Annotated in this window: 55 protein-coding genes and 1 other RNA gene; 17 read left to right on the top strand and 39 right to left on the bottom strand. The window is 74.9% G+C overall.

The window, feature by feature from the left end; all coding sequences use genetic code 11:
- On the bottom strand, positions 1 to 208 hold a 208-nt coding region (locus AC0IVP_RS01620), incomplete at its 3' end, for a hypothetical protein (protein ID WP_471754110.1).
- Between the two features lie 229 nt (positions 209 to 437).
- Positions 438 to 1,292 (bottom strand): patatin-like phospholipase family protein, encoded by an 855-nt coding sequence (locus AC0IVP_RS01615; RefSeq protein WP_471754108.1) that lies wholly within the window; start codon positions 1,290 to 1,292, stop codon positions 438 to 440.
- Between the two features lie 67 nt (positions 1,293 to 1,359).
- Here AC0IVP_RS01615 and AC0IVP_RS01610 point away from each other — a divergent pair, with 67 nt between their 5' ends.
- Both AC0IVP_RS01610 and AC0IVP_RS01605 read left to right on the top strand, forming a co-directional pair.
- Positions 1,360 to 3,111, top strand: a complete 1,752-nt coding sequence (locus AC0IVP_RS01610) for a class I adenylate-forming enzyme family protein (protein WP_471754106.1) — start codon at positions 1,360 to 1,362, stop codon at positions 3,109 to 3,111.
- 90 nt (positions 3,112 to 3,201) lie between these two features.
- Positions 3,202 to 4,209, top strand: coding sequence for a potassium channel family protein (locus AC0IVP_RS01605; protein ID WP_056292371.1), 1,008 nt, complete (start codon positions 3,202 to 3,204; stop codon positions 4,207 to 4,209).
- Here AC0IVP_RS01605 and AC0IVP_RS01600 read toward each other — a convergent pair.
- Entirely contained in the window at positions 4,206 to 5,759 is a 1,554-nt protein-coding gene (locus tag AC0IVP_RS01600) for an adenylate/guanylate cyclase domain-containing protein (RefSeq protein WP_471754103.1), read from the bottom strand. The genes AC0IVP_RS01605 and AC0IVP_RS01600 overlap by 4 nt on opposite strands.
- A gap of 81 nt (positions 5,760 to 5,840) precedes the next feature.
- Here AC0IVP_RS01600 and AC0IVP_RS01595 point away from each other — a divergent pair, with 81 nt between their 5' ends.
- Positions 5,841 to 7,175, top strand: coding sequence for an APC family permease (locus AC0IVP_RS01595; protein ID WP_471754101.1), 1,335 nt, complete (start codon positions 5,841 to 5,843; stop codon positions 7,173 to 7,175).
- An 82-nt stretch (positions 7,176 to 7,257) separates the two neighbouring features.
- Positions 7,258 to 8,733 (top strand): glucosylglycerate hydrolase, encoded by a 1,476-nt coding sequence (gene ggh, locus AC0IVP_RS01590; protein ID WP_471754099.1) that lies wholly within the window; start codon positions 7,258 to 7,260, stop codon positions 8,731 to 8,733.
- 3 nt (positions 8,734 to 8,736) lie between these two features.
- Here ggh and AC0IVP_RS01585 read toward each other — a convergent pair whose 3' ends face one another.
- Entirely contained in the window at positions 8,737 to 9,609 is an 873-nt protein-coding gene (locus AC0IVP_RS01585; RefSeq protein ID WP_471754097.1) for an alpha/beta fold hydrolase, read from the bottom strand.
- Between the two features lie 104 nt (positions 9,610 to 9,713).
- Complete coding sequence (locus tag AC0IVP_RS01580) at positions 9,714 to 10,697, bottom strand: hypothetical protein (RefSeq protein WP_471754095.1); 984 nt, start codon at positions 10,695 to 10,697, stop codon at positions 9,714 to 9,716.
- A gap of 84 nt (positions 10,698 to 10,781) precedes the next feature.
- On the opposite strand from AC0IVP_RS01580, the gene AC0IVP_RS01575 reads away from it, so the two are divergent.
- Together AC0IVP_RS01575 and AC0IVP_RS01570 are read left to right on the top strand one after the other, a co-directional pair.
- Complete coding sequence (locus AC0IVP_RS01575; protein WP_056292359.1) at positions 10,782 to 11,816, top strand: uroporphyrinogen decarboxylase family protein; 1,035 nt, start codon at positions 10,782 to 10,784, stop codon at positions 11,814 to 11,816.
- Positions 11,813 to 12,199 (top strand): DUF1304 domain-containing protein, encoded by a 387-nt coding sequence (locus AC0IVP_RS01570; RefSeq protein WP_471754093.1) that lies wholly within the window; start codon positions 11,813 to 11,815, stop codon positions 12,197 to 12,199. The genes AC0IVP_RS01575 and AC0IVP_RS01570 overlap by 4 nt, the downstream gene beginning before the upstream one ends.
- A 77-nt stretch (positions 12,200 to 12,276) precedes the next feature.
- On the opposite strand, the gene ssrA is transcribed toward AC0IVP_RS01570, so the two are convergent.
- Positions 12,277 to 12,653, bottom strand: a transfer-messenger RNA (tmRNA) gene (ssrA, locus tag AC0IVP_RS01565).
- 251 nt (positions 12,654 to 12,904) lie between these two features.
- Entirely contained in the window at positions 12,905 to 14,056 is a 1,152-nt protein-coding gene (locus AC0IVP_RS01560) for a magnesium and cobalt transport protein CorA (protein ID WP_056292349.1), read from the bottom strand.
- Positions 14,057 to 14,450: 394 nt separating this feature from the next.
- Here AC0IVP_RS01560 and AC0IVP_RS01555 point away from each other — a divergent pair, with 394 nt between their 5' ends.
- Together AC0IVP_RS01555 and yczE are read left to right on the top strand one after the other, a co-directional pair.
- The gene (locus AC0IVP_RS01555) at positions 14,451 to 15,338 is read left to right on the top strand and encodes a cutinase family protein (RefSeq protein WP_157519191.1); all 888 of its coding nucleotides are present in this window, start codon (positions 14,451 to 14,453) and stop codon (positions 15,336 to 15,338) included.
- A gap of 82 nt (positions 15,339 to 15,420) precedes the next feature.
- The gene (gene yczE, locus AC0IVP_RS01550; RefSeq protein WP_471754091.1) at positions 15,421 to 16,089 is read left to right on the top strand and encodes a membrane protein YczE; all 669 of its coding nucleotides are present in this window, start codon (positions 15,421 to 15,423) and stop codon (positions 16,087 to 16,089) included.
- 1 nt (position 16,090) lies between these two features.
- On the opposite strand, the gene AC0IVP_RS01545 is transcribed toward yczE, so the two are convergent.
- The 15 genes from AC0IVP_RS01545 to AC0IVP_RS01475 all read right to left on the bottom strand — a co-directional run bounded on the left by AC0IVP_RS01545 (position 16,091) and on the right by AC0IVP_RS01475 (position 26,640).
- Positions 16,091 to 16,654, bottom strand: coding sequence for a carboxymuconolactone decarboxylase family protein (locus tag AC0IVP_RS01545; RefSeq protein ID WP_235564627.1), 564 nt, complete (start codon positions 16,652 to 16,654; stop codon positions 16,091 to 16,093).
- Positions 16,651 to 17,544: an SCO6745 family protein gene (locus AC0IVP_RS01540; RefSeq protein ID WP_471754088.1), complete on the bottom strand. Its 894-nt coding sequence runs from the start codon at positions 17,542 to 17,544 to the stop codon at positions 16,651 to 16,653. Before AC0IVP_RS01540 ends, AC0IVP_RS01545 begins: the two co-directional genes overlap by 4 nt.
- A 25-nt stretch (positions 17,545 to 17,569) precedes the next feature.
- Complete coding sequence (locus tag AC0IVP_RS01535) at positions 17,570 to 18,541, bottom strand: GNAT family N-acetyltransferase (RefSeq protein WP_471754086.1); 972 nt, start codon at positions 18,539 to 18,541, stop codon at positions 17,570 to 17,572.
- Between the two features lie 11 nt (positions 18,542 to 18,552).
- Entirely contained in the window at positions 18,553 to 19,443 is an 891-nt protein-coding gene (locus tag AC0IVP_RS01530) for an amidohydrolase family protein (protein WP_471754084.1), read from the bottom strand.
- Between the two features lie 28 nt (positions 19,444 to 19,471).
- Positions 19,472 to 20,395, bottom strand: a complete 924-nt coding sequence (locus tag AC0IVP_RS01525) for an NADP-dependent oxidoreductase (protein ID WP_471754082.1) — start codon at positions 20,393 to 20,395, stop codon at positions 19,472 to 19,474.
- A complete protein-coding gene (gene smpB, locus AC0IVP_RS01520; RefSeq protein WP_056292324.1) occupies positions 20,392 to 20,874 on the bottom strand; it encodes an SsrA-binding protein SmpB in 483 nt (160 codons plus the stop codon). The genes AC0IVP_RS01525 and smpB overlap by 4 nt, the downstream gene beginning before the upstream one ends.
- 99 nt (positions 20,875 to 20,973) lie before the next feature.
- Entirely contained in the window at positions 20,974 to 21,858 is an 885-nt protein-coding gene (gene ftsX, locus AC0IVP_RS01515) for a permease-like cell division protein FtsX (protein ID WP_471754080.1), read from the bottom strand.
- A 33-nt stretch (positions 21,859 to 21,891) separates the two neighbouring features.
- Positions 21,892 to 22,581, bottom strand: a complete 690-nt coding sequence (ftsE, locus tag AC0IVP_RS01510) for a cell division ATP-binding protein FtsE (RefSeq protein ID WP_056292318.1) — start codon at positions 22,579 to 22,581, stop codon at positions 21,892 to 21,894.
- Positions 22,582 to 22,721: 140 nt separating this feature from the next.
- A complete protein-coding gene (prfB, locus tag AC0IVP_RS01505) occupies positions 22,722 to 23,840 on the bottom strand; it encodes a peptide chain release factor 2 (protein WP_082556701.1) in 1,119 nt (372 codons plus the stop codon).
- Positions 23,841 to 23,898: 58 nt separating this feature from the next.
- Positions 23,899 to 24,429, bottom strand: coding sequence for a phage tail protein (locus AC0IVP_RS01500; protein ID WP_471754078.1), 531 nt, complete (start codon positions 24,427 to 24,429; stop codon positions 23,899 to 23,901).
- A 2-nt stretch (positions 24,430 to 24,431) separates the two neighbouring features.
- On the bottom strand, positions 24,432 to 24,932 hold the full coding sequence (locus AC0IVP_RS01495; protein WP_471754076.1) for a phage tail protein: 501 nt from the start codon (positions 24,930 to 24,932) through the stop codon (positions 24,432 to 24,434).
- Positions 24,929 to 25,438, bottom strand: coding sequence for a phage tail protein (locus AC0IVP_RS01490; protein ID WP_471754074.1), 510 nt, complete (start codon positions 25,436 to 25,438; stop codon positions 24,929 to 24,931). The genes AC0IVP_RS01495 and AC0IVP_RS01490 overlap by 4 nt, the downstream gene beginning before the upstream one ends.
- Positions 25,438 to 25,731 carry a DUF6916 family protein gene (locus AC0IVP_RS01485; protein WP_471754072.1) on the bottom strand — a complete coding sequence of 98 codons (294 nt, stop codon included), beginning with the start codon at positions 25,729 to 25,731 and terminating at the stop codon, positions 25,438 to 25,440. The genes AC0IVP_RS01490 and AC0IVP_RS01485 overlap by 1 nt, the downstream gene beginning before the upstream one ends.
- On the bottom strand, positions 25,719 to 26,222 hold the full coding sequence (locus AC0IVP_RS01480; protein ID WP_157519177.1) for a GNAT family N-acetyltransferase: 504 nt from the start codon (positions 26,220 to 26,222) through the stop codon (positions 25,719 to 25,721). Before AC0IVP_RS01480 ends, AC0IVP_RS01485 begins: the two co-directional genes overlap by 13 nt.
- Positions 26,215 to 26,640, bottom strand: a complete 426-nt coding sequence (locus AC0IVP_RS01475; RefSeq protein WP_056292297.1) for a DUF6916 family protein — start codon at positions 26,638 to 26,640, stop codon at positions 26,215 to 26,217. The genes AC0IVP_RS01480 and AC0IVP_RS01475 overlap by 8 nt, the downstream gene beginning before the upstream one ends.
- Positions 26,641 to 26,853: 213 nt before the next feature.
- Here AC0IVP_RS01475 and AC0IVP_RS01470 point away from each other — a divergent pair, with 213 nt between their 5' ends.
- Both AC0IVP_RS01470 and AC0IVP_RS01465 read left to right on the top strand, forming a co-directional pair.
- Positions 26,854 to 30,714 carry a beta strand repeat-containing protein gene (locus AC0IVP_RS01470; protein WP_471754070.1) on the top strand — a complete coding sequence of 1,287 codons (3,861 nt, stop codon included), beginning with the start codon at positions 26,854 to 26,856 and terminating at the stop codon, positions 30,712 to 30,714.
- Between the two features lie 68 nt (positions 30,715 to 30,782).
- Positions 30,783 to 31,070: a DUF6343 family protein gene (locus AC0IVP_RS01465; RefSeq protein ID WP_471754068.1), complete on the top strand. Its 288-nt coding sequence runs from the start codon at positions 30,783 to 30,785 to the stop codon at positions 31,068 to 31,070.
- Between the two features lie 34 nt (positions 31,071 to 31,104).
- Here the strand turns inward: AC0IVP_RS01465 and AC0IVP_RS01460 are convergent, their stop codons facing one another.
- The 10 genes from AC0IVP_RS01460 to AC0IVP_RS01415 all read right to left on the bottom strand — a co-directional run bounded on the left by AC0IVP_RS01460 (position 31,105) and on the right by AC0IVP_RS01415 (position 44,562).
- Positions 31,105 to 32,805: a putative bifunctional diguanylate cyclase/phosphodiesterase gene (locus AC0IVP_RS01460; protein ID WP_235564624.1), complete on the bottom strand. Its 1,701-nt coding sequence runs from the start codon at positions 32,803 to 32,805 to the stop codon at positions 31,105 to 31,107.
- Between the two features lie 198 nt (positions 32,806 to 33,003).
- Entirely contained in the window at positions 33,004 to 33,474 is a 471-nt protein-coding gene (locus AC0IVP_RS01455) for a hypothetical protein (protein WP_471754066.1), read from the bottom strand.
- Positions 33,471 to 33,878, bottom strand: a complete 408-nt coding sequence (locus AC0IVP_RS01450; RefSeq protein WP_056292282.1) for a TadE/TadG family type IV pilus assembly protein — start codon at positions 33,876 to 33,878, stop codon at positions 33,471 to 33,473. Before AC0IVP_RS01450 ends, AC0IVP_RS01455 begins: the two co-directional genes overlap by 4 nt.
- Entirely contained in the window at positions 33,871 to 34,080 is a 210-nt protein-coding gene (locus tag AC0IVP_RS01445) for a hypothetical protein (protein ID WP_056292278.1), read from the bottom strand. Before AC0IVP_RS01445 ends, AC0IVP_RS01450 begins: the two co-directional genes overlap by 8 nt.
- A 32-nt stretch (positions 34,081 to 34,112) precedes the next feature.
- Positions 34,113 to 35,054 carry a type II secretion system F family protein gene (locus AC0IVP_RS01440; RefSeq protein WP_471754064.1) on the bottom strand — a complete coding sequence of 314 codons (942 nt, stop codon included), beginning with the start codon at positions 35,052 to 35,054 and terminating at the stop codon, positions 34,113 to 34,115.
- Positions 35,051 to 35,914 (bottom strand): type II secretion system F family protein, encoded by an 864-nt coding sequence (locus AC0IVP_RS01435; protein ID WP_471754062.1) that lies wholly within the window; start codon positions 35,912 to 35,914, stop codon positions 35,051 to 35,053. Before AC0IVP_RS01435 ends, AC0IVP_RS01440 begins: the two co-directional genes overlap by 4 nt.
- The gene (locus tag AC0IVP_RS01430; RefSeq protein WP_471754060.1) at positions 35,911 to 37,140 is read right to left on the bottom strand and encodes a CpaF family protein; all 1,230 of its coding nucleotides are present in this window, start codon (positions 37,138 to 37,140) and stop codon (positions 35,911 to 35,913) included. The genes AC0IVP_RS01435 and AC0IVP_RS01430 overlap by 4 nt, the downstream gene beginning before the upstream one ends.
- Before the next feature lie 392 nt (positions 37,141 to 37,532).
- Positions 37,533 to 38,462 carry an NADP-dependent oxidoreductase gene (locus AC0IVP_RS01425; protein WP_471754058.1) on the bottom strand — a complete coding sequence of 310 codons (930 nt, stop codon included), beginning with the start codon at positions 38,460 to 38,462 and terminating at the stop codon, positions 37,533 to 37,535.
- 62 nt (positions 38,463 to 38,524) lie between these two features.
- Positions 38,525 to 42,007, bottom strand: coding sequence for an ATP-binding cassette domain-containing protein (locus AC0IVP_RS01420; protein ID WP_471754056.1), 3,483 nt, complete (start codon positions 42,005 to 42,007; stop codon positions 38,525 to 38,527).
- A 158-nt stretch (positions 42,008 to 42,165) separates the two neighbouring features.
- Positions 42,166 to 44,562 (bottom strand): beta strand repeat-containing protein, encoded by a 2,397-nt coding sequence (locus tag AC0IVP_RS01415; RefSeq protein WP_471754054.1) that lies wholly within the window; start codon positions 44,560 to 44,562, stop codon positions 42,166 to 42,168.
- 153 nt (positions 44,563 to 44,715) lie between these two features.
- Between AC0IVP_RS01415 and AC0IVP_RS01410 the strand changes: the two genes are divergently transcribed.
- Complete coding sequence (locus AC0IVP_RS01410) at positions 44,716 to 45,531, top strand: L,D-transpeptidase family protein (protein WP_471754052.1); 816 nt, start codon at positions 44,716 to 44,718, stop codon at positions 45,529 to 45,531.
- 16 nt (positions 45,532 to 45,547) lie between these two features.
- Here the strand turns inward: AC0IVP_RS01410 and AC0IVP_RS01405 are convergent, their stop codons facing one another.
- Positions 45,548 to 46,747: an acyl-CoA dehydrogenase family protein gene (locus tag AC0IVP_RS01405; protein WP_471754050.1), complete on the bottom strand. Its 1,200-nt coding sequence runs from the start codon at positions 46,745 to 46,747 to the stop codon at positions 45,548 to 45,550.
- Positions 46,748 to 46,860: 113 nt separating this feature from the next.
- Here AC0IVP_RS01405 and AC0IVP_RS01400 point away from each other — a divergent pair, with 113 nt between their 5' ends.
- Positions 46,861 to 47,583: a hypothetical protein gene (locus tag AC0IVP_RS01400; protein ID WP_471754048.1), complete on the top strand. Its 723-nt coding sequence runs from the start codon at positions 46,861 to 46,863 to the stop codon at positions 47,581 to 47,583.
- 22 nt (positions 47,584 to 47,605) lie between these two features.
- Positions 47,606 to 48,034 carry a DUF4190 domain-containing protein gene (locus tag AC0IVP_RS01395; RefSeq protein WP_056299883.1) on the top strand — a complete coding sequence of 143 codons (429 nt, stop codon included), beginning with the start codon at positions 47,606 to 47,608 and terminating at the stop codon, positions 48,032 to 48,034.
- Positions 48,035 to 48,073: 39 nt separating this feature from the next.
- Here AC0IVP_RS01395 and AC0IVP_RS01390 read toward each other — a convergent pair whose 3' ends face one another.
- Genes AC0IVP_RS01390 through AC0IVP_RS01380 form a run of 3 tightly spaced genes read right to left on the bottom strand, consistent with a single transcriptional unit; the run spans position 48,074 to position 50,878 of the window.
- Positions 48,074 to 49,027, bottom strand: a complete 954-nt coding sequence (locus AC0IVP_RS01390; RefSeq protein WP_471754045.1) for an HpcH/HpaI aldolase/citrate lyase family protein — start codon at positions 49,025 to 49,027, stop codon at positions 48,074 to 48,076.
- A gap of 58 nt (positions 49,028 to 49,085) precedes the next feature.
- Positions 49,086 to 50,012 (bottom strand): DMT family transporter, encoded by a 927-nt coding sequence (locus AC0IVP_RS01385; protein ID WP_471754043.1) that lies wholly within the window; start codon positions 50,010 to 50,012, stop codon positions 49,086 to 49,088.
- Entirely contained in the window at positions 50,009 to 50,878 is an 870-nt protein-coding gene (locus AC0IVP_RS01380; RefSeq protein ID WP_471754040.1) for a PhzF family phenazine biosynthesis protein, read from the bottom strand. The genes AC0IVP_RS01385 and AC0IVP_RS01380 overlap by 4 nt, the downstream gene beginning before the upstream one ends.
- Positions 50,879 to 50,954: 76 nt before the next feature.
- Here AC0IVP_RS01380 and AC0IVP_RS01375 point away from each other — a divergent pair, with 76 nt between their 5' ends.
- Complete coding sequence (locus AC0IVP_RS01375; RefSeq protein WP_056292610.1) at positions 50,955 to 52,193, top strand: magnesium transporter MgtE N-terminal domain-containing protein; 1,239 nt, start codon at positions 50,955 to 50,957, stop codon at positions 52,191 to 52,193.
- A complete protein-coding gene (locus AC0IVP_RS01370) occupies positions 52,186 to 52,755 on the top strand; it encodes a DUF1003 domain-containing protein (RefSeq protein ID WP_056292611.1) in 570 nt (189 codons plus the stop codon). Before AC0IVP_RS01375 ends, AC0IVP_RS01370 begins: the two co-directional genes overlap by 8 nt.
- Before the next feature lie 2 nt (positions 52,756 to 52,757).
- On the opposite strand, the gene AC0IVP_RS01365 is transcribed toward AC0IVP_RS01370, so the two are convergent.
- The 3 genes from AC0IVP_RS01365 to AC0IVP_RS01355 are packed head-to-tail and all read right to left on the bottom strand — an operon-like array spanning position 52,758 to position 55,877.
- Positions 52,758 to 53,273 (bottom strand): hypothetical protein, encoded by a 516-nt coding sequence (locus AC0IVP_RS01365; RefSeq protein ID WP_471754037.1) that lies wholly within the window; start codon positions 53,271 to 53,273, stop codon positions 52,758 to 52,760.
- A gap of 4 nt (positions 53,274 to 53,277) precedes the next feature.
- Positions 53,278 to 54,366: an acetamidase/formamidase family protein gene (locus AC0IVP_RS01360; protein WP_471754035.1), complete on the bottom strand. Its 1,089-nt coding sequence runs from the start codon at positions 54,364 to 54,366 to the stop codon at positions 53,278 to 53,280.
- A complete protein-coding gene (locus tag AC0IVP_RS01355) occupies positions 54,363 to 55,877 on the bottom strand; it encodes an AtzH-like domain-containing protein (RefSeq protein WP_471754033.1) in 1,515 nt (504 codons plus the stop codon). Before AC0IVP_RS01355 ends, AC0IVP_RS01360 begins: the two co-directional genes overlap by 4 nt.
- Positions 55,878 to 55,946: 69 nt before the next feature.
- On the opposite strand from AC0IVP_RS01355, the gene AC0IVP_RS01350 reads away from it, so the two are divergent.
- Entirely contained in the window at positions 55,947 to 56,681 is a 735-nt protein-coding gene (locus AC0IVP_RS01350) for a cysteine hydrolase family protein (RefSeq protein ID WP_056292621.1), read from the top strand.
- Positions 56,678 to 57,115 carry a cupin domain-containing protein gene (locus AC0IVP_RS01345; protein ID WP_471754031.1) on the top strand — a complete coding sequence of 146 codons (438 nt, stop codon included), beginning with the start codon at positions 56,678 to 56,680 and terminating at the stop codon, positions 57,113 to 57,115. Before AC0IVP_RS01350 ends, AC0IVP_RS01345 begins: the two co-directional genes overlap by 4 nt.
- Positions 57,116 to 57,215: the final 100 nt, after the last annotated feature.

Genomic DNA, 57,215 nt, shown 5'->3' with positions numbered 1-57,215 from the left:
CCTCCGACGAGGGCGACGGCGACGGGGTGGGCGACGGGGTGGGCGACGGGGTGGGCGACGGCGTGGGCGACGGCGTCGGGTACCCGGCCGGCTGGCCGCCGGAGTACGGGGAGTACGCGGACTCGGTCGTGCTGGTCGACTGCTGGGCAGCCTCGTCGCTGCTGGCCGTGGCGATGCCGGCGCCGCCGAGCAGCAGCCCCCCGGTCACCACTGCTGCGACTGCCGTCCTGACTGCGAGATCCCGCACGTACCCGTCCCCTCGTCTGCCCCGCGAGGGGCACGTGCGCGGGGCCGAGCGGCCCGACGCACACGGAACGTGACATCACAGGCGAGCAAGATCCACCCAGATGGGCGCGAACAGGTGGACCACCTGCCGGTCGTTCACCCGGTCCCTCGCGGGCCGTCACGCTCCGTGCGCGCCGCCGTACAGCGGACCCTCAGCCGAGCCACACCTCGCGGACCCGCTCGGCGACCGCCGACGCCTGCGCGCGCCCGGCCCGAGCGGACGGCTCCCGGGCGGCCGGGTCCAGCACGTTCCGCCCGATCGCGGTGACGCTGGCCGGGTCGGGGCTCACCACGGTCACCCGGGACACCAGCCCGGTCACCTGGGCGTCGACGCTGGTCATCGGGCCGATGCCACGCACGATCGGGGCGACGACGACGATCCGGTCGTACCCGGTGGCCAGGTCGACGTTGGCCACCGAGCGCATCCCGCCGTCCACGAAGCGCCGGTCCCCGACGGTGATCGGCGGGTAGACGCCCGGTACGGCGCAGCTGGCCGCCACCGCGGACACCAGGTCCACGCCGGAGTCCCGGGTGAACGTCTCGAACGCCCCGGTCGCGGCGTCGACGGCGGTCACCGTCAGCGGCCGCTCCGGCCAGTCGGTGGAGGGCAGCCGGGAGGTGATCGCGGCCCGGCGGGCGGCCTCGGTGGGGGTGCGGCCGGCCGCCTCCGCGGCCAGTGCCAGGGCGCCGACCCGGCGACGGAAGGCGACGTCGTCCCCACGGGTGCGCAGCATCGCCAGCCCGAAGGACAGCAGCTGGCGGCGGCCCATGCGGGCCGGCGGGCCGGTCTCGACCGAGGGGCCCAGCTGGGTGGCCCAGAGGTCCTCGGTGGGGGCGTCGCTGCGCAGCTGGGCGCCGACCACCGACCCCGCCGAGGTGCCGACGACGAGGTCGGCGGTGCGCAGGTCCACCCCGGCGTCGGCGAGCCCGGCGACGAGGCCCACCTCCCACGCGATGCCGGTGATGCCGCCGCCGCCGAGGACCAGTGCCGTGCGCCCGTTGCTCATCCCGTCATCCTGGGGCACCGGCGCGGAGCACTCGACACGGCGTGTGACGCGGGCCACCCTGGGCGGCATGACGGCGACCGCAGCTGACCCCGCGCACCGCACCGACCACCGGCCGCCCGGCCTCCCCCACCAGCTGGAGTACCCGCGGGTCCCGGTCGGCTCGGTGCTGCGGGCCGCGGTCCGCCGCTGGGGCTCCCGGACGGCGTTCTCCCACCACGGGGTCGAGCTGTCCTACACCGAGCTGGGCCGGCGGGCGCACGCCGTCGCGGCCGGGCTGGCCGAGCGCGGCATCGGCCGGGGCGACGTCGTCGCGGTGCACCTGCCCAACTGCCTGCAGTACCCGGCCGTCTACTACGGGGTGCTCCTGTCGGGGGCGACCTTCTCCCCCACCAACCCGCTGCTGTCCCCCGGCGAGCTGGCCCACCAGCTCACCGACGCCGGGGCCCGCGTGCTGGTCACCTGGGAGCCGGTGCTGCCCGTGGTGCAGGCGGCGATCGGGGGCACCGCGGTGCAGACCGTCGTCGTCACCGGTCCCGGGCAGGTCGCCGACCCCGACGCCGAGGTAGCCCTGCCCGACCTGGGCCTGGGTGACCGGCCGGTGAGCCTGGGCGAGCTGCTGCGCGCCGACCCCACCGACGCCCGCCGCGACGCCGGCGTCGACCCGGCGGTCGACCTGGCCCACCTGGCCTACACCGGCGGCACGACCGGGGTCAGCAAGGGCGTGGAGCTGCCGCACGACCGCGTCGTCACCAACGTGCTGCAGTCGGCGTGCTGGAGCTCGGGCTCGCTGCCCGACGTCGACGACGCCGGCGACGTGACGCTGCGCCAGGTCGGTGAGGCGGCCGAGTTCCCCACCCGGCTGGGGACGGCGGTGACCATCAACCTCACCCCGTGGTTCCACGCCATGGGCGTCATCGGTTACCTCAACGGGCAGGTGCTCAGCGGCGCCAGCGTCGTCATCCACGACCGCTTCGACCCGGCGCTCTACGTCTCCGACGCGGTCGCCCACCGGGTGACGTCGATCGGTGGCGCCCCGCCGGTCTTCGTCGCCCTGCTGCAGGTCCCCGGCATCGACGAGGCCGACCTGTCCAGCGTGCGCGGGGTCTCCAGCGGCGCCGCCCCGCTGCCGGTCCCGCTGATCGAGCGGCTGCGCACGCTGCTGCCACAGGCGGTCATCGGCGAGGGCTACGGCCTGACCGAGGTCACCATGCAGGCCACCGGCAACCCGGTGCACGTGTCCGGGCTCCGCAAGCCCGGCACCGTCGGGCTGCCCGTGTTCGACACCGAGATCGCGATCAAGCCCCTGGGCGGTGGCGACCCGCTGCCGGCCGGCGAGCGCGGGGAGGTCTGCATCCGCGGCCCGCAGGTGATGCGCGGCTACGCCGGGCGGGCCGACGCCACCGGGGACGCGATCGACGCGGAGGGCTGGTTCCACTCCGGCGACGTCGGCGTCCTCGACGAGGACGGCTACCTGTCCATCGTCGACCGGACCAAGGACATGTTGATCTACAAGGGCTACAACGTCTTCCCGCGCGAGCTGGAGGAGGTGCTCTTCGGCGTCCCCGGGGTGGCCGGTGCCGCCGTCGTCGGCCGCCCGGACGACGCGGTCGGCGAGCTGCCGGTCGCCTACGTCGTCCGCCGCGCGGACGCCGCCGGGCAGGCGCTGGACCGGGACACCCTGCTGGCCGCCGTCGCCGAGCGGGTGACGCCCTACAAGCGGCTGCGGGACGTCGTGTTCACCGACGCCATCCCGGTGTCCGCCGCGGGCAAGGTGCTCAAGCGGGAGCTGGCGGCCCGGGAGCGGGAACGGCCGGTCTGACCCGGACGGGGTGTCCGGGCGGGCCCACCCCCCGCGGGCTCACTACTGTCCGACCGGTGACGGGGACCCTGACGTGCTGAGCGACCCACGGTGCTGAGCGACCACGGCGGCGTGCAGCTCGCGCACACCGAGGAGTCCCCGTTCCGGCAGGTCGGCCGCCGGGTGCTGATCGCGACCGTCGTGCTGGTCACGACGGTGCTGATCGTGTACTTCGACCGGGCCGGCTACAAGGACAACAACGGCGGCGAGCTGTCGCTGCTGGACGCGACCTACTACGCCACGGTCAGCCTCTCCACGACCGGCTACGGCGACATCACCCCGGTCACCCCCAGCGCGCGGCTGGTCAACATCCTCTTCATCACGCCGCTGCGCGTGCTGTTCCTGCTGATCCTCATCGGGACCACCCTCGAGGCGCTCACCGCGCGCTCGCGGGAGGAGTTCCGGGTCCGACGTTGGAGGTCCTCCGTGCGTCAGCACGTCGTCGTGTGCGGTTACGGCACCAAGGGCCGCAGCGCCATCCGCGCGCTGCTGTCCACCGGCACCGCCCCGGACCACATCATCGTGGTCGACCCCAGCCCGGCGGCGATCGAGGAGGCCAACTCGGTCGGCCTCACCGGCATCGTCGGGGACGCCGGCCGCGCCGACGTGCTCAAGCGGACCTCGATCGAGAAGGCCCGCGCGGTGGTCGTGGCCGCCAACCGGGACGACACCGCCGTGCTGATCACCCTCACCGTCCGCCAGCTCAACCCCAGCGTGCCGATCACCGCCAGCGTGCGCGAGGAGGAGAACGCCAGCCTGCTCCGCCAGTCCGGCGCCGACTCGGTGATCACGTCGTCCTCAACGTCGGGGCGGCTGCTGGGCCTGGCCACCGACAGCCCGCGCGTCGTCGCCGTGGTGGAGGACCTGCTCACCTCCGGGCACGGCCTGGACCTGACCCAGCGCACCGTCTCGGCCTCCGAGGTCGGGCTCGGCGCCCGACAGCTGCGCGACGTCGTCCTGTCGGTCACCCGGGGCGGGCGCTCGCTGCGCTTCGACGACCCGGCGATCGGCACCCTGCAGAGCGAGGACGTGCTCGTGGTGGTCCGCTCGCACGCCTAGGTGCTGGTGCCGGGGCGGCGCCGCACCCAGGTGCCCGTCGGCGCGGACCGCCCGCGCAGCACGACGTCCGCGCCGCGCTCCCAGCACGCCCGCTCGCCGGGGTCGGCGGCCTGCACGGCGGCGTCCGAGGCCACCGCACGGCCGGGGTGGTCCTTGGCCAGCTCGGTCAGCCGGGCCGCGGCGTTCACCGCGTCGCCGATGACCGTGTACTCCAGTCGGCTGGCCGCACCGACCTGCCCGGCGACGACGTCGCCGAAGGCCACCCCCACCCCGACGTCGACCTCGCCTGCCGCGGCCACCGCGTCGGTGATCGCCCGGGCCGCCCGCAGGGCCGAGCCCGCGGCGTCGGGCAGCGTGTTCGGGGCCCCGAAGACGCACAGCGCGGCGTCGCCCTCGAACTTGTTGACCAGGCCGTCCTCGACGGAGGTGGCGTCGACGACGACGGCGAAGAACCGGTTGAGCAGCGCGACCATCGCCTCCGGGCCCAGCTCCTCGGCCAGCGAGGTCGAGCCGGAGACGTCGACGAACAGCGCGGCCACGGTGCGGGTCTCCCCGCCCAGCTCCACACCGTTGCGCAGCGCCCGGGCGGCGACGTCGGTGCCCACGTGCCGGCCGAACAGGTCCCGCAGCCGCTCGCGCTCGCCCAGGCCCCCGGCCATGGCGTTGACCCCGGTCTGCAGCAGACCGATCTCCCCGGCGTCGTCGACGACGACCCGGACGTCGGTGTCGCCCTCCCCCACGCGCTGCACGGCCCGGCGCAGGTCGCGCAGGGGGGACCCGACGGCGCGGGCGTTGAGCAGCGCGGCCAGCAGGCCGACGACCAGGCTGACCCCGGGCAGGAAGAGCACCACGAAGAGCCCCGGGCCGTCGGGGTTGGAGGGGTCCAGCACCAGCAGGACCAGGCCCACCAGCGGCACCCCGCTGGTCAGGCCCCAGGTGAGCAGCAGCCGGGCCCGCACCCCGAGGGTGCGTGGGTCGTCGGGCGGGTGCGCCGCGAGGGCGCGGGCGGTGATCGGGCGGGCCGCGCGGGCGACCAGCAGGTAGGAGATGCCGGCGGTGACGACGCCGCCCAGCACGACGGCCAGGAAGGTCCGCAGCCCGACCAGCGGGTCGGGGTAGACCGCGGCACCGACGACGCCCAGCGCCAGCGCGCCGACGCCCCAGGTGATCGCGGAGACCCGGGCGACGTCGGCGGGCAGCCGCAGCGCGATGGTGGTCTCGGCCGGGGTCGGTGGCCGGTCCGACCACAGCCAGGCGTTGGTCACCCGCTGGCGGCGGAGCCCGGCCACGGTGCCCGCGGGCACGGCGAGCACGAGGTAGCCCCCGGCGACGACCAGCAGGACCAGCCGGCCGACCCCGCCGTCGTCGCTGACCCCCAGCAGCAGCAGGGTCACGGTGGCCACGCCCACCAGGTTGGCCAGCACCACCAGCAGCACCACCGCCGGGACGACGACCCGGCTCGCGGGCACCACCCGTCGGGCCGTCCCGACCGCCCCGCGGAGCAGCACGGACGCCGTACCGGCGAGCGGTCGCAGCGCGCGGGTGATCACGGACCGACCAACGAGCGGGCCCCCGGATCGATCCGCCGGCGGGCGCCGTTTGTCGCCGGGGGCGAGGGGCAGGGCAGACCGGTGACCGACCCAGACCCGGCTCCTGACACCTCCCTCAAGCGCGCCGTCAGCGGGCGCCTGCTCTACGTCTTCATCCTCGGCGACGTGCTCGGCGCCGGCATCTACGCGCTGATCGGCGAGGTCGCCGGCGAGGTGGGCGGAGCGGTGTGGGTGCCGCTGCTGGTCGCGCTGGTGCTCGCACTGCTGACCGCGGCGTCCTACGCGGAGCTGGTCACCAAGTACCCCCGGGCCGGGGGTGCCGCGGTCTTCGCCGAGCGCGCCTTCGGCAAGCCGCTGCTGTCGTTCCTGGTCGGGTTCTGCATGCTCGCCGCCGGGGTGACCAGCGCTGCCGGGCTGGCGTTGGCGTTCAGCGGGGACTACCTGACGGTCTTCCTCGACGTGCCCGCCGTCCCGGCGGCGGTGGTCTTCCTGGTGCTGGTCGGGTCGCTCAACGCCCGCGGCATCCAGGAGTCGATGCGGGCCAACCTGGTGATGACCTGCATCGAGGTGTCCGGGCTGGTGCTCGTCGTCGTCCTGGGTGCGGTCGTCTTCGGCCGCGGGGACGGCGACCCGTCGCGGGTCACCCAGTTCCCCGAGGGGGTCTCGGCCGGGTCGGCGGTGCTGGCCGCGGCCGTGCTGGCCTACTACTCCTTCGTCGGGTTCGAGACCTCGGCCAACCTCGCCGAGGAGGTCCGCGACGTGCGCCGGGTGTACCCGCGGGCACTCATCGGCGCGCTGGTCACCGCCGGTGCGGTGTACGTGCTGGTGGGGCTGGCCGCCTCGGTGGTGCTGCCCACCGACGAGCTCGCGGCGTCGTCGGGGCCGCTGCTGGCGGTGGTGCAGGCCAGCGGGGTCGGCGTCCCGGACTGGCTGTTCAGCCTGATCGCGCTGATCGCGGTGGCCAACGGGGCGCTGCTGACGATGATCATGGCCAGCCGGCTGGTGTTCGGGCTGGCCGAGCAGCGGCTGCTGCCCTCGGTGCTGGGGCGGGTGCTGCCGCACCGGCGCACGCCGTGGGTGGCGATCGTGGTGACCACGGTGGTGGCCATCGGGCTCACGCTCACCGGGGACCTGGCCACCCTGGCCACCACCGTCGTGCTGCTGCTCCTGCTGGTGTTCCTGTCCACCAACGTGTCCGTGCTGGTCCTGCGGCGCGACCACGTCGAGGCCGACCACTTCCGCGCCCCCGTCGTGCTGCCGGTGCTGGCGACCGCCTCGTGCGTGCTGCTGCTGTGGCAGCAGGAGGCGGGCACCTGGCTGCGGGCCGGGCTGATGCTGCTGGTGGGCGTGGGCCTGTACCTGCTGGTCAGCCTCGCCCAGCGGCGCGCGGGTGAACGGGAGACGGCCGGGACGTGACCCGGCTCGCAGGCGAGCCGGGTCGGCAGGCGGGCCACGGCAGGTGAGGATGGGCACTCGGCCACCGTGAGGGAGCTCGACGATGTCGGTCCACCAGCCCACGCCCAACGACATCGCGCTGATGGCCGGCCGCGCCGGCTACGTGCTCAGGGGCAACGACCGCGGGGACTTCACCGTCGCCTCGCCCACCCTCTACCCGCACATGTGGAGCTGGGACGCCGGGTTCGTGGCCCTGGGCATCGCGACCGTCTCGGTGCCCCGCGCGCTGGAGGAGTTGCGCACCCTGCTGACCGGGCAGTGGTCGACCGGGATGATCCCGCACATCCTGTTCCACTCCCCCAGCGACTACTTCCCCGACCCGGAGCGCTGGCGCACCCAGGTCGCCGCCGCCCGCCCCGCCGGGGTGCTGACCTCGGGGATCACCCAGCCGCCGATCCACGTCATCGCGCTGTCCCGGATCCTGCACGACGCCCGCCGCAAGGGCGGGGAGGACCAGCGGCTGGCCGAGGCGTTCGTCGTCGAGACGTTCCCGCAGTGGTTGGCCTGGCACCGCTACCTGGCCACCGCCCGGGACCCGCACGCGCACGGGCTGGTGGAGATCCACCACGGCTGGGAGTCCGGGATGGACGACTCACCGCGCTGGGACGAGCCCTACTCCCACGTGCACCCCGGCCCCGAGCTGCCGCCCTTCGTCCGCCGCGACCTGGCGCACGTCTCGGACCCCACCCAGCGCCCCTCGGACGCCGAGTACGCCAAGTACCTGTGGCTGCTGGAGCAGAAGGTCCGTGCCCGCTACGACGACGCCGTGTACCGGTCGACCGGGGACTTCGTCGTCGGCGACGTGCTGGTGTCCGCGCTGCTGGCCGCCGCGTCGGACCTGCTGGCCGACATGGGTGCCGAGCTGGGCGCCGCCCCGGCCGCCATCGAGGAGTCCCGGGCGATCGCCCGCCGGTTCCGCACCGGCGTGCTGCGCTCGGTGAGCCCGGAGACCGGACTGGCCCGGGACCTGGACCTGCGCACCGGCCGGTACCTCGACGTGGACTCCGCGGCCGGGTTCGCCCCGCTGGTCTGCGGTGGGGACGACGTCCTGATCCGCCGGCAGCGGGACCTGCTGCTGGGCCCGCGCTGGTGCGGGCACTCCCGGCTGCGCTGGCCGGTGGTGCCCTCGGTGTCCCCGGCGTCCCCGCACTTCCGGGAGCGCACCTACTGGCGCGGCCCGCAGTGGCCGGTCCTGAACTGGCTGATGGCCTGGGCGCTGAACCGGTCCGGGGAGCAGGAGGCGGCCAACGCCCTGCGGCTGGCCGGCCTGGCCCAGCTGGTCGACTGCGACTTCGCCGAGTACTACGAGCCGGTCACCGGTGAGCAGCTGGGCAGCAAGGACCAGTCGTGGACGGCGGCCATCGCGCTGGACTTCCTGGCCGCCCGCCGCCCCGGACGCCGCAAGCACGTCCGGCTGCTGACCAGCGAACTGCCCCGGGTCACCCCGGCCGGGCGTCCGCCGACCCAGGGCTTCGCGATGCCCGCGGGGCCCCAGACCCGGCCGCAGCCCCGCGTCTGAGGGTCAGTCCTCGGGCAGCACCCAGGTGTGCCGGGCCAGGTGCGGGCGGAGCGCGGCCACCAGGTCCGGCAGCACCGTGGCGGCCAGCGCGTGGCCCATCCCGGGCACCGTGACCAGCTCGGCCGGGTTTCCCTCGCGGCCGATCGCGGCGGCCAGCCGCGCAGCGTTCGGCGGCGGGTAGGCCGGGTCGGCCGGCGCCTGGACCACCAGCACCGGGACGGTGACCGCAGCGAGCTCGGCGCCGCGGTCGAGCCCGGACTGGTCGGCGGTGGCGTGCGCGGTGGCCGACAGCAGGCCCCCGGAGTGCGCGGCGACCCGGCGCTCGGTGTCCGCCCACTCGGCCGGGTCGAACGGGGTGCCGGTGCCGTTCAGCAGGCGCCAGTGCTCCACCCGCCAGGCCAGCTCGGCGTCGTCGTCGCGGGGCTCGGCCATGGTGGCCCAGAAGGCGAGCAGCTCCGCCGACGGACCGGGTGCCGGCTCCCCCGCCGCACCGCCCAGCGGACCGGTGCAGAACAGCGTCGCGCTACGCAGCCGGTCGGGGTGGTCGAGCAGCAGCAGCTGGGCGAGCAGACCACCCAGCGACATGCCGACCACGTGCGCCCGGTCGACCTCCAGGGCGTCGACCACAGCGACGGCGTCGGTGGCCAGGTCGCGCAGCGCGTAGCTGCTGCCCCGGGTCGACCGCCCGGTGTCCCGGTGGTCGTAGCGGACGACGCGGTGGTCGCGGGCCAGGTCGTCGACCAGGTCCTCGGGCCACAGCAGCCCCGACGACGCCGCGCCCATCACCAGCAGCACGACCGGTGCGCCCGGGTCCCCACGCTCGGTGACCCACAGGTCGACGCCGGGGGCGACGGGGACGAGGTGCTCGCGGTCCATGCCGCGACCCTGCCCGACCCCGCCGCCCGGGGCCAGCGTGTTCCAGACCTCCCGGGCCAGCAGCCCCGAGGCCGCACCGGGCCGCCCGCCCCCCGGACGCGCCCTCAGGAGAAGGCGCGCAGGTCCCTCCAGGCGGGGTCGGGTCGCTGGTCGACGCGCAGCCCGCGCTCGGCGGCCCAGCGGGCGACCAGGTCGGTGGCGTTCTGGTCCTCGCCGTCGCTGTAGAGGTGCAGGACCCGCACACCGCCCCGGGTCTCGTGCGCGAGCAGCTCCGCGCGACCACCGACCGCGGCGGTGAGGTCGTCCTCCAGGGCACGCAGCCGCTCCAGCCCCGCGGGTCCGGGCAGCCCGTCGGACCGGACGTCGCCCACCGGGACGACGACCTCGGAGTGCAGGTCCAGCAGCGGCCGGTCGATCCAGCGCAACGGCCGCTGGACGCTCACCAGCACCCTCGTCCCGTCCGGCCCCGCGCCCTCCAGCAGCGCCCAGCTCCCCTCGTCGGGCCGGGCGGCCAGCTCGGCGACCGCCGCCCGCAGCGAGGTGAGCGGGACGGTGTCGGCGGGCTGCTCGGCGGGTGCGGCGACCGCACCGACCCAGCGTTCGACGTCGTCCTCACCCAGGGTCCAGTCCAGGGTCAGGAAGGCGACCTGGGCCCGCTCCTGCTCCCGCAGGCCGGCCACCGCCGGGTGCCACAGGGCGACGTCGACCCGGTCGCCGGTGACGTCCAGGGCGACCCGGACGTCACCCAGGGGCACCGACCGGCCACCGAGTCCCAGGGTCCGGTCGAGGACGTCGGGGTCCGGCCGACGCGCGGCGTGGAACTCCCAGGTCGGTGTCTCGGCGGGTGCGGCCCGCAGCCAGCGCTCGGCGACCGGCCGGAGCTCAGCGACCCCGACGCCGGTGACGCACAGCGCGTGCTGCGCCCGGGCGCCCGGACCGAGCTCCCACTCCAGCTCCGGGTACACGGCCGCGACCAGGGCGCTGATCCGGTCGGGCAGCCGGCCGTACTCCCCCGCCGTGACGGCTGCGGTGAGCTCCTGCTCGCCCCCTGCCGCCCACCACTGCCAGAAGGCGGTCACCGGGTGCACGCCCGGTCCCGCGCCCCGCTGCGCACGTCTGCCCCACAACCGACCGGCCACGCCCGGGACCGTACGTGCGGCAGGATCCCTGACATGCCACCGACGCTCCCGCCGCTGCCCACGACCGTCGTCGGCAGCCTGCCGCAGCCGGACTGGCTGATCGACCGCGACCGGCTCAGCCACCAGTTCCCGCCCCGGGTGCGGGCCGCCGAGCTGTGGCGCATCCCGGTCGACCGGTTGGCCGAGGCGCAGGACGACGCCACCCTGGTCACCATCCGCGCGCAGGAGGAGGCCGGGCTGGACATCGTCGGGGACGGCGAGATCCGCCGGGAGTCCTACTCCAACCACTTCGCCACCGCGCTGGCCGGACTGGACCTGGACCACCCGGGGACGGTGCGCAACCGGTCCGGGCTGGACGTGCACGTGCCCCGGGTGACCGGGGAGATCCGGCGTTCGCGCCCGGTGCAGGTCGACGACGTCCGGTTCCTGCGGGCGCACACCGACCGGGCCGTGAAGATCACCGTCCCCGGGCCGTTCACCATGGCCCAGCAGGCCCAGGACGACCACTACGGCGACGACCGGCTGCTGGCGCTGGCCTACGCCGACGTGGTCGCCGAGGAGATCGCCGACCTGTTCGCCGCCGGCGCGGACATCGTGCAGCTGGACGAGCCGTGGCTGCAGGCCCGGCCCGAGGTCGCCAAGCGGTACGGCGTCGAGGTGCTGTCCCGGGCGCTGGCCGGCGCCGCGGGCACCGTCCACGTGCACCTGTGCTTCGGCTACGCCGCGATGGTCGCCGAGCGTCCGGAGGGCTACTCGTTCCTGCCCGAGCTGGCCGACGTGCCCGCCGACGCGATCTCGGTGGAGACCGCCCAGTCGCACCTGGACCCGGCCTCGCTGGCCCCACTGCGCGGGAAGGGCATCGCACTGGGCGTGCTGGACCTGTCCACGCCGGAGGTGGAGAGCGTCGCGACCATCGCCGACCGGGTCCGCCGGGCGCTGGACCACGTCGACGTCGACAAGCTGGTCCTCTCCAGCGACTGTGGGCTCAAGTACCTGCCCCGCGCCGCCGCCGAGGGCAAGATGGCGGCCCTCGCGCAGGCCGCGGCCGTGGTGCGCGGCGAGCTGTGACCACCGCGGGGCTGGTGCTGACCGGGGTGGGTGCCCTGGTGCACGTCTACATCTGGGTGCTGGAGTCGCTGCTGTGGACGACGGACCGGGCGCGCGCCACCTTCGGCACGACGCCCCAGGAGGCCGCTGCCACCCGTTCGATGGCCTACAACCAGGGCTTCTACAACCTCTTCCTGGCCGTGCTGGTCGCCGTGGGCACCGTCGTGCTGGCGACCGGGGCCACCGCGGCGGGCGCGTCACTGGTGTTCGCCGGCGCGGGCTCGATGGTCGCTGCCGGGCTGGTGCTGCTGACCTCGGACCGGACCAAGACCCGACCGGCGCTGGTCCAGCTGACCCCGCCGCTGCTGGGCGTCGTCCTGCTCGCCGTGGGGCTGGCCGCCTGACCCGGCCCCGGACGTGACAGAGCCCGTGCGGTCGGTGACCGCACGGGCTCTGTCCTGCCAGGGGTGGTGGCTGTTGCTGGTGGAGGTGGCGGGAATCGAACCCGCGTCCTTCGACGCATCACCAGGGCTTCTCCGAGCGCAGTCCGCTCTGTCCCTACTCGACCTTCCTGATCCCACGAACAAGTCAGGACGACAGGCCCAGTCGCTGTTTGGTGTCCCTCGCAGATCCGCGACCGATCCGCGAGGTGGAGTCATCTAGCTGATGCCAGGATCCGGGCCGATGACAGAACCCGGGCTGACAGACTCACACTGGCTGCTTAGGCAGCGAGTGCGAAGTCGCGCTGACTGGAGTCGGCGCTTGTGTGTTGTGCAACGCGTGGTTAACGAGCTCATCGTTGCCTTCCTCGGCCCGCTTCCCCTGATGCCACGACCGAAGTCGAGACCAATCACCCCCTGTGCAGTTGTACGAGCACTGTAACCGCCCCGGGGCGCCGCGTCTTCCCGCTCCTCGCGCCGCGAGGCGATCCACGCAGGACGTCGGCGTACTCGACGCGCCGCCAGGGGACGGATGCGCGCTCGTGCCGCTCATCCCGCGGCGTGGACGGCGCGGCAGCGCGGCACACGCTGGGGTGCGCGCCCAGGCCGGCGTGCCCCCGTCGAGTCCGGTCCTGGCGCGCACCCGGCGGGTCGGCGCCCGCCGACGCCTCAGATCCAGTCGCGGCGCTTGAAGACGACGTAGAGGGTGAAGCTGACCGCGAACATCAGGGCCAGCGCGAACGGGTAGCCGAAGGCCCAGCCCAGCTCGGGCATGTGCGAGAAGTTCATCCCGTACACGCCGCCGACCAGGGACGGGGCGAAGAGGATGGCCGCCCAGGCGGAGATCTTCTTGACCTCCTCGCCCTGCGCGATCGAGGTCTCCGACAGCGTCTTCATCTCCTCGTTCTGCCGCTGGGCGACGAGGGTGGCGTTGACGGTGAGGATGTCGCGCAGCTGCAGCCGGAAGCCGTCGACCCGCTCGTTGATGCCGGTGACGTGGTCGGCGACGTCGCGCAGGTAGGCCCGCAGGTCCTCGTCGACGCCGTACTTCTCGAAGCCCGCGGTGATCGCCGCGCAGATGCCGGCCAGCGGGGCGCAGGCCCGCTGGACGTCGAGGACCTCCTGGGACAGCTCGTAGATCCGCCGGGACACCCGCGGGTCCCCGCGGAACACCTCGAGCTCGATCTCGTCGATGTCCTTGTCCAGCCCGTCGACGACCGGCACGTACCCGTCGACGACGGCGTCCAGGATCGCGTAGAGCACCGCCTCGGTCCCCCGGGCCAGCAGCTCGGGGTCGCTCTCCAGCCGGCGCCGCACCCGGGACAGGTCCGGGGACTCGGCGTGCCGGATGGTGATCGCGAAGTCCCGGCCCAGGAACAGGTGCAGCTCGCCGAACTCGACCTCCTCGCGGGCGTCGAGGTACCGGGCCGCCTTGAGGACGACGAAGAGCGTGTCCCCGTAGCGCTCGAACTTCGGCCGCTGGTGGGCGTGGATGGCGTCCTCGACGGCCAGCTCGGGCAGGTCGTACTGCTCGGCCAGCTCGCCCACCTGGTGCGGCTCGGGCCGGTACAGCCCCAGCCAGACCAGCCGGCCCTCGGCGAGGTCGTCGGTCAGCCAGGCGTGGCTCTCGGCCGGGGAGTCCGGCGTGGCGATCCGCTTGCCGTTGCTGTAGACGGCGTTGTCGATGATCTTGGCGGCCCGGCCGGGCAGCTCCAGGCGCGCCTCGGGGGCGTGCGGGACCCCGTTGTGCCGGGGGCGGCGGGTCAGCGTGGTGAGCGCGGTGAGCGGTGCGGTGAGCTGGGTGCGGCGGCGGTCGGCCACGACGGACTCCCTGGGTGGTGCGGCTGGGGACGTCGGCAGAGGTCCCCCGTGCACCGCGTCAGGCGGCGGGGACCTCGGGACTGTGACTGGGGGGCTCGCTGCGCACCGCGCGCCACCTCCCGTCGTGTCGGGGCCCTGTCGTGCGGGCTGTCGTGTGGGCCGTCGACGATGGTGACACGCCCGGTCCGCGGCACGCACGGCCGCCGCGCGTCGACGAGGTGAACACCACTCTCCGTCACGCCCCCGCCCGGGCGGGCGACTCTCCCGGGGCCTGGCCTCCCGGGCGCAGCTGTGGGCAGACTGTGCGCGTCCCGCGACCGGCTGTCACCGGTCCCGTCGAACCCAGGCACCGGGACCCGGTCCGCCCCCTCGACTGCGGAGACCCCTCGTGACGATGCTCGCCCAGCGCCTGCGGCGCACCACCCTGTCCCTCCTCACCTCCACCGCCGTCGTCGGCACGGCGGTCGCCGGCGCCGTCGTGGCCACCGCCGCGCCCGCGGCGGCCGCCTGCGCCGACGTCGACGTCGTCTTCGCCCGCGGGACGGGCGAGACGCCCGGCCTGGGCATCACCGGGCGCCCCTTCGTGTCCGCCCTGACCAGCCAGCTCGGCGACCGGACGGTGAGCTCCTACGCCGTCGACTACGCCGCGAACACCGCCCAGACCAGCGCGGGGCCCGGTGCCACCGACATGAGCCGGCACATCAGCCAGGTCGCCGCCGAGTGCCCGGGCACCCGCTTCGTCATCGGCGGCTACTCCCAGGGGGCGACCGTCACCGACATCGCCGTCGGCATCCGCACCGGCACGACCACCGGGACGCCGATCCCGGCGGCGCTGGCCGACCGGGTGGCCGCGGTCGTCGTCTTCGGCAACCCGCTGGGGCTGTCCGGCGGCCGGACCATCGCCACGTCCAGCACCACCTACGGGCCGCGGTCGGTCGACTACTGCAACAGCTCGGACAGCGTCTGCGGCAGCCAGCCGAAGACCGGGACCGGCGGGCACCTCAGCTACGCCGGCAACGGGGCGACCACAGCGGGGGCCGGGTTCGCCGCGGCACGGGTCCGGGCGGCCGGCACGCCCACGACCCCGCCCACCACGCCCCCGTCGTCGTCCTGCGTCAGCGCCACGCCCCGGGCGCACGTGGACGCCGGCCGGGCGGTGTCGGTCTACGGCGTCGCCTACGCGCGCGGCAGCCGGGACCGGCTCGGCTACACGATCAGCCAGACCGCGGTCGCCGTGCAGCAGGACAGCGCCACCTCCTGGTCCCGGGTCACGAGCTGCTGAGCCCGCTCCGGCCGGTGGACTGCGGTCCACCGGCCGGAGTGGACTGCTCGGCGCACCGGTGGACTGCGTCAGGCTGGACGGCGTGTCCACGCTCCTGCCCTCGCTGACCCCGCTGCAGCAGCTGCGCGCCGGCCGGCTGCCCCGCCGCCTGGTCCAGCTCTACGCCGGCCTGGTGCTCTACGGCTTCTCGATGGCGATGGTCATCGAGGCGGGGCTGGGCCTGGACCCCTGGGACGTGCTGCACCAGGGCCTCGCCGAGCAGCTGGGCTGGTCCTTCGGGGCGGTGACCATCGTGGTGGGCGCGCTGGTGCTGCTGCTGTGGGTGCCGCTGCGCCAGTGGCCGGGCCTGGGCACGGTCAGCAACGTCGTGGTCATCGGGCTCGCCGTCGACGCCGGGCTGGCGGTCCTGCCGCCGGTGGAGTCGCTGCCGGTCCGGACCGCCCTGCTGCTGGGCGGGGTGCTGGCCAACGGGCTGGCCGGCGCCGCCTACCTGGGCAGCTCCTTCGGGGCCGGCCCGCGCGACGGGCTGATGACCGGCCTGGTCACCCGCACCGGGCGCAGCGTCCGGCTGGTCCGCACCTGCCTGGAGCTGACCGTGCTGGCCCTGGGCGTGCTGCTGGGCGGGACGGTCGGTGTCGGCACCGTGCTCTACGCCGTCGCGATCGGCCCGCTCGTGCAGCTCTTCCTGCCACTGGTCGCAGTCGCGCTACCAGCACCCACGCGCGAGGTGCCGGCCGACCTGGTCCCGTGACTCAGCCGGCGACCTCGCCCTCGGGCGGGGGCACCTGCAGCGCGACCAGGAACCGGCTGACCATCGCGTAGCCGCCGATGGTCACCATCAGCTCGACGATCTCCCGCTCGCTGAACTCGGCACGCACCTGCTCGAAGAGCAGCTCGGGCACCTCGATGCCCCAGGTGGAGGCGTCGGTCAGCTCCAGGACCAGGTTCTGCCGCGCGTCGAAGTGGGTGGAGGGGTCCTGCTCGTAGAGGGCGTCGATCTGGGCGTCGGTGACCCCGGCGCGGCGGGCGGCGTCCTTGTGCGCGACCCACTCGAAGGCCGCGTTGTTCAGCACCGCGACCCGCAGGATGGCCAGCTCGCGGAGGTCGGCGGCCAGCGACGAGCGGTGGCGCAGTGCACCCAGCAGCTCGTTCCAGCCGTCGGCGACCGGCGGGCTGTGCAGCAGCAGCTGGTCCAGCGCGGACAGCTCGCCGCCCCGGCGGGCGGCCATCCGGTCGGCGATGGGCCGGGCGTCCGCGCCGACCTCGGGGAAGGGCAGCCGGGCCGGACCCGTCGCCTCGTGCTCGTGTGCGGTCACTTGCGGCCTCCTGCGAAGACGTCGGCGGGGAACGCGCCGTGGGCGGTGAGGGTGCGGGCCATCGGCCGGGCGAGCTCCACGACCCGCTCGGTGCGCTCGGTGCCCAGGTGGTCGAAGGGCTGGCGGGACAGCTGGTCGGTCCGGTCCTCGACGGCGGCGCGCTGGGCCAGCCCGTCGTCGGTGAGCCCGGCGTCGTCGACCAGACCCCGGTCGGCCAGGCGCTGCGTGGCCTCGGCCCACTCCTCCGGGGACCAGCCCCGGGTCTTCTGCGCGGCCGGTTCGGTGAACCCGCGGCCGGACGCCGTGTGCGTCACCAGCGCCTCCAGGCCGGACAGCCCGTGCTCCTGCAGCGCCATCAGGTGCCCGTCGCCGCGGTGCTCGCGGACCAGGGTGACCGCGTGCCACAGCCGGGTGACCGGGTCGGTGGGCCAGGGCAGGTCGGCGTGCCCGGCGTACAGCGCTCTGGCCTCGGGCCGCAGCACGGTGGTCGCCTCGGCAAGCAGGTCACCGAGCTCGACGACGTCCTCGGTGGGGGTGTCGCCCAGCAGCCGGGTCAGCGAGGCCCGGGCGCACGCGAAGCGGGCCTCGACCACGGCCTCGGGCGAGGCCAGCGTCCAGGCCCGCGGCACGTGCCGGGCCACCAGACCGGGGGCGAAGTTGTAGAACGCCGCCGTCACCACGCCCGGCCCCACGGCGCCCATCGGCGCGGCCCGCCCGGCGAAGTACGTCATCCGCCCGGGCCGCAGCCCGATCGCGGTGAGGTGCTCGTCGAGCTCGGGGGCGAAGTAGGTGTGCGAGTGCAGCGGCTCGATCGTCCGGTGCGCCCGGCTGGCGAGCCTGCTGTCGACGGCTCCGTCGACGGGGGGTGTGAGCTGATCCACGCTGACCATGTGCGGACACTACTGTCCACCGGGCTCAGCGGGCGGGCAGCTGCCGGGACCAGGACACCTGGGTGTGCTTCGTGGCGAACCCCAGCGACTCGTAGAGCCCCAGTGCCTGGGTCACGTTGTCGGTGTCGACCTCCAGGGACGCCGAGTCGCAGCCGGCCGCGGCCGCGGCCCGCAGCGCCGCGACGATGACCGCCTTGGCCAGTCCGCGCCCCCGGGCGGTGGGGACGACGCCGATCTGCCCGTAGTAGGCGTCGGTCCGGCCGGTGGCCGCGGTGTCGGCCTCGTGCACGTAGGCCAGCACGTAGGCCACGACCTCGTCGTCGAGGACGGCGAGGGCGGTGAGGTCCGGACGGAACGCGGCCCGGCCGGTGAACATGGCCTCCCACGAGGTCCGGTCCCGCTCGCTGGAGCCGTAGTGCTCGGTGAACGCGGCGTTGTGGGCGTGCCGGACCTGCTCGTCGCGGGCCCAGTCGAAGGCGGTGAGCTCGACGCCGTCCACCGTGCGGGCCGGCGGCAGGTCGGTGAGCGGGCGGGTCATCTGCTGGAACCAGCGGACCGGCTCCAACCCGGCCCGGCGCAGCAGCGGGGTGAGGCCGGCGACGGAGTCCTGGGCCAGCACGGTCAGCCGGGCCGGTGCCTCCGGGTGGCGGTCGGCGTGCACCTGGGCGCCGCGTTCCAGCTGCCACGCCAGCAGCGCGCGGCCGATCCCGCGGCCGCGGTGGTCGGGGTGCACCCGCCCGTCCAGGTGCACGCCGTAGGCGTCCCGGAAGGTGGGCGGGGCGATCGCCGTCCCGACGGCGACGAGGGTGTCGCCCTCCCGCACGGCGAGGGTGTCCGCGGGCTCGGCGAAGGGTGCGAACCAGTACTCGGCGAAGTCCTCCTCCCCCATGTGCTCACCGGTGGCGTCGACCCGCTCGGCGGCGGCGTAGAGGGCCGTGACGGCGGGCAGGTCGTCGCGCGTGAGCGGGGCGGTGGTGAGGCCGGCGGGGAAGATCACGGGTCCCGAGGCTAGTTCCCCAGGCCGAACAGCCGCGCCCCGTTCCCCCAGACGACGGCCCGCAGCCAGCCCTCCCCCAGCTCCAGGCGCTGCAGTGCGGCCAGCTGGTGGGCGTAGGGGTAGGGGATGGCGGGGAAGTCGCTGCCCAGCAGCACCTTGTCCCGCAACGCACCCAGCCGGGGCAGCAGCGAGCGGTCGAAGGGCATCAGCCGCTCGGTGAAGTCGGTCGCGAACATGGTGGTGTCCAGGTGGACGCCCTCGTACCGCTCGGCCAGGTCGAGGAAGTCGGCGTACTCGGGCATGCCCAGGTGCGCGATGACCAGCTGCAGCCCGGGGTGCCGCTCCAGCAGCCCGGCCATCGGCGTCGGGCCGGTGTGCTCCCCGGCCAGCGGGCCGGAACCGCAGTGGATGACGACCGGCGTGCCGGCGGACTCCAGCTGCGCCCAGACGGCGTCCAGCAGCTCGTGCCTGGGGTCGAAGGAGCCGACCTGGACGTGCACCTTGAACGCCCGGGTGCCGCCCTCGAGGGCCTGCGCGACGTAGCGCGCGGCCTCGGGCTCCGGGAAGAAGGTCGCCGACCGCAGGGCGCGGGGGTGGGCCCGGGCGAAGTCGGCCGACCAGTCGTTCAGCCAGGCGGCCATGCCCGGCTTGTGCGGGTAGGGCAGCGTGGTGAACGCCGCGACGCCGAGCCGCTCCAGCTGCGCCAGCCGCTCCTCCACCGAGCCCCGGTAGGTGATCGGCCAGGGCGCGCCGTAGTGGGTCTGCGCCTGGTCGAAGTAGCCCCACACCTTCTCCTGCACGCGCGGCGGGAGGAAGTGCACGTGCACGTCGACCAGGCCGGGCACGCCCAGCTCGGTCCACCAGCGGGGGACGTCGACGTCGTCGGCGGGCGGGGTCAGCACCCCGCCGACCCTAGGTCGACCGACCCCCTCAGCGCAGGGTGACGACGACCTTGCCGCGCACGTGCCCGGCGGCGACCAGCTCGTGCGCCTCCCCGGTGCGCTCCAGCGGGAACGCCTTGGCGATCGGCACCCGCAGCTGACCGTCGTCGGCGAGGCGGGCCAGCTCCTCGAGGTCGTGGGCGTCGGGCCGGACGAACACGTAGCGGCCGCCGAGGTCGTTGACGGCGGGGTCGACGACCGAGGCGATCCGGGACCGGTCGCGCACCTGGTCCGGTGCGTCGGCCAGCACCGGCCCGCCCACCAGGTCCAGGACGGCGTCGACGGGCTCGGTCAGCTGCCCGCTCATCGGCCCGGCGGAGTAGTCGAAGACCTCGGCGCAGCCGGCCTCGCGGAGGAACCCGTGGTTCTTGGGCGAGGCGGTGCCGATGACGTGCGCGCCCAGCGCGACGGCGATCTGCACCGCGTTGAACCCGACGCCGCCGGCGGCCCGGTGCACCAGCACCCGGTCGCCCTCGCCGACGTCGAGGGCCTCGGTGAGCGCCTGGTAGGCGGTCAGCCCGGCCAGCGGCAGCGCGCCGGCCTCGGCGAAGGACAGCGACTCGGGCTTGTGGGCCAGGCAGCGCTGCGGGGCGGCGACCAGCTCGGCGCAGGTGCCCAGCCCGACGTCGTCCCGGCGGACGTAGCCGAAGACCTCGTCGCCGACGGCGAACGCCGTGACGGCGGGACCGACCTGCTCGACGGTCCCGGAGACGTCCCAGCCGGGCACGATCGGGAAGTGGTGCGGGAAGAGCTCGGCGAGCCCGCCGGAGCGGATGCCGACGTCGACCGGGTTGACCCCGGCGGCGTGCACCCGGACCAGGACGACGTCCGGCCCGACCGGCGGGGTCGGCAGGTCCTCGCGCAGCAGCAGCACCTCGACGCCGCCGAAGCGGTCGTAGGAGATCCCCCTCATCGCCGTCCACCCCTCTTCACGTACTGCCCGAACGCGCGTTCCATCTCCCGGCGGCTGTCCTTCTCCGCGAGGTCCTGGCGCTTGTCGTAGCTCTTCTTGCCCTTGGCCAGGGCGAGGGTGGCCTTGGCGCGGCCGTCCTTGAAGTACAGGTCCAGCGGGACGAGCGTGAGCCCGCCCTCCTTGGTCTTGCCGATCAGCTTCTCGATCTCCGACCGGTGCATGAGGATCTTCCGCTTGCGGCGCGGGGTGTGGTTGGTCCAGGTGCCCTCGGTGTACTCCGGGATGTGCACGTGGTGCAGCCAGACCTCACCGCCCTCGACCATGGCGAACCCGTCGACGAGCGAGGCACGACCCATCCGCAGGCTCTTGACCTCGGTCCCGGTCAGCACCAGGCCGACCTCGAAGGTGTCGAGGATCGAGTAGTCGTGCCGCGCCTTCTTGTTCTGGGCGATGAACTTCCGCCCCTGTTCACGCGGCATGCCACCAGGCTACCGGCGGCGCGCCACCCGGTTCCCGGCACGGACGACGACGGCCACCCGCCCCGGGCGGGGAGGGTGGCCGTCGTGCGGCGGCGTCGGTCAGAGCCGGACGTACAACCGCAGGGTCACGTAGGCCGCGATCGCGGCCAGCAGCATGCCGGCGCCGGTGATGACCGGGCTGATCGTGGCGATCACGCCCCAGTCGACCGGCGGGATGATGCCCGCGCGGATCGGCCCGGCCAGGGTGCGGTCGATGAAGAGCACCTTGGTCAGCACCAGGCCCACCGTGGCCAGCAGCCCACCGAGCAGGCCGGCGAGGGCGGCCTCCAGGATGAAGGGCAGCTGGGTGTACCAGCGGGAGGCCCCGACGAGTCTCATGATGTTGGTCTCGTTGCGCCGGTTGAAGGCCGCGAGCTGGATCGTGTTGGAGATCAGCAGCAACGCGGCCAGCGCCTGGACGACGGCCACCGCGATGGTGGCGTTGCGCGCGCCGTTGAGCAGGCTGAACAGCCGGTCGAGGAAGTCGCCCTCGTCGCGGACCTGGTCCACGCCGTTCTCCCCGTTCGGGAACTCCTGGGCGATGACCGAGTAGCGCTCGGGGTTGACCAGCTCGACCCGGAAGCTCTCGGGCAGCGCGTCGGGGTCGGTGTTCTCGACCAGGGCGGGCTGCTGGCTGAACTGCTCGGTGAAGCGCTGGTAGGCCTCGGCCTTGGACTCGTAGATGAAGTCGGCGACCTCCGGTGAGCCGGCGAGCTCGTCGGAGATGGTCTGCCGCTGCTCCTCGGTGACGTCGTCGGCCAGGAAGATCGAGACCTGGACCTTGTCGTAGTAGATCGCGCGCATGTCGCTGATCATGTTGGCGATGACCAGCCCGGTCCCCATGAGAGCCAGCGAGATGCCGGTCGTCAGGATCATGGCGACCGTCATGGTCAGGTTCCGACGCAGCCCGGTGGCCACCTCGGAGAGGACGAAGTTGACGCGCATGTGTTCCTCAGTCGTTCCTGGTCGGGGCCGGCGTCAGCGACCGACGCCGTAGACGCCGCGCGACTGGTCGCGGGTCACGGTGCCGTCGTTGAGCTCGATCACGCGGCGCCGCATCGAGTCGACGATGTGGTAGTCGTGCGTGGCCATCACCACGGTGGTCCCGGTGCGGTTGATCCGCTCCAGCAGCAGCATGATGCCCTGGCTGGTCTCGGGGTCCAGGTTGCCGGTGGGCTCGTCGGCCAGCAGCACCAGCGGCCGGTTCACGAAGGCCCGGGCGATCGCGACGCGCTGCTGCTCGCCACCGGAGAGCTCGGTGGGCAGGCGCTCGGCCTTGCCCTCCAGGCCGACCATCTCCAGCACCTCGGGGACGACGCGCTTGATGGTCTTCTGTGGCTTGTTGATCACCTCGAGGGCGAACGCGACGTTCTCCGCGACCGTGCGGTTGCGCAGCAGCCGGAAGTCCTGGAAGACGCAGCCCATCGTGCGGCGCAGCTTGGGCACCTGCCACTTGCTCATCGTGTTCAGGGTCTTGTCGTTGACCTTGATCGTGCCCTTGGTGGGGTCGTCCTCCTTCAGCAGGAGGCGCAGGAAGGTCGACTTCCCGCTGCCCGAGGACCCGATGAGGAAGACGAACTCGCCCTTCTCGATCTCCATGGAGACGTCGTCCAGCGCCGGCCGAGGGCTCGTCGGATACAGCTTGGTGACGTGTTGCAATTCGATCACGAGGCGCCACGCTACCCGTCCGGCGTCCCATGATGTCCCGTTGCGGCGGCGCGCCGGGACACTTCCGTGAGCGCTCACCGACCCCGCCGGGACGACGCGCCGACCAGGCCGCTCCCAGGGTCCGGGCGCGTCCGGGGCGGTTAGACCGCCTCGGCGGCCTCCTGCTCCTGCTGCTTGCGCCAGCGGATCCCGGCCTCGATGAAGGGGTCCAGGTCGCCGTCCAGGACGGTGCTCGGGTTGCCCGACTCCACCTCGGTCCGCAGGTCCTTGACCATCTGGTAGGGGTGCAGCACGTAGGAGCGCATCTGGTTGCCCCAGCTGCTGCCCTCGCCCTTGAGGGCGTCCATCTCGGCCTTCTCCTCGCGCTGGCGCACGACGAGCAGGCGGGCCTGCAGGACCTTGAGCGCGGCGGCCCGGTTCTGGATCTGGGACTTCTCGTTCTGGCAGGACACGACGATGCCGGTGGGGATGTGGGTCATCCGGACGGCGGAGTCGGTGGTGTTGACCGACTGGCCACCGGGACCCGAGGAGCGGAAGACGTCGACCCGGATCTCGTTCTCGGGGATCTCCACGTGGTCGGTCTGGTCGACCACGGGCAGCACCTCGACGCCGGCGAAGGAGGTCTGCCGGCGGCCCTGGTTGTCGAAGGGCGAGATGCGCACCAGCCGGTGCGTGCCCTGCTCGACCGACAGCGTGCCGTAGGCGTAGGGCTGCTTGACGGCGAAGGTGGCCGACTTGATGCCGGCCTCCTCGGCGTAGGAGGTGTCGTAGAGCTCGGTCGGGTAGCCCTTGCGCTCGGCCCAGCGCAGGTACATGCGCAGCAGCATCTCGGCGAAGTCCGCGGCGTCGATGCCCCCGGCCTCCGAGCGGATCGTCACCAGCGCCTCGCGGGAGTCGTACTCCCCCGACAGCAGGGTGCGGACCTCGAGCTCCTCGATGGTCTTGTGCAACGCCTCGACCTCGCGCTCGGCCTCCGCGCGGGTGGCCTCGTCGTCCTCCTCGGCGGCCATCTCCCACAGCACGCCGACGTCGTCGATGCGCGAGCGCAGGTCCTCGACCCGGCGGAGGTCGCCCTGCAGGTAGGACAGCCGGGAGGTCAGCTTCTGGGCGCTCTCGACGTCGTCCCACAGGTCGGGGGCGGCCGACTGCTGCTCCAGGTCGCGGATCTCGTCGCGCAGGTCGTCGAGCTTGAGGACGGCCTCGATGGACTTCAGGGTCCCGTCGAGTGCGTCCAGGCGGGAGGAGAAGTCGGCAGCCACGTCTGACCACGGTAGTGGTCAGGGGCAAGGCCGGTGCCCGGGCGTGCCGGGCACCGCCTCACGGACGCTGCGGGAAGACCCCCTGCAGCGCGATGCAGAAGGTGACCACCAGGTACGGCGGCATGTTGGTGTGCGGCAGACCGCCCCCGGCGGGGGCGAGTGCCGCGGGGTGCATCGGGACGTCGGGAGCCCCGGTGGCGTAGGTGCGGTCGCGCCGACGTCCCCAGGCCGCGCTGCCCCAGACCGCGTTCTGCGGCGAGTTCTGGTCCCCGAGACCCGACGCACCGCGGACCGTGTGGGTGTGTGCGGGCATCTCGCCGGGGGTCAGGGCGACCGTCGCCTGGCCGCCCGTCTCCCCCTGCGTGCGCAGACTGAGCCCGGGACCCTGGCCGGGCCCGAGGGGGGTGGCCCCGCGGAGGTCGGGCAGCGCGAACGTGGACCTCCCGTCCCCCCCGTAGACGGTGCCGAGCAGGGAGAACAGCGCGGTGTTCTGGGAGATGGGCAGCACCTGGCCGTTGCACAGCGCCCAGCCCGTGGGAGCGAAGGCGAACGGGAAGAGCCGGATCTCGGCGACGAACGGGTCGGTCATGGTCAGTTCCTGCTCGGGAAGATGCCCTGGAGGGCGATGACGAAGTGCACGACGAGCGTCGGCGGGCGGTTCTCGTGCGGTTGGACGGCGCCGCCCACGGGCTCGACGGCCGAGGTCGCCATCGGCACCGACGACGCAGGCGGGCCGTAGGCGGGCGCGGGCGCCGAGGCCCAGGTCGAGCCCCCGGCGGTGGTGCTGTCGGCGGTCCGCCGGGCCAGTGCCTGGTGAGTGTGCAGGGGGACCTCGCTCAGCGACAGGGTCACCGTCGGCAGCCCGCCTCGCTGGCCGGGCGGCAGGTCCTCCGCTGTGTGGACGGGGATGCGGTCGCGCATGTCCGGCAACGCGAAGGTGGTGACGCCGTTCCCGCCGTAGGTGGTGCCCAGCAGGGCGAACAGCGCCTGGTTCTGGTTGATCGGCAGCAGCTGGCCGTTGCAGGAGGCCCAGCCCCTGGGCGGGGAGTCGAAGGAGACCATCCGGATCTCGGCGAGGAAGGGCTCGCTCACGTCGGACTCGGGAAGATGCCGAACAGCGAGATGATGTGGTGGATCGCGACGAAGGGCGACATGTTCTCGTGCGGCTGGCCCGCACCGGCCGGCGCCAGGGCCGCGCCGGCCAGGACCACGTCCGGCACCCCCGAGGAGTACTGCTGGTCGGCCCAGGTGGCCCAGACACCCCCCTCGGGCGACGTCGCCGTCGCGGCCGCCGCGGAGCCCATGGCCTGGTGGGTGTGCTGCGGGAGCTGCGCCGCGGTGAGCGTCACCGACTCGACGCCCGACGCGACGCCGAGCTGGCTCTGCTGGCTCTGCTGGCTCCTGTGCAGCGGCATGCGACCCCGCATGTCCGGCAGGGCGAAGGTCTCCTGCCCGTCACCCCCGTAGGTGGTGCCGATCAGCGCGAAGAGGGTGTCGGCGTCGGCGATCGACAGCAGGCTGCCGTCGCAGAACGACCACCCCACGGGTGCGAAGTTGCCCGCGAACAACCGGATCTCCCCGATGTAGGGCTGGGACATCAGTGCTCGTCTCTGCTCGGCAGGCGGGTGAAGACCGCCTGCAGCTCGATGCCGTCGCTGCCGGGGTGCGGCACCAGGAAGACCGGCGTGGGCGCCAGGCCGGGACCGGACACCAGGCGGGTGCCCTGTGCGGTGTCGGAGGCCAGTCCCCCGGAGAAGACCAGGGTGAAAGCGTCGGGACCCGAGGGGCGGCAGGACACCAACCGCGCCGTCGACCCCACGCCCGCCTCGTCGACCATGTCGACGTCCAGACCGGTCAGCGACGACCAGTCCGCCACGGTCACCGGGTGCATGCCGGCACCGGCCCGTCGTGGCGCAGCTGCAGGCGCCCGTCCGCGCCGGCGGACCCGGGCACGGGCCGGAACCCCAGCCCCGCGTACAGCCGGCCCGCGGCGGGGTCGTCGGCCCAGACGCTGAGCGTGACCGGGACGCCGAGGACCTGCGCCTCGGCGAGCACGACGCACAGTGCCGCCGTCGCCACGCCGCGGCGGCGGTCGGCGGTGGCCACCGCGACGTCGAGCACGTGCAGTGCGTCGCCGGTGACCGCCGTCCAGCAGCGGCCGACGCGGCGGCCCCCGCTCAGCAGCACGTGGTCGGTGGACACCGGGAAGGACGCCCGGTACTGCCCGTCCCGGGCGCGGACCTGCTGCTCGGCCAACGGCCGCGCGACGGCGTCCGGCAGCCCGGCCGGCGCCCACTGCTCGGCCAGCACCGCGGCCGACAGGTCGCGGAGGAACTCCTCGTCGCCGGGTCCCGCCGGCCGGACGTCGACCACCTCAGGCACCCCGCCGCACCACGGCGTGCAGCTCGCGCTCGCCGACTGCACCCACCGGGGAGAGGAAGAGCACCGCCGTCCCGACGCCCGGGGTGGCGAGCTCGACGATGCCCTCCTGCAGCGGGCGGGTGCCGGCACCGAGGTCCTCCAGGGCCAGGGTGAAGGCGGACTCGGGGTCGGCCGGGACGGTGGTGGGGTCCAGCACGGCGCGCAGACGCAGCTCGTGCGCGACGGCGTCCCCGGTCACGGCCGTGAACACCGCACCGACGACGCCGAGGTAGGCCGAGCGCCCGGGCACCGGGAGCGGCCCCCGCACCGCGGAGGCGTCGACGGCGAGCGCAGCCGGAGCGACGAGCGGCCCGAGGGCACCGGCCAGGCCGAGGGCACCGGCGCCAGCGAGGACGTGCCGGCGACTGACCAGGACCACGACGACTCCTCGGGGCACGCCGGGCCCTGGCGGGGCCGGTCAGCTGCGGAGTCTGCCCAGCCGCGGCAGGGCTGCGCGGCCATTTGGCAGATGTCGGCGTGGCTCCGTGCTCGCGCTGTCGAGTCTCCACCGCGTGGTCCCGGACGTCGTCCCGGCTCGCGCGGCAGGGTGGCCTGCGTGCCACGACCCGCGGCGGCACGAGGTGGAGGAACCGTGTCCCGCTCGTCCCGTCGGTCCGCCCGCTCGGCCCTGGTGCTCGCCGTCGCCGGGGTCTCGGTGGCCGGGCAGCTCGTGCTGCTGCCGGCCTCGACGGCGGTCGCCGCGACGGCCCTGACGGTCAGCACGACGGCCGACGTGCCGGCCGGGACGGGCGCCTGCGGCAACCCCGCGACGACCACCGCGCCCTCGCCACTGAGCCTGCGCGAGGCCACCTGCCTGGCCGACAACACCGGCGGCGAGGTGACCATCACGGTCCCCGCCGGGACGTACTCCCTCACCTCGGGGCCGCTCGTCGTGGGCACGGCGCCGGGCCGGGACGTCCGGGTCGTCGGGGCGGGCGCCGCCTCGACCGTGGTGACCGCCGGGTACCTGAGCCGGGTCGTGGTGATGGACCCCTCGGCGACCGGCGGGGTCGCCCTCACGCTGACCGGCCTGACCCTCGCCGAGGGCGCCGACGACACGTTCGGCGGGGCCGGGGTGCTCGGCGGGTCCGTCGACGCCGCGCAGGCGGACTCGCTGACCCTGGTCGACTCCGTGGTGCGGGACAACCGCGCCAACACCGGCTCGACCACCCGCAGCAACGCCCCCGGCGGCGGCATCCAGTTCATCGGCGGCCGTCTGACCCTGACCCGGACGACCGTCGCGGGCAACACCTCCGGGGCCAGTGCCGGCTCCGGCGTCGCCTACGAGGCCACCGGCGCCACCCCCGGTGAGGCGCTCACGATCACCGGCGGGACCTTCTCCACCAACCGGAGCACCAGCCCGACGGCGGGCCTGGACAACGGTGGCGCCCTCGTCGTCCGCGGTGCCGGCACCGCCACGGTGGACGGGGTGCGCTTCGTCGACAACGCCGCCGACGCCACGGCGGGCGCCGGCACCGGCGCTGCCATCTGGGCGCAGAGCGGCCAGCTGTCGGTGCGGCACTCGACCTTCACCGGCAACCAGGCCGCCGGGCCCGCGGGTTCCGGGGGCGCCGTCGCGGTCGCCGGGGGCACCGCCGACCTGCGGTTCAACCGCTTCACCGCCAACACCGCCGCGAACGGTTCGGCGTTGTCCAGCAACGCCGCGGTCGTGGCGACCTCCAACTGGTGGGGCTGCTCGACCGGGCCGGGCACCCCGGGCTGCGACACGGTCCGCGGTCCCGCCACGGTCACCCCGCGGCTGACCCTCCTCGTCACCGCGGCCCCGCCCACGGTCCAGGGCCCGGGCGCCAGCAGCACGGTGCGGGCGGCACTGACCACCGACAGCGGCGGCTCCGCGGTGGCGCCCGCCGACCTGACCGCGTTCAGCGGCCTCCCGGTGACCTTCGCCGACCCGCCGGGCGACGCCACCGTCGGCGGCTCGGCCGGTCCCCGCGTCGTGCCGCTGGCCGCCGGGGTCGCCGAGGTCGGCTACCAGAGCGGCACGGTGTCGGGACCCAGCCCCGTCACCGCCACCCTGGACGCCGGTACCGGCTCCGGCTCGGTCGTCGTCCAGCGTGCGCCCGCCTTCACCGGCGCCACGACCGCCGCACTGCCGGTGTCGACCCCGGCCTCGGTCGCCGTCACCACCACCGGCTACCCGGCCCCGGCGATCACCACCGCCTCGACGCTGCCCGCGGGCGTCCTGCTCAGCGACGCCGGCGACGGCACGGCCACCCTGTCCGGCACGCCCGCCGCCGGCTCCGAGGGGACCTACCCGGTCCTCCTGAAGGCGGCCAACGGGACCACCGACGCGACCACGACCCTGACGCTCACCGTCTACCGCAGCCCGGCCTTCACCAGCCCGGCCACCGCGACCCTGGTGGCCGGCACCCCGGCCACCGTCGCCGTCACCACCAGCGCCGCCCCCGCCGTCACCTCGGTGGCCCTGGTGTCGGGCACGCTGCCGGCCGGCCTCACGCTCTCGGGCACCGGCGCCGGCCGCACCCTGTCCGGGACGCCGACCACGGCCGGCACGTCCGTCCTGCGCTTCACCGCGACCAACGGCTTCGCCCCCGACGCCGTGCAGGACCTGGTGGTCACCGTGCAGGGGTCCCCGGTCGTCACGACCCAGCCCGCCGACCAGGAGGTCGCCCCCGGGCCCGTCACGCTGACGGCCGCGGCCTCGGGTTCCCCGACGCCGACCGTGCAGTGGCAGCGGGCCGCTCCGGGCGGGGCCTTCGCGGACGTGCCCGGTGCGACCTCGACATCGCTGACGGTGACCCTCGCCCTCGCCGACGACGGCGTCCGGTTCCGGGCCGTGTTCACCAACCCCGCGGACACCGCGACCACCCGGGCGGCCACCGTCTCGGTGGGCACCGCACCGGCGTTCGTCACCCCCGCCACCGGCACGCTGCGGGTCGGCACCGCCGGCTCGGTCCCGCTGGAGGTCAGCGGCAGCCCCGCGGCCACCGTGCGGGCCACCACGGCGCTGCCCTCCTGGCTCACCCTGACCCCGCAGGGCGGTGGCCGGGCGACCCTGTCGGGCACCCCGCCGGTGGGCGCCGGTGGCGTGCTGACGATCGGCCTGGCCGCCGCGAACAACCGAGGGCAGGAGACGACGCAGAGCTTCTCCCTCGTCGTCGACGAGTCGCCCCGGTTCACCTCGGGCAGCACGGCCACGTTCACCGCCGGCGCCGCCGGGACGGTCCTGGTCGCCACGACCGGCGGGCACCCCACCCCGGTGACCGTCACCGGCGCGGCGCTGCCGGGCTGGCTCACGCTGACCGACCAGGGCAACGGGTCCGCGCTGCTCACCGGTACCCCGCCGGCCGGGTCGGGGGGCACCTCGACGGTCACGCTGACCGCCCGGACCACCGGCGGCTCCGCCGGGGCCACGACCCAGACGCTGACCGTCCGGGTCGACGAGTCCCCCACCCTGAGCGTGCCGGCGACCGCCTCGGTGGCCGTGGGCAGCGCGCTGACCGTCGCCGTCAGCACGTCCGGCGGCTTCCCGGCGCCCCCGGCCCTCACGGCGACCAGCACCCCCGCCCTGCCGGCGGGCCTCGCCCTGGTCGACGCCGGGGACGGCACCGCGACCCTGCGCGGCACGCCCGGTGCCGGGTCCGGCGGGGTCTACCGCGTCGTCGTCACCGCCACCCCCGGCGGCACGGCGGCACCGGCGACCGCCCCGCTCGAGCTGACCGTGCTGGAGCCGCCCGCGTTCACCAGCACCGACCGGATCGTCCTCAGCACCGGGTCCCCGGCCCGCTTCGTCGTGACCACCAGCGCGGGGCGCCCCGCCGGGCCGGTCGCCGTGACGGTCGACCCCGCCACGCTGCCGGCCGGCCTGACGTCGACCGACGTCGGTGACGGCACCGCTGTGCTCAGCGGCGTCCCGACCACGGACGGCACCACGGTCGTCACCTACAGCGCCAGCAACGGCCTGGCCCCCGCGGCCACCCAGCAGCTCACCATCCGGGTGGCCGCGGCCGCCGCGGTGACCCTGCCGCCGACGGCGCCGGCCGCAGCGGCCCCACTGCTGGGACTGGCCGCGACGACCCCGCGCGGGGCTCCCGTCGTGGTCAGCGGGGACGGGTGCGCGCCGGGCGCGGTCGTCACGGTGGCGCTGTACCCGGGCGCCGTCGAGCTGGCCCGGACCACGGCCGACGCCTCGGGGGTCTTCAGCACCCCGGTGTCCCTGGGCGACGCCCCCGGCCAGCGGGTCCTCGTCAGCGGGTGCACGGGCCTGGACGGCGGGGTCCGCTTCCTGTCCTCGACCACCACGGTGGTCGCCGTCCCGCCGCCGGGGTCGACCGGCACCGGCACCCTGCCGGCGCCGGGGCTGCTGGCCCGCACCGGTCCGGCGGTCGAGGTGCTCACCCTGCTCCTGGTCGCCGGCGCCGCCCTCGTCGGCGGGGCGTGGCTGACCCGGGTGGCCCGCCGCCGGGCCTGAGCACCGGCTCGAGCACGGAGGCCCCGGAGGACGCGTGTCCTCCGGGGCGCCGGGTACCGGGGGTCGCCATGAGCGATCGGGAGTCCCAGCGCACCCGGGCCGGCGTCGAGCGCGGCCGGTCCGACCACCACGACCCGACGGCGGGCATCGGCGGGGCCGCGCCTGCACAGTCCGCGCTCACGCTGCGGCTGGTGCTGGCCCTGTTCGGCCTCGTCGTCTGCACCGGGGGCGGGTTCCTGCTGTGGCGGACGCCGGTTCCCGCGGTGTTCGCGGTCGCGCTGTGGGTGCTGGCCCTGGTGGCGCTGATCGACATCGGCGTCGTCGCCCGGCGCAAGGCCCGCGGCGAACCGGGCTGAGCCGCTGGTCAGCCGACCAGCCGGGCTGCAGGGCTCAGCCGGGGACGACGGCGCGGCGGCGGCTGCGCGAGCCCAGCCAGCGGGGCAGGTCCTCGGCGGGCATCGGCCGGGCGATGTGGAAGCCCTGGCCGTAGGTGCAGCCCAGGGCCGCGACGAGGGCCAGCTGGGCCTCGGTCTCGATGCCCTCGGCGACGCTGCGCATGCCGCAGGCCCGGGCCAGGCCGACGACGGTCTCGACGGCGGCCGCGGACTGGCTGGCCTCCTTGTGGTCGGCGGCGGCGACGCCGGCGACCAGGCTGCGGTCGATCTTGAGGATGCCGGCGGGCATGGAGACGATCTGCCCGAGGCAGGAGAACCCGCTGCCGAAGTCGTCGATGGACACCTCGATGCCCGAGACCCGCAGCTCGGCGAACTGGGCGGCGGCACGCTCGGGGTCCTCGGCGACGCTGGTCTCGGTGAGCTCGACGACCAGCCGTTCGGGCCGCAGCCCGGAGGCGGTGAGCGCGGCGGTGACGTCGGCGACGAGGGTGCCCGAGCCGATGTGGGTGGCGCTGATGTTGACCGCGGCGGTGAGCGGCAGGCCCATGGCGTCCCAGGCGGCGGCGTCCCGCGCGACGGTGCCGAGCACCCAGCGGGTCAGCTCGTCGACCAGGCCGTTGGCCTCGGCGACGGGCACGAAGTCCCCGGGGGGCAGCAGACCGCGCGTGGGGTGCTGCCAGCGGACGAGGGCCTCGACGCCGGTGACGGCGCGGGTCCGCAGGTGCATGAGCGGTTGGTAGTGGACGACGAGCTGGTCGGTGGCGATGGCCTCGCGCAGCTCGCCGGCGACCCACAGCCGGCGCTGGGCGGCGACCCGCAGCTCCGGGGAGAACAGCCGGACGGCGTTGCGGCCGGCGGACTTGGCCGCGTACATGGCGAGGTCGGCGTCCCGGACGAGGTCGCCGGCGCGGCCGTCCCCGGAGCCGTCGGTGACCGCGATGCCGATGCTCACCGTCAACGGCACGGTCTGGCCGTCCACGGCGAAGGGCTCGGCGAACGCGCCCTGGCAGCGCAGGGCGAGGGCGGCGGCGTCGGCCTCGTCGCAACCGCGGCCCAGGACGACGAACTCGTCGCCGCCGAGCCGGCCGACGGTGTCCTCGGTGCGGGTGTGCGCGGCCAGCCGCAGGGCGACCTCGCGGATCAGCTCGTCGCCGGCGTCGTGGCCCAGGCTGTCGTTGACGGCCTTGAAGCCGTCGACGTCGAGGAAGAGCACCGCGACCGGGAGCCCACCGGGGGCGGCCAGCTCGTCGTCGATGAGCTCCTGCAGGTGCACCCGGTTGGGCAGCTCGGTGAGGTCGTCGTACCGGGAGGCGCGGGCGGCGCCACGGACGGCCTCGACCCGGGCGGTGATGTCGGTGTGGGTGACGACGAGCCGGCCGGCGTCGTCGACGCGGGTGGCCTGGACGTGCACCCAGCGGCCGGCCTGGCCCGGGGCGAGCGGGACGTCGACGGAGACCATCGGGCCGCCGCGGGAGGACAGCTCGCCGAGCGCGGCGAGCAGGTCACGCACGTCGGGGTCGTCACGGACGGCGAGCACGGCCTCGGTGTAGTCCCCGCCCACCGAGACCGGGAGACCGGGCCGGTGCCGCAGCTGCTCGGTCCAGGCGGCGTTGACCAGGACGATCGTGCCGTCGGCGTCGAGCAGGACGGCGGGGGCGGGCAGCGCGTCCAGGACGGCGCCGACCGCGGGTGCCACGTCGGGGACCACCCGCTGTGACCGGTGACCACCCAGTCGGGGCCCGTCCGGCAGGTGGACGGCGGGTGACGACACACAGCAGAGACTAGGGAACACGCCGACGCTCGCGCTGCGTGACGGTCCTCGCGCGGACCACCCGCCGGTGTGTCGCCCGGGCGCGTCGCGGGTCGGTCACCCCAGCCGTCCCACCTGTCACAGTCAGGCGTCGACGTAGCGGTCGCGTTCGACCACGAACTGCCCCGTCGCGGTGTTCGCGTCGATGAACTCGGGCAGCAGCGGGACCCGCACGGTCACGGTGACGCAGACGCTGAACTCCTCCCCCGGCGCCAGCGTGGGAACGTACCCGCCGGTGGTCGCCGAGCACTCCACGCCGGCCGGCACGTAGGCGACGGTGACGTCGGTGGCGTCGACCGCCTGGTCGGCCACGGCGAGGGCCGCCGCCGCCTCGGCGCGGGCCAGCCCGGTCGCCGGGTCCGGTGCGGTCGCCACGGCCCGGCCGGCCTCCCGGGCGGCGGCGTCGGCGGCGAAGACCCCGCGCTGCACCGCGGAGAACCCGGCGACCAGGTAGACCAGCGGCACGAAGACGACCAGGGCGATGAAGACGAACTCGACGATCGCCGAGCCGCGTTCCCCGTCGTCCCGGCGCCCCTCCTCCACGGCCGCGCTCACGACGCCTCCTCCACCGCTCTGCCGGTCACCTGGAGCGGCAGCAGGTCGCCGAGGGCCGCGAGCAGGCTGGGCACCGAGCCCTCGCACCGCACGACCACGAGCACCAGACCACTGGGGTCGGTCTCCTGCACGCTGGTGCAACGCAGCCCGCGGGCGGTCTGCACGCTGGTCGCCGCGGCCACCACCTCCAGGGCCCGGTCGGCCCCGACCGCGGCGGGCACGTCGGCGTTGGCGGCGTAGCGGGCGCCCTCCTGCGCCGACGCCGTCACCACGTTGCGGACGTGCACGTAGACCGCGACCTGCAGCACCGCCAGCAGCAGGACGACGACGAGCACCGACACGAAGACGAAGTCGACGACGGCGCTCCCCCGCTCGCCGTCCTCGCGCGGCCCGGGCTCAGCCACCGCCGGCGGTGACCGAGCTCAGCGCGTTCTCCACCGCCGTGACGATCGCCTCGCGGAACGGGATGAGGATCGCCAGCACGAGGGCTGCGGTCATCACCGTGATCATGACCCAGCCGGGCACGTCGCCACGCTCCGGGTCGGGCCCGCGCAGGCGGGTCGCGAGTGCCGCGAGAGCGGTGAGCAGGACGGTCAGGACGGGCACGGGCGGTCTCCTCGAGGTGGTGCGGTGGACCCTCACTGCGCGAGGGTGACGATGCTGATCAGGCCCGGGAACAGGGCGAAGAGGACGGTCACGGGGAGCACCAGGAAGACGACCGGGATCATCATCTGGATCTCCTTGGCGCCGCCGGCCTCCAGCAGCCGGCGCTTGCCGGCCTCCCGGACGTCGGCGGCCTGGGCGCGGAGCACCTCGGCCAGCGGGGTGCCCCGCTCGATGGCGACGACGACCCCGTCGACGAACCGGGCCAGCGCCTCCAGCGAGGTGCGGTCGGCGAGCTGCTGGAGGGCGTCGACGAGGGGCACCCCGGCGCGGGCGCGCCCCAGCGCCCCGGAGAGCTCGCGGGCCAGCTCCCCGCCGGACAGCCGGGTGACCCGGGCGATGGCCGCGACGGGGCTCTCCCCGGCGGTGACCGCCAGCGCCAGCAGCTCGGCGACCACGGGGAACTCGGCCAGCAGCAGCTCCTCGCGGCGCTGCACCTGCTGGGTCAGCCACCAGTCCCGGCCCAGGACTCCGCCGACCAGGCCGGCGGTGCACAGCAGGACGCCGGAGAGCACGTTCACCCCGCCGGCGACGACGGACCCGCCCGCGACCAGGACGGCGCCGCCGAGCAGCCCGAGGCCACCCCACACGACCTGCTCTACCCGGAAGTCCTCGACGGTGGTGTCGGTGGCCAGCGCGTCCAGCCGCCGCCGGACGGCGACCCGACCGCCGAGCACCCGGTCGACGAACCGGGCCCCGTCGGCGAGCGTGGGGCCGAAGACCCGGCGGGCGGCGCTGAGCAGGCCGGCCTCGGTGGCCGTGCCCAGCAGCCGGGACGGCGGCGGGGTGTCCTGCACGTAGGGCGCCAGCCGGTCGACCAGCCGCACCGCCCGGAACGGCGGCGCGTAGGTCAGCAGCAGCACCAGCCCGGTGGCCGCTGCGAGGCCGAGGAGCACGCCGGTGGTCCCCGCGCTCACTGGAGCACCCGCACGTCCTGGGGCAGCCGACCGATCCGCAGCATGAGGCGGTAGGCGACGAAGCAGGTCACGCCGCCGGCGACCAGGATCGCCGTCCCGACCGGGCTGTCGTAGGCGGCCAGCGTCTGCTGCTGGGTGGCCAGCAGCAGCAGGACCACCCAGGGCGCACCGACGGCCAGACGTGCCGCCTGCACGACCCAGCCCTGCCGGGTCTCCAGTTCCGCCCGCGCCCGGGCGTCCTCGCGCAGGAAGGTGGCCAGCGTGCGCAGCACCCGGCCCAGGTCGCTGCCGCCGACCTCGCGGGCCACCCGCAGGGTCTCCATGATCCGGTCGCCGACGGGGTCGGCGAGGTCGTCCTTGAGCCGGTCGAGGGAGTCGGTGAACCGGCCGGTGGCCCGGTGGTCGGCGGCGAACCGGGCAAAGGGGGCCCGCAGCGCCTCGGGGCCTCGGGTGGCCAGCGCGCCGAGCGCCTCCGGGAGGGAGAGCCCCGCCCGGACGGCGGAGGCCAGGTTGTCCACGACCTCGGGCCAGACCTCGCGGAGGTCCGCGCGCCGCTTGACCGCGAGCCGGCGGACCAGCAGGTACGGGACGGCGGCACCGAACCCGGCGAAGGCCAGGCTGATGGTGACCGTGCCTGTGGTGACCAGCACGAGCACCAGCACGACCAGCCCCAGGCCGACCTGCAGCGCGAGCAGCTGGGCGGGGTTGATCCCGGTCAGGCCGGCCGCGGACAGCAGCTGCTGGCGCCGTCCGCCACCTCGCGGCCGCTCCCGGCGCACCGGGGCGCGGGGTCCGCTGCGCCAGACCAGCAGCAGACCGACCCCCAGGGCGAGCCCCAGCAGCGAGCCGGACACGGTCACCGCCGGTCCCCCAGCAGCGCCGGCAGGTCCAGGCCCAGTGCGGTGAAGCGCTCGGGGTGCGGCGGGTAGCCGTCGGCCCGGACCAACCGGCCGTCGCGGGTGGTGAACACGTCCGCGGTCTCCACGACCGAGCCCTCGGCCCGCCCGGGAAGGGCCACGACCTCCCGCACCCGGCGCTGGCCGGAGGGGTCGGTGCCCACGTGCACCACGAGGTCGACGCTGCTGGCCACCGTGGGGACGACGAACGCGTGGCCGATGTTCTCCCCGGCCAGCAGCGGCAGGGTGCACATCTTCACCACGGCCTCGCGGGCGCTGTTGGCGTGCAGCGTGCACATGCCGGGCAGCCCGGAGTTCAGCGCGATGAGCAGGTCCAGGCACTCCTCCTGGCGCACCTCGCCGACGACCAGGCGCGAGGGCCGCATCCGCAGCGCCTCCTTCACCAGGCGGCGCAGCGGGATCTCCCCGGCGCCCTCGAGGTTGGGCTGGCGGGTCTGCATCGCCACCACGTCGGGCAGCGGGACCCGCAGCTCGAAGACCTCCTCGCAGGTCACCACACGCTCGCGGGCCGGGATCGCCGAGCACAGGCAGTTGAGCAGCGTGGTCTTGCCCGCCTGGGTGCCCCCGCTGACCAGGAGGTTGAGCCCCGCGGCGACGGCGGCCTCCAGGAACCGGGCGACCTGCGCGGTGAGGGTGCCCAGGGCGACCAGCTCGTCGAGGCTGTGGGCCTGGAGCACGAACTTGCGGATGTTCACCGCCATGTGCCGGCGCGTGATGTCGGGGATGACCACGTGCAGCCGGGAACCGTCGGGCAGCGTGGCGTCCACGAACGGTGTCGACATGTCGATCCGTCGACCCGAGGAGCGCAGCATCCGCTCCACCAGGTCGGCCAGCTCGCCGGCGCCCAGGATCGTGGTGGTCAGCTCGCTGCGACCCCGGCGGGCGACGAAGACCCGGCCGGGCTCGTTCACCCAGATCTCCTCGACCTCGGGGTCGTCCAGCCACCGCTGCAGCGGGCCGAACCCGGCGACCCGGTCCAGCACGTCGCGCACCACGGCGTCCGGGTCGCCGATGGGCGGCAGCGCCGAGGACAGCGACCGCTCGGCGTACTCGACGACCACGTCGCGCACCAGCAGCCGGACCGGCGCCGGGTCGGTGAAGGGGTCCAGGCCGCGGCGGCGGATGAGCTCGCGGACCTCGCCGTCGACGACGTCCAGTGCGGTCGACACGCTCGCCACGACACCCCCCGGGAGACCCGCTCGACGGACATCGAGACTGGCGGGGAATCTAAGTGCTCGAGGCGCTCCGTGGGGTCTGACCTGGGCTTCTGTGGACAACCACCCACGGTGACCACCCGAACGGGTGTAGTCCCGGGTCACACCCGATCACCGGCTCAGCGGGTCTCCGCCACGCAGCGCGACGACGCGGCCGAGGACGCCGGGCAGGACCTCCGACGCCAGGACGGGGGCAGGGGCCCGGCGCCGTCGGTGGAGACACAGTGACCCGTGTCAGTCGGGGCGAACCGGCCGCGAGGCGTCCGACCCCGACACACCGGCACGGCCGGTACGAAGCGGGGCCGGACGACCACGGTGCGCAACCGGATCGCGCACCAGGAGCCCGATCAGCCGAAGTCGAGCACCAGCCGGCCGCGCACGCCACCGGCCTCCAGCCGGCGGTGCGCCTGCGCACCCTCGGCGGCCGGGACCACCGCGGCCACCCGCGGTGTCAGCCGGCCGGCCTCCACCAGCTCGCGCAGCCGGTCCAGCGCCGCGTGGTCCTGGGCCACCTTCGCCACGAACACCGGGAACACCCGCAGGCCCCGCGACCCGTCGCCGCGGTAGCCGCGCACCGTGGTCACCGCGCCGCCGTCCTTGACCGCGGGCAGCACGGCGGCGTCCTGCAGGGAGCCGTCGGCCAGGCCGTCGACACCGTCGGGGTACCGCTCCCGGACGGCGGCCGCGAAGCCGTCACCGCGGGGCAGCACCACGTCGGCGCCCAGCGAGCGCACCAGCTCCTCGTCCTCGGCCTTGGCGTCGGCCACCACGGTCAGCCCGTCGACCTTGGCCAGCTGGACCACGTAGCCGCCGAACGCCCCGGCCGCGCCGGTGACGGCCAGCACCTGGCCCGGCTCCAGGGCCATCGAGTCCAGCGCCAGCCGGGCGGTGAGCCCGTTCATCGGCACCGTCGCCGCCGCGACGTCGTCCACACCGGCCGGCACCCGGACCACCGAGGCGGCCGGCAGCGCGATCTGCTCGCGGTAGCCGCCGTGCGCGCCCGAGGGCACCACGATCGCCATCACGTGGTCACCGACGGCGAGGTCGGTGTCGGCGTCCGGGCCGATCTCGTCGACCACCCCGGCGACGTCCATGCCCGGGATCCACGGCATCTCCTGCGGGGCGCCCTCGCGCTGGGCGTAGGTGCCGTTGCGCCCGTAGGTGTCCGTGGGGTTGACCGCCGCCGCCCGGACGGCGATCCGCACCTCACCGGGGCCCGCGTGCACCTCCGGGACGTCGAGGAGGCGCAGGGCCTCGGGTCCACCGAACTCGGTCACTCCGACAGCTCTCATACGGGGGACAAGGCGGCCCTGCGGCGACCGATTCCCGCACCCGGCGGTCAGCCGGCCAGGTGCCCCCACTCCTCCGCCAGGTCCGACCAGCGGCCGGTCGCCACGACCCGGCCGCCCTCCAGCACCACGACGTGGTCGGCGAGCGCCAGCGCCGCGCGCTTGGCCGTGGCCCCCACGACGGTGGCGCCGCGCTCCCGCAGCGCCGCCCACAGCTCCAGCTCGGTGCGCGCGTCCAGCGCGGAGGACACGTCGTCGGCGAGCACCAGCTCGGCGTCGGTGGCCAGCGCCCGGGCCAGCGCCAGCCGCTGCACCTGCCCACCGGACAGCCGCACCCCGCGGTGGCCGACCAGCGTGCCGACCCCGCCGGCGGCGGACACGTCGGTCTCCAGGCGGGCGGCGGCGAGCGCCCCGTCGACCTCGCGGGCGTGGCCCAGCGCGATGTTGTCGGTGATCGTCCCCGACAGCACCCGCGGCACCTGGGCGACGTGGGCCACCTGGCCCGGCCGCAGGAACAGCTGCGGGTCGTCGACGTCGGTGTCGTTCCAGCGGATCGAGCCCTCGTGGTCCACCAGCCCGGCGAGCGCGGCCAGCAGGCTGGACTTGCCCGACCCGACCCGGCCGACCAGCAGCGTGAGCGACCCGGCGGGCACGTCCAGGTCCACCCCGGAGGCCCCGACGGTGCCGTCGTCGTGCACCGCGGTGACCCCGGTCAGCCGCAGCCGGCGCAGCGGCACGCGGTCGCCGTCCGGCGGGGCCGGGGCGCTGCCGGCGACCAGGTCGACCCCCGGCGGGACGGCGACCAGGTCCTCCCGGCCGGCCAGCCGGGTCGCCTCGCGCAGCCACACCCCGGCGATCGGGCGCTCGACCACGGCCAGACCCGCCGTGATGCCGTACCAGCCGAAACCGCTGACCGCGGTGCTCACGGTGAGCGCGGTCGCCAGGTCCCAGGTGCCGGTCAGGTGCAGCGCCCAGGAGGCCACGATCGCCAGCTGCACCAGCAGCACCGGCGCGCCCTCCAGCAGCGTCCGGATCCGGGTCTCCCGCACGGTGGCGGCAACCCGGCGGGCGTCCACCTCGTGCAGGTGCCGGCGCACGTGCCCGGTGGCGGCGGCCAGCTTGACCGTGCGCACCGCCTCCAGCGAGGAGGCCAGCTGCCGGCCGAAGACCGCGCGCTGGTCGCCCGCCAGCCGCCCCGCGCGCCCGGCCGCGGGCGCACCCAGCGCGGCGACCAGGACCGAGCCGACGATGATGCCGCCGGCGACCAGGCCGGCGACCGGCTGTCCGGTGACCACGACGGTGAGCGCGGTGGCGCTGAGGCCCAGCACGACGTCGATCCACCGGTCGGTGAGGTTGAGCAGCCGGTCGGAGTCCAACGCCCGGGCCGTCACCTCCCCCGGCGGGGTGCGGGCCAGCCGGCGCTGCTCGGTCTGTCCGCGCAGCACCGCCAGCCGCAGGCGCAGGGTCACCCCGGTCCACCACAGCGGGAACCAGCGGAACGCCCAGCCGACGAAGAACGAGGACACCACCAGCGACACCGCCAGCGCGACCGCCGTCCCCCGCGGGCCCTCGCCCCGCTCCAGGCCGGCCACCAGGTCGCCCCACAGGGCACCGGTGAGCACCCCGTAGGTGCCGGTGAGCGAGGCCAGCCAGAACGTCAGGCAGGCAGTCAGGCCCCAGGCGGGGTGCGCGAAGACCGCCCGGACGACGGTGCGCGCCAGCCGCACCCGTGGCGCCCGGGGCTCCGGCCGGGGATCGCGCCGGTCCGTGCGGGCAGCCGCCAGGCCCGCGTCGGCGACCGGGCCCACCTCGGGCTCCGGCGCAGCCGCGTCCAGGGTGCCGGCCGAGCCGGCGGCGACCAGCAGGTCGCGGAAGGGGCCCAGCGTGGTCGCCAGCTCCGTCCGGGGACCGTGCTGCACGACCCGCCCGGCGTCCAGGACCGCGACCGAGTCGCACCAGCGGGTGGTGCCCAGCCGGTGCGCGACGACGACGCCGGTGCGGTCGCGCAGCAGCCGCCGGGCCGCGCGGGTGACCAGCTCCTCGGTGGCCGGGTCCATCCGGGCGGTGGCCTCGTCGAGCACCACCACCCGCACGTCGCGCACCAGCAGCCGGGCGAAGGCGACCAGCTGCTCCTGCCCGGCGGACAGGCTGGTGCCGCGCGGGCCCAGCTGGGTGTCCAGCCCGTCGGGCAGCGACTCGACCCAGGAGGTCAGCCCCAGCTCGGCGACGGCGGCCTCGACCCGGGCCCGCGGCACGTCGGCGAACAGGGTGAGGTTCTCGGCCAGCGTCGCCGCCAGCAGCTCGGTGCGCTGGGTGACCACGCCGACGCCGGCGCGCAGCTTCTGCAGGTCGGTGTCGACGACGTCCCGGCCGCCGATCGACACGGTGCCCGCCGGCGGCTCCACCGCGCGGGACAGCAGCTTGGCCAGCGTGGACTTGCCGGCCCCGCTGCGGCCGACCAGCGCGCAGGTCGTGCCGGCGGGCACGACCCAGTCGTCCACGCGCAGGTGGAAGGGCTCCGTGTGGCCCTCGTTGCGGTAGGCGAAGTCCAGCCCGCGCACCTCGATGGTGCTGTCGGTGGCCGACAGCGCGGCGCCGCCGGTGGGCTCGGGTGCGGTGCCCATCAGCGTGCGGATGCGGGTCAGGGCGCCCAGACCCTCGTGCATCTCGGGCAGGTGGTGGTTCACCTCGTCCAGCCGGCCGACGAACGTGGTGACCAGCAGCCACAGGGTGACCAGCGTGGCGACGTCGAGCGTGCCGCCGTCGACCAGGGCGATCGCCAGCAGCGCCAGGGCGGCGAGCAGCCCGTGCAGCACCAGCCCGCTGCGCAGCGCCACCCGCGAGGCCACCTTCGAGGTGCGCCCGTTGCGGCGGAGGATCTCCGCCGACCGCTGGGAGAACTGGGCCAGCACGTGCGGTTGCCCCAGCGACGTGCGGACGTCGTCCCGGCCGGCGACGGCCTCCTCGAGCTGGGCCGCGCCGTCGGACCAGGCCTCCTCCTCCACCGTCTTGGACCGGGCGAGCTCGGGGGTCAGCCGGCGCACGGCGGCGAGCACCAGCACGGCGACCAGCGGGAAGGCGATCCAGGCCGGCCACCAGACCAACCCGGCGGCCACCCAGGCGAGCACCGAGCGCAGCACCGCCCGGCCCATCGCCCAGCCGCTGATCCGCAGCAGGGTGGCCAGCTGCCGGGTGTCGTCGTCCACCCGGTCCAGCAGCTCCCCCACGCCCTGGCCCTCCAGCGTGGTCAGCGGCTGGTGCAGGACGGCGTCGAGCAGGTCGGCCCGCAGCACCCCCTCGGCCCGGCCGACCGCGGTGGCGAACAGGGTGCGGCCGACGACCTCGCCGGCGGCGGCCACCACGAGCAGGGCGGCCAGGACCACGACCAGCCCGAGGGTCGGCCCCTCGGCGATGCGCCCGGTGACCACCGTGCCGACGGTCTCGGTGAGCGCGGCGAGCACCGCGAGCACCAGCGCGACGGTGCTGCCGGGACCGGCCAGCCGACGCCAGCCCAACGCCGCGTGCTGCCCCACGTGCCCACCTCCCCCGTGCCCGCCCCGACCACCGGGACCCGACCGCACGGTAGAGGGACCCTCCGACACTGCGCGCCTGCATTTCCGGCGGCGGGGCCCGGGAACGCCGCAGCGCCCCCCGACCGTGGTCGAGGGGCGCTGCGTCGAGCGTGCCGGGGTCAGCCGGTGTAGTTCGGCTGCGCCGGGACCGGACGGGCCGGCGGGGTGACGCCGCCGCCGGGAGCCGGGGTCACGGCGACCGCAGGGGCCTCCACGGCCCCGGCGTCGACGACCGCGCGACCGTCGCCGTTGCCGTCCAGCGGCCGGGTGACCCCACGCTGGTCGACGCCGACCAGGGCCACGAAGTCCGCCGTCGCCCCGGTGGTGTCGACCGGCACGCCGGCGTCGACGACCGGGCTGCCGGTGGCCGGCAGCCGGGTCGGGGTCGCGCCGCCGTTGTCGCCGAGCGCACCCAGACGGGGGTCGGTGACGCCGGTGGTGTCGTTCGCGCCGGCTCGCCGGTCCGCCGCGAACGGCACGGCGGTGCCGAGCACGTTGCCGCCGAGGGAGGTCACGCCGGTGCCGGCGCTGGTCCCGTCGTTGGCGGTCAGGACCGTGTTGACGATCTCGACGGGGCCGGCGACGCCGGTGGAGTTGCCGGTCACCGTGGCGTGCAGCAGGCCGGCCGGGACGTTGCCGGCGTTGAGGAACCCTCCGCCGGCCCCGGCAGCGGTGTTGTCGGTGATCGTCACGTTGACGGCGGACAGGTCACCGCCGGTCGTGGCAGTGCCGTCCTGGTAGAGCGCGCCGCCACCGTCGACCCCGGTGGAGGTGTTCGTGGTGAGGGCCGAGTTCGTGACGACCAGCGAGCCGGCCACCGAGTTCCACAGCCCACCGCCCTCGACGGCGGTGTTGTCCGCGACCAGCGAGGAGTCGACGGAGGTGTCACCGAGGCCGGTCTGGTGGAACCCGCCGCCGTTGCCGGGGGCGCCGACGCCGGTGGCGGTGTTGCCGGTGAGCTGCACCCCGACCAGTGCGGTGACCGTCCCGGGGGCAGCGGGGTCGGCAGCGCCGTTGACGAGCAGCGGCCCGGCCTCGATCCCACCGCCGGCGCGCACCGCGCTGTTCCCGTTGACCACGGTGGCGGCGACGGCGACGTCCCCGCCGACGTTGAGGATGCCGCCGCCGGAGCCGGCTGCACCCGTGGCGCGGTTGCCGGCGATGGTCGACCCGTCGATGACGACGTCACCGCCCTCGGTGAACACGCCACCGCCGCCCTGGTCGGCCGCAGCACCGGTCGCGGTGTTGTTCGAGATCCGTGTGCCGGTGACGGTGAGGACGCCGGCCGCCGAGTTCCAGAGCCCACCGCCCTCGACGGCGGTGTTGTTGGTGACGACGGACTCGTCGACGAGCACGGCGCCGGCACCGGTGATGTGCAGACCGCCACCGTTCCCGGGCGGGCCGCTGACCGTGTTGCGGCTCAAGACCACGGTGTCCAGCGTCGTCGACGTCGGGAGCGCACCCACCCCCGAGAGCAGGGGGCCGGCCTCCACACCGCCACCGGCACGGACCGCGGTGTTCTCGGTGATCTCGGTGCCCGTCACGGTCACCGTGGCGTTGATGTTCTGGATGCCACCCCCGGAGCCGAGGGTGCCGGTGGCCTGGTTGCTCTCGATGACCCCGCCGGTGATCGTGACGGCACCACCCTCGGTGAAGACGCCCCCGCCACCCTGGTCGGCAGCCGCACCGTTCGCCGTGTTGTCCACGATGGTGGCGTTCGTGACGGTCAGCGTGCCGCCTGCCGAGTTCCACAGCGCCCCACCCTCGGCCGCGGTGTTGGTCCGGAACTGACTGCCGGTCACGGACGCGGACCCTGCACCGGTGATGTGCAGGCCGCCGCCGTTGCCGGGCGTGGCACCACCGTTGTTGGAGGTGAAGGCCCCGCCGGAGACCACGGCCGACCCGCTGGCGGTCACCTCGATCGCGCCTCCGGCCCGGGAGGCCGTGTTGCCGGTGAACGCGGTCCCGGTGACCGTCGTCGTCCCCGCCGTGGCGATGGCACCGCCGCTGTTCGCCGTCAGGGGTGCCGTCACGGGGGGCGCCGCCGACTCGTTGACCGCTGCGTTGGTGGTCATGGCGCCACCCGAGACGGTCAGGCTGGTGCCCGTGGCGACGCGCACAGCGCCGCCGTTCTCGGTGTCGGGAGCGCTGCCACCCACCAGGACGACGTCGTTGAGGACGAGCGAGCCGCCGGCGAGCACGTCGAAGATGCGGTCGTCGAGGCCCGCGGCACTGATGGTCGCGCCGTTGCCGTTGACGACCAGCGGCCCGGTGACATCGAGGTCTCCCGTGCCATTGGCATCCTCGCTGGCTCCCCCGCCGGTCAGCGTGTAGGTGGTGCCGGCGACCAGGTCGATCGTGTCGGTCCCCGACGTGGAGTTGGCGGTGTCGACGGCAGCCCGGAGGGCGGCGCCGTCCTGCGTGGGGAGCGGCGCGGCGGAGGCCGGGAGCGGCGCGATCAGGAGCAGACCGCAGACGACTGCGGCGGTGCTCAGGGCGGGGGCGGTACGGCGCATGGAGCTCGACTCGTCTCTGCACAGGGGCGATGGCGTACACGGCGTTCTCTGGGGTCGTTATCGGCACTTACGGAGCCGGAACGTCGTGCGTTCACCACGCCGGTGTCCTTTTCCTGATCGAGGACGCTCCGGGTACCGACCTATGGTCGTGCCGTGAACCGAGCCCAGGCCCTGCTGAGCAGCCCGCGGCGCCGTCTGGCGGCCGCCGTGGTCGCCGTCCTCGTCGCGGTCGGACTCGTGCTGGCCCTCGTCCTGCCCGGGGACGACGCCGCATCCCCGGCTGCCGCGCCCGCCACGACGACGGCCGACGCGACCCCCACCGCGGCCGCGCCCCCGACCCCGGAGCTGGCCGGGCCGGTCTTCCCGACCACCGTCGCCTCCGCGACCACCGACCGCGTCGAGGTCTTCACCGAGCCCGACGACTCGGCCGGCCCGGACCGGACGCTGGACGCGGCCGACGAGCTCTCGGGTCAGCTGACCTTCGTGGTGACCGCGCAGCAGGAGGACTGGTTGCAGGTCCAGCTGCCGGTCCGCCCGAACGGCTCCACCGGCTGGGTCCGGGCTGACGAGGTCGCCCTCAGCTCGCACGAGGTGAGCATCGAGGTGCGGCTGTCGGACCACCGGATGCTGGTCTACCGCGGCGGGGAGACCGTGCTGGACAGCCCGATCGGCGTCGGCACCACCGACGCCCCGACCCCGGGCGGCACGTACTACGTCAAGGAACTGCTGCAGCCGCCGGACCCCGACGGCGGGTACGGGCCCTACGCCTACGGGTTGTCCGGGTTCTCCGACGTGTTCACCAGCTACTCCGGCGGCGCCGGGGTCATCGGCATCCACGGCACCAACGCCCCGGACACCGTGGGCACCGACGTGAGCGACGGGTGCATCCGGGTCACCAACGAGGTGGTCACCCAGCTCGTCGACGAGGTCGGCGTCCCGCTGGGCACCCCGGTCACGATCGTCGCGTGACCGGGGCGCCGGGGGCTCAGCGCCTGCTGGCGTAGGTCTTCAGCAGACCCCGGCTGATGATCGTCTTCTGGATCTCGCTGGTGCCCTCGCCGATGAGCAGGAACGGCGCCTCGCGCATCAGGCGCTCGATCTCGTACTCCTTGGAGTAGCCGTAGCCGCCGTGGATCCGGAAGGACTGGGTGGTGACCTCGGCGCAGTACTCGCTGGCCAGCAGCTTGGCCATGCCGGCCTCGACGTCGTTGCGCGCCCCGGCGTCCTTGAGCTTGGCGGCGTTGACCATCATCAGGTGGCTGGCCTCGACCTTGGTGGCCATCTCGGCCAGCTGGAAGGCGATGGCCTGGTGCTGGGCGATCTTCTTGCCGAAGGTCTCCCGCTGCTGGGCGTACTCCACGGCCAGCTCGAAGGCCCGGATGGAGATGCCGCAGGCGCGGGCGGCGACGTTGACCCGGCCGACCTCGACGCCGTCCATCATGTGGGCGAAGCCCCTGCCGGGGACGCCGCCCAGGATGTCGCCGGCCTTGGCCTGGTAGCCGTCGAACACCATGCTGGTGGTGTCGACGCCCTTGTAGCCCATCTTGTCGATCTTCCCCGGGATGGTCAGCCCGGGCACGACCTCACCGAACCCGGTGGGCTTCTCCACCAGGAACGTGGTCAGGTTCTGGTGCGGCTTCTCCGCACCCTCCTCGGTGCGGACCAGCGCGGCGACCAGGGTCGAGGACCCGCCGTTGGTCAGCCACATCTTCTCCCCGTCGATGACGTAGTCACCGTTCGCGTCCTGCTTCGCGCGGGTCCGGATCGCCGCGACGTCGGACCCCAGACCGGGCTCGGACATGGAGAACGCGCCCCGGACCTCGCCGGTGGCCATCCGCGGCAGGTAGCGCTGCCTCTGCTCGGGCGTGCCGTGCTGGATGAGCATGTGGGCGACGATGAAGTGGGTGTTGATGACCCCGGAGACGCTCATCCAGCCGCGGGCGATCTCCTCCACGACCAGCACGTAGGTCAGCAGGGACTCACCCAGCCCGCCGTACTCCTCGGGGATCATGAGGCCGAAGAGCCCCATCTCCTTCATCCCGTCGACGATCTCCTGCGGGTACGTGTCGGAGTGCTCGAGCTCCTGGGCGCGCGGGATGATCTCCCGGTCCACGAACCTCCGGACCGTGGACAGGATCTCGGTCTGGATCTCGGTCAGGTCGGCGGTCTGCGCCAGGCGGGTCATCGCTCTGCACTCCTTCGGGACGACGGTGTCCGTGTTACCGGCGAGTATGGGCCAGCGCACCGACACCCACGGCGTGGCCTCGACCACACCCCGGGCCGACTACCGTCGCCCGGGTGACGACCCGCCGCACCCGCCTGCTCGCCCCCCTCGTCCTGGCCACCGCGCTGCTCGCGGCCGGGTGCGGGGGCACCGACGGCGACGCCACCCCCGCCGCCACCTCCGCAGCCACCAGCAGCGCAGCAGGGACGTCGACCGAGCCCGCCCCGGCCGAGGCCGAGGCGTCGGCCGCCGCGGCGCTGGACCCGGCCGCGGTGACCTCGGCGCAGGAGGCGGCGCTGGCCACCGCGCTGCGGGTGGTCGACCTGCCCGAGGGCTGGAGCGTGCAGGCCAACCCGGTGCCCGACGGCGACCTGTCGGACAACCCCAGCTTCCAGGGCCTGTGCGACGCCGACTTCCCCTCCGAGGGCCGGCGCACGGCCAAGTTCCCGGTCGTCGGCGTCGACCCCGCGGGCACGTCGCTGCTGACCAGCGAGGCCCTCGCCTACGACGCACCGGAGGCCGCGGCGCAGGCCCTGGTCGAGCTGCGGGCGGCGTTCGCCGGCTGCGAGGGCCCCGACCGCACGTTCGTCACCCCGCCGTCCGCGGAGGGGCTGGCCACCGACTCGGTGGTCGTGCAGTACCAGCTGACCACCGGCACCGACCAGGTGATCGTGGCCCAGGCGCGCGGTTCCGTCGTGTCCGTGGTGATCGGGGACGACCCGGCTGCCACGCTGGCGGCCGCACAGTCGATCGCCACCCGGGTGGCAGCGTTGCCCGCCGCGGTGATCGGCGCCTGAGGCACCCCGCGAGGAGGACCACGTGAGCCAGCCCGACGACGGCTTCTACCGGGGAGACCCGCCCGGCCACGGCCCCCCGGCCGCCTACGGCCCGCCGCCCGGGTACGGCCCGCCGCCCGGGTACGGCCCGCCGTCGCCCTACGGCCCGCCCGGGTACCCGCCGCCGCCCGGGTACGGCCCTCCCCCGGGCCACTTCCCGGGTCAGCCGGTCTTCGTCGTCCGGCGGCCCACGAACACCACGGCGATCCTGGCGCTGGTCTTCGCCTTCGTCTTCGCCCCGGTGGGCCTGGTGCTGGGCCTGGTGGCCCGCAAGCAGATCGCCCGGACCGGCGAGGAGGGCGCGGGCATGGCGCTGGCCGGGATCATCATCGGCGGCATCGCGGTGGCGTTCTACGTGGTGCTGATCGTCATCTGGGTCGTCGCGCTGGCGTCGATCACCAGCACGTACTGACGTCGTCGTCCCCCGCGCACCGCGGGGGACGACGAGCGCTCACTCCTCCGGCGGGGTGAAGGACGACGTCCGTGACATGGCGGCGGCACGGCCCTTGCCGGCGATGACCAGGGCCATCTTGCGGCTGGCCTCGTCGATCATCTCCTCGCCCAGCATCGCCGAGCCCTTCTTGCCGCCGGCCTCGCTGGTGGCCCACTCGTAGGCGTCCAGGATCAGCTCGGCGTGGTCGTAGTCCTCCTGGGAGGGCGCGTAGATCTCGTTCGCGGCGTCGATCTGGCCCGGGTGCAGCACCCACTTGCCGTCGAAGCCGAGCATCGCCGAGCGCCTGGCGACCTCCTCGAAGGCCGGCACGTCGCGGACCTGCAGGAAGGGCCCGTCGATGGCCTGCACGCCGCGGGCGCGGGCGGCCATCAGGATCTGCATGAGGATGTAGTGGAAGGGGTCACCCGGGTAGTCCGGGTGCAGCGCGCCCACCACGAGGGACTTCATGTTGATCGAGGCCATGAAGTCGGCCGGGCCGTAGATGATCGTCTCGATCCGGGGGCTGGCGAAGGCGATCTGGTTGACGTTGATCAGCCCCTGCGCCGTCTCGATCTGCGCCTCGATGCCGATCCTCCCGACCTCGAGGCCGTTGGCCTTCTCGATCTGGGTGAGCAGCATGTCCAGCGCCTGCACCTGACCGGCGTCCTGGACCTTGGGCAGCATGATCGCGTCCAGCTCGGCCCCGGCGCCGCCCACGACCTCGATGACGTCCTGGAACGTCCACTCGGTGGTCCAGTCGTTGACCCGGACGGTGCGGATCTTGTCGCCCCAGCCGCCCTCGTTGAGGGCAGCCACGATGTTCTTGCGGGCGCCGGGCTTGGCCAGCGGCGCGCAGGCGTCCTCCAGGTCCAGGAACACCTGGTCCGCGGGCAGGCCCTTGGCCTTCTCCAGGAACCGGGGGTTGCTGCCCGGGACGGCGAGGTTGGAACGGCGGGATCGGAGCTCGGCCACGGTGCCTCCACGATCGACGATGGTTACCGGACAGTAACCAAGGCCCCGACCAGCGGCCTCAGGTGACCGGCTCGGTCACCGTCCGCGGCCGGGAGGCCCGCACGACCAGGGCCACCCCGACGACGACCAGCACCATCCCGGGCAGCGCCAGCAGCGGCGGGAGCTGCTGCAGGAGGACCAGCGCCACGATCAGCGCACCCGGCACCTCGAGCAGGATCGCCAGCCCCACGACGGTCGGCCCGACCGAGGACAGCACCAGGTTGAACACGGTGTGCCCCAGCAGCTGGGCGACGACGGTGATGCCGGCGATCAGCCACCAGTCCCGGGCGCTGAACCCGGCGAGCGGGATGCCGGCCACCAGCGCGGCGAGGGCCACCACCACCGCGCAGGTGGAGTAGCAGACGACCGAGTACGCCGACGTCGACAGCCGCACCCGGGCCCGGGCGCCGGCCAGCACGTACCCGGCGGCGGCGATCGCGCCCAGCAGCGCCAGCCCGTCACCGGCCAGCGCCCGCAGCGACACGGTGACGTCGACCCCGGCGATCAGCACGACACCGGCCACCGCCAGCGCCAGCCCCCACCAGACCTGGGCCGGCAGCCGCACCCCGGTGAGCCGCGCCGCGAGCGCCGTCCAGACGGGGGTGGTGGTGACCAGCGCGATGGAGGCGGCCACCGACGTCATGGACAGACTGGGCAGCCAGGCGGCGAAGTGCGCGGCCAGGAACAGCCCGGCGACCACCGAGCTGCGCAGGTCCCGCAGCCGGACGCCGGCCAGCGACCGCCGCTGGGTGGTCAGCAGCACCGGCAGCAGCGCCGCCGCCCCCGCCGCGTTGCGCCAGAACGCGATGGCCAGCGCGGGCGCGGCCACCAGCGCCGTCATCGGCCCGGACAGCGAGATGCCGACGACCGCGACCGCCATCAGGGCCACGTCGCGCCCGCCGGGGCGGTGCAGCGCCCACGCCGGCGCGGGCGCCGGCGTCGTCACGCGGGGACGGCGATCGTGCCGCGGGCCACCGGGTGCACGTCGCCGGCGACGGTGGCCGAGACGGCCCGGCCGGCCTCGACGGTGACGGTGCCCTCCAGCAGGGAGGGGCGGCGGACCGCGGCCCCCTGGTGCAGCCGGTAGCCGGTCGTCCCGTCGGCCACCAGGCCCTCGGCGGCCAGCCACACACCGGTGCCCAGCGCGGCGGACCCGGTGGCCGGGTCCTCCTCCCAGCCCAGGCCGCCGGCGAAGACCCGCACGGTGTGCTCGGTGCCGGGCCCGCGGGCCAGCAGCGAGACCCCGCCCTGCACGTCGGGCAGCAGCGCGGCCAGCGCCCGGCGGTCCGGGACGGCCCGGTCCAGGGCCGCCGGGTGCACCTCCAGCTGGGCGAACTCGATCCCGCAGCCGACCAGGTGGGCCGGCCGGCCGGTGACGTCGTCGGCGGCCAGCCCGAGGGCGGCGGCCAGCGCGGCCGGGTCCGGGCCGGGGCGCAGCTGCACCGGGCCGCCGGTGAGCCGGGCGCCGGTGTCGGACACCTCGACCGGGACGACGCCGACGCCGCAGTGCTGCTGCACGGTGCCCGCGGGGAGCAGGCCGAGCCGGACCAGGGTGTGCGCCGTGCCCACGCTGGGGTGCCCGGCGAAGGGCAGCTCGGTGTCCGGGGTGAAGATCCGCACCGTGTAGCCGCCGTCGCCGACCGCCGTCACGAAGGTGGTCTCCGACAGGCGGAACTCCAGCGCCAGCGCCTGGCACCGGGCGGTGTTCAGACCGGCGGCGTCCAGGACGACGGCGAGCGGGTTGCCGGCGAAGGCGGCCGCGGCGAAGACGTCGACGACCTCGTAGGCGAGCTCGAGTTGGGGGGAGCGCACGGCCGCGACGGTAACGTCCTCCCACGGCACCCCCGTCGGTGGTGGCCACCCCGCCGTGAGACCCCGTGGAGGCGCCGTGACCACCGTGACGAGGGCCTACGTGTCCCGCCTGGCCGGACTGACCGTGTTCGACCCCAACGGCGACCGGGTCGGCAAGGTCCGCGACGTCCTGGTGGCCCTGCGGGTGGGCACCGCCGCCCCCCGGGTCCTCGGGCTGATCGTCGAGGTCGTGGCCCGCCGCCGGATCTTCTGCCCGATGGGCCGGGTGACCGCCGTCGACGCGTCCTCGGTGATGCTGGCCAGCGGCACGGTCAACCTCAAGCGCTTCGAGCAGCGCGCCGGGGAGACCCTGGTGCTCGGCGAGCTGGCCGACCGCAGCGTCACCGTGCTGGAGAACGGCCACGCCGCCGCCGTCGTGGACGCCGCGATCGAGCAGACCCGCACCGGGGACTGGGTGCTCTCCCGCCTCGCCGTCCAGGAGCCGGGCCGGCTGGGCCGCCGCGGCCAGCTGCACCAGCTGGCCTGGGACGAGGTCGCCGGACTCGCCCTGCCGCAGACCGGGCAGTCCGCCGAGACGCTCATCGCCACCTACCGCGACCTCAACGCCGCCGACCTGGCGCACGCCCTGCAGGACCTGCCGCCCAAGCGCCGGCACGAGGTCGCGGAGTCCCTGGACGACGACCGGCTGGCCGACGTGCTCGGTGAGCTGCCCGAGGCCGAGCAGATCGCGATCCTGGGCACGCTGAGCGAGCCGCGGGCCGCCGACGTGCTGGAGGCGATGGACCCCGACGACGCCGCGGACCTGCTGGCCGAGCTGCCCAACGTGGACCGCAACCGGCTGCTGGAGCTGATGGAGCCCGACGAGGCCGAGCCGGTCCGCCAGCTGCTGAAGTACTCCGAGGACACCGCCGGCGGCATGATGACCAGCGAGCCGGTGATCCTGGCCCCGGACGCCACGATCGCCGAGGCGCTGGCCCGGGTGCGGGCGCCGGACCTGACGCCGTCGCTGGCCAGCCAGGTGTACGTGTGCCGCCCGCCGTCGGCGACCCCGACCGGCCGGTACCTGGGCCTGGCGCACATCCAGCGGCTGCTGCGCGAGCCCCCCTCGACGCTGGTCTCCGGCGTGCTGGACGACCTGGAGCCGCTGCGCCCGGAGACCCCGCTGGCCGAGGTCACCCGGTACTTCGCGACCTACAACCTGGTCGCGGCCCCGGTCGTCGACCCGCAGGGCCGGCTGGTCGGCGCGGTGAGCGTGGACGACGTGCTGGACCACCTGCTGCCCGACGACTGGCGCGAGCGGTCCCGACGTGGCTGAGGACCGCCGGCCCGAGGCCGGCCGGCTCGACGTCCCGCGCACCAGCCGGAGCGCGTTCGGCTTCCTGCGGCTGGACCCCGACGCCGTCGGTGCGTTCGCCGAGGGCATCGCCCGCTTCCTGGGCACCGGCCGGTTCCTGGCGGTCCAGACGATCATCGTGATCGTCTGGATCACGCTGAACGTCACGGCGGTCCAGCTGCGCTGGGACCCCTACCCGTTCATCCTGCTGAACCTGGCCTTCTCCACCCAGGCCGCCTACGCCGCGCCGCTGATCCTGCTGGCCCAGAACCGGCAGGCCGACCGGGACCGGGTGCAGGCCGAGGAGGACCGCAGCCGGGCCGCCTCGACCCGCGCGGACACCGAGTACCTGGCCCGCGAACTGGCCTCGCTGCGCGTCTCGGTCGGCGAGCTCGCGACCCGGGACTTCATCCGCGGCGAGCTGGCCCGGCTGGTGCCCGAGGACCTCAGCGAGGAGACCGCGGAGCGCCGCAAGAAGGAGCGCAAGCGCAAGCGTGAGCAGGCCCGGGACGCCCGGGACGCCCGGGACAAGGCCGGCGACTGAGCTCAGCCGGCCGCCAGTCCAGCGAGGTTCTGCAGCTGCCGCCGCATCATCACCAGGTCGCCCCAGCACAGCGCGGTGGCCACCGGCCGCGGCAGTGCCTTCACCCGGAGGACGGCGAGCAGCCGGCTGGTGCCCTCCCGGTCACCGGGCAGGGCGAGGTAGCTGACGACCATGTCGCCGCTGGCCCGGGCCACCGGACCGGGCGGCAGGACCAGGGTGAGCTCCCGGCCGGGCACGAACCCGTGCAGCCGGAACACCGTGGCCACCCGCTGGCCGACCGCCAGCTCGTCCAGGCCCGGGCTCAGCGTCCGCGGGGAGCGCCGGCCCAGGTTGTCGACCAGGTCGTAGCTGTACGGGGCGGCGCGCAGCTGGCACAGCCAGCGGAACGCCGTCGCGGGCGGCGCGGTGACGTGGACACCCCGCAGCCACCGCAGCGGCGCGTCCGGGCGCAGCTCGTCGCAGCCGTACGTCCCGGCCACCTCGGCCGCGCTGACACCCCACTGCTCGGGCAGACCCACCGGCTCAGCGTCGCAGGTACGCCGCCACCCGCTCGTCGAGGAGCTCGCGCAGGTCGGCCTTGCGGATGCTGGCGTGCACGCCGCTGACGACGTCGACGACCTGGGAGACCGAGAAGTCCACCGCCGCCGACATCCAGGCCATCGTCGTGGCGCGGTCGACGTCGAAGCCGGCCTCGACGAACCCCAGCGCCCGGCGCACGCAGTCCCGCATCGCGACGCCGAGGTCCTCGTCGAGCCCGATCGGCACCCACAGGTCGGGGGTCTCCCCGAACGGCAGCACCGCCCGCAGGCCCTCGGGCACCTGCTCGGCCGGGGTGACGCGCAGCCGCAGGGTGGCCCGCAGCGGCGCCTCGAAGGCGGTGAGCGCGACCTCGCCGTCGCCCTGGGCGTAGTGCGGGTCGCCCACGTAGACGTTCCCGCCGGGCACCTGCGCGGTCAGGTGCAGCGAGCTGCCCGCGCCGAGCAGGCTGACGTCGAGGTTGCCGCCGTGCCGGCCCGGCGGGGTGGAGTGCAGCCGCTGCGCGGTGGCGACGCCGGTCAGCCCCAGGAAGGGCCGCAGCGGGAACCGGAAGCCGCGACCGTCGCGGCCGGGCACCGGGATCCGGCCCTCGCCGCCGTCGACGGTGGCGAAGGTGGACACCAGGCCGGGCAGCACCGGCATCTCCCCGGGCAGCGCACCCTTGCCGTGCCGGTTGGACACCACGCCGTACCCGGCCCGCAGCTGCAGGTCCAGCACGTCCACCCGGACGACGTCGCCGGGCCGGGTGCCGCGGACCGCGATCGGACCGGTGACCACGTGCGGCCCGCCCTCGTGACCGGCCGGGCGCAGGGACGACGCGGCGAGGGCGACGGCGTCCCGCAGCACGTCGCCCTCGGCCACGCCGAGCCCGCCGAACCACGCCAGCGGGTCGCGGCCCTGGTCCTCCAGCACGCCCTCGTGGCTGACCGTGTCGACCACGACGACGTCACCGCTGTCCACGGTGAGCACCGGCCGGTCGTCGGCGCCGGGCAGCCAGCCCCACAGCGCGGTCTCCGGCGTCGTCGGCAGGTAGGTGACGCCGGCGGGCAGGCCCTCGCCGGGCTGCAGGGTCACGACGCGGCCAGGGCGGTGAGGCCCCGGTCGGCACCGGCGCCGCCGAGAAGGCACAGCCCGACCGGGGCGCCGTCGACCCGCCCGGCCGGCACGACGACGGCGGGCAGCCCGGCACCGCTGGCCAGCGAGGTGAGCCGCAGTGTCGCCGCCCGGGAGGACTCGACCGACGCTCCCCCGGCGCCCACGAACGGCGCCGGCCCGCTGGCCGCGGGCATCAGCACGACGGTCCCGGGCGGCACCCGGTCGCGCAGCGCCGCGCGCATCGCGGCGACGACCTCCCGGGCCGCGGCGTGCTGGTCGGGCGTGACCTGCGCGGCGGCGGCGAACCGGCCCGCGACGTCGTCGGCGAGGGCGCCGGGGTGCTCGGTGACCCAGTCGCCGTGCACCGCCCAGGCCTCGGCGGCCTGCTGGGTGCGAAAGCCCGCGAACCACTCCTCCCGCTCGGCAGGCGTGGTCAGCTCGACCTCCTCGGGGTCCCACCGCGCGGCGGCGGCCCGGAGCACGTCGGCGGTCCCGGCCTCGGCCAGCCCCAGCAGGTCGGTGGCCAGCAGCACCCGGGTCGGGACGGGCGCGTCGGGCAGCAGGAGCGCGGCGACCCGGTCCAGCAGCTGCGCGTCGCCGGTCAGGAAGCCGACGGTGTCGAAGGACGGCGCCAGCGGCAGCAGCCCGCCGTCGTCCACGGCGCCGTGCGTGGGCCGCAGCGAGAACAGCCCGGTGTGGCCGGCCGGCACCTGGATCGAGCCCGCGGTGTCGGTGCCGAGGCCGAGGTCGGCCTGCCCCGCGGCGACCGCGGCGGCCGGCCCGCTGGAGGACCCGCCGGTGAGCCGGCCGGGTGCGGCCGGGTTGACCGGGCTCCCGGAGTGCACGTTGCGCCCGGCCAGGGAGTAGGCGAACTCGTCGGTCTGCGCGATGCCGGTCACGTCGGCGCCGGCGGCCAGCAGCGCGGCGACCACCGGCGCGTGCGCCGGCTGCGGCGCCTGCTCGGCCAGGTACACCGGGTTGCCGCCGCCGGTGGCGTGCCCGGCGACCGCGAAGAGGTCCTTGACCGCCACCCGCACCCCGGCCAGCGGACCGGACCCGCTCCCCCGCACCAGCGGCGTCCCGTGCACCCGCCAGGTCGCCCCGGCCACGGTGGACCGGACGTCGGAGGAGACGTGCGCGGCCGCGACCCGCCAGCCGGCCGGCGTCCGCACCCAGGTCTGGGTCTGCAGGCCCCGGGTGCCGTCGGGGCGCAGGGTCTGCGCGACCGCGGTGGCCGCGTCGCCGGACACCGGGACGACGTGCAGTGCGACGACCTCCCGGGCGGGGGCTCCCCCGCGGCCGCGGCGGAACGCGCTGATGGCGGCGTGCCCGACCAGCACGCCCGTGGCGTCGGCCCGCACGGTGGCCGGGCTGTCCAGGAAGAGCTCGTCCAGGACGTCGAGGTCGTTGCTGCGCAGGGCCTGCTCGTAGCGGGCGACGGCCTCGGTGACCTCGGCGGTCACGGTGTCTGTGGGCTGCACGGCGCACATCAGAGCACGTGTCGGCGGCCGTCACGGGACCGTCACCGGGGCGAAACCGGCGCTGGGTGGGATGGGTCCGTGCGCAACGAGTGGGGGCTGTCCGCGACCGCCGTCGACCTCCGCCGGCCGGTGCTGGAGCCGCGCCCGGTGACCGTCCCGGCACTCCCCCAGCAGCTGACGCTGGACCTGTCCCGCACCGCGCTGCTCGTCGTCGACGTGCAGAACGACTTCGGGCACCCCGACGGCTGGCTGGCCTCGATCGGCGTCGACGTCTCCGCGGTGGGCGCCCTGGTGGCGAGCCTGGCCCCGGCCGTCGACGCGCTCCGGGCGGCCGGCGTCCCGGTCGTCTGGCTGAACTGGGGCAACCGGCCCGACCGGGCCAACCTGCCCCCCGGCGTCCGGCACGTCTACGACCCCGACGGCGCCTCGACCGGCATCGGCACCGCGCTGCCCAACGGCTCCCCGGTGCTCCAGGAGGGCTCCTGGTCCGCCGCGCCCGTCGACGGGCTGGACCCCCACCCGGGCGACGTCCGGGTGTCCAAGTACCGGATGAGCGGCTTCCCGGACACCCCGCTGGACTCGGTGCTGCGCAACCTGCGGGTGGACACCCTGCTGCTGGCCGGCGTCAACACCGACCAGTGCGTCTACGCCACGCTCGTGGACGCCGCGAACGCCGGCTACGACGTCGTCCTGGTCGAGGACCTCTGCGCCACCACCTCGCCGTCCTTTTGCACCGACGCGACGCTCTACAACGTCCGCCAGTGCTTCGGCTTCACCGTCACCGCCCCCGACCTGCTGGAGCAGCTCCCGTGACCACGACCGTCCCCGCCCCCGTCGTGCGCCGCGTCGCCGACGTCACCCCGCACTTCATCGGCGACAACCGCACCGTCAAGCTCGCCGTCCTGGCCGGCCCGGCCGACGGCTCGACCACCACCACGGTGTTCGAGATCTGGGAGCCCGGCGGCGCGCAGCCGGACAACTCCCACGAGGACTCCGCGGAGACCTTCGTCGTCCTGCAGGGGACGGCGCGGGCGCACAGCGACGACCACGTCGTGGACCTGACCGCCGGGGACGTGCTGGTGCTGCCGACGGGCTCCGTGCACCACATCGTCAACACCTCGGCCACCGACAGGCTCTACACGCTGACCGTGATGGCCTCCGACGGCGGTTTCGCCGAGCTGATCGAGACCGGTCCGGTGGCCTCGTTCGACGAGGCCGACCTCGCCGTGCTCGGCCGCGTGGGGTGAGCGGCCTCAGCTGAGCAGGTGCACCCCGGCACCCGCCGCGCCGGCCAGCAGCAGGACCACGACGAACGGCGCCCGCAGCGCCAACGCCAGCGCCGCCACG

This window comes from Klenkia sp. AC732, assembly GCF_979256525.1.
This window is presented reverse-complemented; position numbering and strand designations above follow the sequence as displayed.

Bases quoted from the DNA above. Each gene is read 5' to 3' on its own strand.
- AC0IVP_RS01585 (WP_471754097.1), bottom strand. From the start codon at position 9,609: ATGGACCGCGAGCACCTCGTCCCCGTCGCCCCCGGCGTCGACCTGTGG.
- AC0IVP_RS01525 (WP_471754082.1), bottom strand. From the start codon at position 20,395: ATGAGGGGGATCTCCTACGACCGCTTCGGCGGCGTCGAGGTGCTGCTG.
- ggh (WP_471754099.1), top strand. From the start codon at position 7,258: ATGTCGGTCCACCAGCCCACGCCCAACGACATCGCGCTGATGGCCGGC.
- AC0IVP_RS01575 (WP_056292359.1), top strand. From the start codon at position 10,782: ATGCCACCGACGCTCCCGCCGCTGCCCACGACCGTCGTCGGCAGCCTG.
- AC0IVP_RS01500 (WP_471754078.1), bottom strand. From the start codon at position 24,429: ATGACCGACCCGTTCGTCGCCGAGATCCGGCTCTTCCCGTTCGCCTTC.
- AC0IVP_RS01490 (WP_471754074.1), bottom strand. From the start codon at position 25,438: ATGTCCCAGCCCTACATCGGGGAGATCCGGTTGTTCGCGGGCAACTTC.
- AC0IVP_RS01405 (WP_471754050.1), bottom strand. From the start codon at position 46,747: ATGACCCGCCTGGCGCAGACCGCCGACCTGACCGAGATCCAGACCGAG.
- AC0IVP_RS01415 (WP_471754054.1), bottom strand. From the start codon at position 44,562: ATGCGCCGTACCGCCCCCGCCCTGAGCACCGCCGCAGTCGTCTGCGGT.
- AC0IVP_RS01555 (WP_157519191.1), top strand. From the start codon at position 14,451: ATGCTCGCCCAGCGCCTGCGGCGCACCACCCTGTCCCTCCTCACCTCC.
- smpB (WP_056292324.1), bottom strand. From the start codon at position 20,874: ATGCCGCGTGAACAGGGGCGGAAGTTCATCGCCCAGAACAAGAAGGCG.
- AC0IVP_RS01485 (WP_471754072.1), bottom strand. From the start codon at position 25,731: ATGCACCCGGTGACCGTGGCGGACTGGTCGTCGCTGACCGGTCTGGAC.
- AC0IVP_RS01465 (WP_471754068.1), top strand. From the start codon at position 30,783: ATGAGCGATCGGGAGTCCCAGCGCACCCGGGCCGGCGTCGAGCGCGGC.
- AC0IVP_RS01615 (WP_471754108.1), bottom strand. From the start codon at position 1,292: ATGAGCAACGGGCGCACGGCACTGGTCCTCGGCGGCGGCGGCATCACC.
- ftsX (WP_471754080.1), bottom strand. From the start codon at position 21,858: ATGCGCGTCAACTTCGTCCTCTCCGAGGTGGCCACCGGGCTGCGTCGG.
- AC0IVP_RS01540 (WP_471754088.1), bottom strand. From the start codon at position 17,544: ATGGTCAGCGTGGATCAGCTCACACCCCCCGTCGACGGAGCCGTCGAC.
- AC0IVP_RS01355 (WP_471754033.1), bottom strand. From the start codon at position 55,877: ATGTGCGCCGTGCAGCCCACAGACACCGTGACCGCCGAGGTCACCGAG.
- AC0IVP_RS01610 (WP_471754106.1), top strand. From the start codon at position 1,360: ATGACGGCGACCGCAGCTGACCCCGCGCACCGCACCGACCACCGGCCG.